At 57.4% G+C, this 56,913-nt stretch carries 51 protein-coding genes (2 of these 51 running past the window's edge); 35 read left to right on the forward strand and 16 right to left on the reverse strand.

Features of this window, described 5'->3' with window-relative positions; genetic code table 11:
* The 5 genes in view from AB3N39_RS10785 to AB3N39_RS10805 are tightly spaced (at most 23 nt apart) and all read left to right on the forward strand, a layout consistent with a single transcriptional unit that may run on beyond the window.
* Positions 1-1,222, forward strand: partial view of an ABC transporter substrate-binding protein gene (locus AB3N39_RS10785; RefSeq protein ID WP_367896703.1) — the 3' portion only. 311 nt of this gene lie to the left of the window's left edge; the window shows 1,222 of its 1,533 coding nt (coding positions 312-1,533); its start codon lies beyond the left edge, outside the window; it ends in the stop codon at positions 1,220-1,222.
* A 23-nt stretch (positions 1,223-1,245) separates the two neighbouring features.
* Positions 1,246-2,268, forward strand: a complete 1,023-nt coding sequence (locus AB3N39_RS10790; RefSeq protein WP_367896704.1) for an ABC transporter permease — start codon at positions 1,246-1,248, stop codon at positions 2,266-2,268.
* Positions 2,265-3,158: a D,D-dipeptide ABC transporter permease gene (ddpC, locus tag AB3N39_RS10795; protein WP_288461228.1), complete on the forward strand. Its 894-nt coding sequence runs from the start codon at positions 2,265-2,267 to the stop codon at positions 3,156-3,158. The genes AB3N39_RS10790 and ddpC overlap by 4 nt, the downstream gene beginning before the upstream one ends.
* Positions 3,158-4,144: an ABC transporter ATP-binding protein gene (locus tag AB3N39_RS10800; RefSeq protein ID WP_252092991.1), complete on the forward strand. Its 987-nt coding sequence runs from the start codon at positions 3,158-3,160 to the stop codon at positions 4,142-4,144. Before ddpC ends, AB3N39_RS10800 begins: the two co-directional genes overlap by 1 nt.
* A complete protein-coding gene (locus AB3N39_RS10805; protein ID WP_367896705.1) occupies positions 4,137-5,066 on the forward strand; it encodes an ABC transporter ATP-binding protein in 930 nt (309 codons plus the stop codon). The genes AB3N39_RS10800 and AB3N39_RS10805 overlap by 8 nt, the downstream gene beginning before the upstream one ends.
* Here AB3N39_RS10805 and AB3N39_RS10810 read toward each other — a convergent pair.
* Positions 5,063-5,812, reverse strand: a complete 750-nt coding sequence (locus AB3N39_RS10810) for an SDR family NAD(P)-dependent oxidoreductase (RefSeq protein ID WP_136194908.1) — start codon at positions 5,810-5,812, stop codon at positions 5,063-5,065. The genes AB3N39_RS10805 and AB3N39_RS10810 overlap by 4 nt on opposite strands.
* 114 nt (positions 5,813-5,926) lie before the next feature.
* Here AB3N39_RS10810 and AB3N39_RS10815 point away from each other — a divergent pair, with 114 nt between their 5' ends.
* A complete protein-coding gene (locus AB3N39_RS10815) occupies positions 5,927-6,832 on the forward strand; it encodes a LysR substrate-binding domain-containing protein (protein ID WP_367896706.1) in 906 nt (301 codons plus the stop codon).
* 23 nt (positions 6,833-6,855) lie between these two features.
* Here AB3N39_RS10815 and AB3N39_RS10820 read toward each other — a convergent pair whose 3' ends face one another.
* A complete protein-coding gene (locus AB3N39_RS10820; protein WP_367896707.1) occupies positions 6,856-7,284 on the reverse strand; it encodes an OsmC family protein in 429 nt (142 codons plus the stop codon).
* A 115-nt stretch (positions 7,285-7,399) separates the two neighbouring features.
* Between AB3N39_RS10820 and AB3N39_RS10825 the strand changes: the two genes are divergently transcribed.
* Positions 7,400-8,359 (forward strand): hypothetical protein, encoded by a 960-nt coding sequence (locus AB3N39_RS10825; protein WP_367896708.1) that lies wholly within the window; start codon positions 7,400-7,402, stop codon positions 8,357-8,359.
* A gap of 19 nt (positions 8,360-8,378) precedes the next feature.
* On the opposite strand, the gene AB3N39_RS10830 is transcribed toward AB3N39_RS10825, so the two are convergent.
* Entirely contained in the window at positions 8,379-9,254 is an 876-nt protein-coding gene (locus AB3N39_RS10830) for a LysR family transcriptional regulator (protein ID WP_367896709.1), read from the reverse strand.
* A 110-nt stretch (positions 9,255-9,364) separates the two neighbouring features.
* On the opposite strand from AB3N39_RS10830, the gene AB3N39_RS10835 reads away from it, so the two are divergent.
* The 12 genes from AB3N39_RS10835 to AB3N39_RS10890 all read left to right on the forward strand — a co-directional run bounded on the left by AB3N39_RS10835 (position 9,365) and on the right by AB3N39_RS10890 (position 23,340).
* Positions 9,365-10,216, forward strand: coding sequence for a Vmh family MBL fold metallo-hydrolase (locus AB3N39_RS10835; protein ID WP_133294476.1), 852 nt, complete (start codon positions 9,365-9,367; stop codon positions 10,214-10,216).
* Positions 10,217-10,448: 232 nt separating this feature from the next.
* On the forward strand, positions 10,449-10,664 hold the full coding sequence (gene bdm / locus AB3N39_RS10840) for a biofilm-dependent modulation protein (protein WP_008501713.1): 216 nt from the start codon (positions 10,449-10,451) through the stop codon (positions 10,662-10,664).
* Positions 10,665-10,759: 95 nt separating this feature from the next.
* Positions 10,760-10,897, forward strand: coding sequence for a stationary-phase-induced ribosome-associated protein (gene sra / locus AB3N39_RS10845; protein ID WP_008501714.1), 138 nt, complete (start codon positions 10,760-10,762; stop codon positions 10,895-10,897).
* Positions 10,898-11,073: 176 nt separating this feature from the next.
* Complete coding sequence (locus AB3N39_RS10850; RefSeq protein ID WP_023335794.1) at positions 11,074-12,771, forward strand: NAD-dependent malic enzyme; 1,698 nt, start codon at positions 11,074-11,076, stop codon at positions 12,769-12,771.
* 382 nt (positions 12,772-13,153) lie between these two features.
* A complete protein-coding gene (locus tag AB3N39_RS10855; protein WP_325813465.1) occupies positions 13,154-14,866 on the forward strand; it encodes an ABC-F family ATP-binding cassette domain-containing protein in 1,713 nt (570 codons plus the stop codon).
* Between the two features lie 198 nt (positions 14,867-15,064).
* The gene (gene adhP / locus AB3N39_RS10860) at positions 15,065-16,075 is read left to right on the forward strand and encodes an alcohol dehydrogenase AdhP (RefSeq protein WP_115875167.1); all 1,011 of its coding nucleotides are present in this window, start codon (positions 15,065-15,067) and stop codon (positions 16,073-16,075) included.
* Between the two features lie 150 nt (positions 16,076-16,225).
* The gene (locus AB3N39_RS10865) at positions 16,226-17,845 is read left to right on the forward strand and encodes a TIGR04028 family ABC transporter substrate-binding protein (protein ID WP_367896710.1); all 1,620 of its coding nucleotides are present in this window, start codon (positions 16,226-16,228) and stop codon (positions 17,843-17,845) included.
* A 10-nt stretch (positions 17,846-17,855) separates the two neighbouring features.
* Entirely contained in the window at positions 17,856-18,800 is a 945-nt protein-coding gene (locus tag AB3N39_RS10870; RefSeq protein WP_136194913.1) for an ABC transporter permease, read from the forward strand.
* Positions 18,797-19,648, forward strand: coding sequence for an ABC transporter permease (locus AB3N39_RS10875; protein ID WP_136194914.1), 852 nt, complete (start codon positions 18,797-18,799; stop codon positions 19,646-19,648). The genes AB3N39_RS10870 and AB3N39_RS10875 overlap by 4 nt, the downstream gene beginning before the upstream one ends.
* Positions 19,645-21,252: an ABC transporter ATP-binding protein gene (locus AB3N39_RS10880; RefSeq protein WP_325849262.1), complete on the forward strand. Its 1,608-nt coding sequence runs from the start codon at positions 19,645-19,647 to the stop codon at positions 21,250-21,252. The genes AB3N39_RS10875 and AB3N39_RS10880 overlap by 4 nt, the downstream gene beginning before the upstream one ends.
* Positions 21,249-22,238 carry a putative FMN-dependent luciferase-like monooxygenase gene (locus AB3N39_RS10885; protein ID WP_133294481.1) on the forward strand — a complete coding sequence of 330 codons (990 nt, stop codon included), beginning with the start codon at positions 21,249-21,251 and terminating at the stop codon, positions 22,236-22,238. The genes AB3N39_RS10880 and AB3N39_RS10885 overlap by 4 nt, the downstream gene beginning before the upstream one ends.
* A gap of 10 nt (positions 22,239-22,248) precedes the next feature.
* Positions 22,249-23,340: an alkylhydroperoxidase domain protein gene (locus AB3N39_RS10890; RefSeq protein ID WP_133294482.1), complete on the forward strand. Its 1,092-nt coding sequence runs from the start codon at positions 22,249-22,251 to the stop codon at positions 23,338-23,340.
* A 6-nt stretch (positions 23,341-23,346) separates the two neighbouring features.
* On the opposite strand, the gene araJ is transcribed toward AB3N39_RS10890, so the two are convergent.
* Positions 23,347-24,522, reverse strand: coding sequence for an MFS transporter AraJ (gene araJ, locus AB3N39_RS10895; protein ID WP_133294483.1), 1,176 nt, complete (start codon positions 24,520-24,522; stop codon positions 23,347-23,349).
* Between the two features lie 188 nt (positions 24,523-24,710).
* On the reverse strand, positions 24,711-25,217 hold the full coding sequence (locus tag AB3N39_RS10900; protein ID WP_136194916.1) for a YbjP/YqhG family protein: 507 nt from the start codon (positions 25,215-25,217) through the stop codon (positions 24,711-24,713).
* Between the two features lie 338 nt (positions 25,218-25,555).
* Between AB3N39_RS10900 and ppk2 the strand changes: the two genes are divergently transcribed.
* Positions 25,556-26,374, forward strand: a complete 819-nt coding sequence (ppk2, locus tag AB3N39_RS10905; protein WP_111963626.1) for a polyphosphate kinase 2 — start codon at positions 25,556-25,558, stop codon at positions 26,372-26,374.
* A 59-nt stretch (positions 26,375-26,433) separates the two neighbouring features.
* On the opposite strand, the gene fdnI is transcribed toward ppk2, so the two are convergent.
* From fdnI to fdnG, 3 genes are read right to left on the reverse strand one after another with little or no spacing between them, the layout of a single operon-like run.
* A complete protein-coding gene (gene fdnI, locus AB3N39_RS10910; RefSeq protein ID WP_136194917.1) occupies positions 26,434-27,090 on the reverse strand; it encodes a formate dehydrogenase-N subunit gamma in 657 nt (218 codons plus the stop codon).
* Positions 27,083-27,967 (reverse strand): formate dehydrogenase subunit beta, encoded by an 885-nt coding sequence (gene fdxH, locus AB3N39_RS10915; protein WP_136194918.1) that lies wholly within the window; start codon positions 27,965-27,967, stop codon positions 27,083-27,085. Before fdxH ends, fdnI begins: the two co-directional genes overlap by 8 nt.
* Before the next feature lie 11 nt (positions 27,968-27,978).
* Positions 27,979-31,026, reverse strand: a complete 3,048-nt coding sequence (fdnG, locus tag AB3N39_RS10920) for a formate dehydrogenase-N subunit alpha (protein ID WP_367896711.1) — start codon at positions 31,024-31,026, stop codon at positions 27,979-27,981.
* 221 nt (positions 31,027-31,247) lie between these two features.
* On the opposite strand from fdnG, the gene yddG reads away from it, so the two are divergent.
* Together yddG and AB3N39_RS10930 are read left to right on the forward strand one after the other, a co-directional pair.
* Positions 31,248-32,126 (forward strand): aromatic amino acid DMT transporter YddG, encoded by an 879-nt coding sequence (yddG, locus tag AB3N39_RS10925; RefSeq protein ID WP_367896712.1) that lies wholly within the window; start codon positions 31,248-31,250, stop codon positions 32,124-32,126.
* A gap of 630 nt (positions 32,127-32,756) precedes the next feature.
* The gene (locus AB3N39_RS10930) at positions 32,757-33,866 is read left to right on the forward strand and encodes a porin OmpC (RefSeq protein ID WP_133294490.1); all 1,110 of its coding nucleotides are present in this window, start codon (positions 32,757-32,759) and stop codon (positions 33,864-33,866) included.
* 54 nt (positions 33,867-33,920) lie between these two features.
* On the opposite strand, the gene AB3N39_RS10935 is transcribed toward AB3N39_RS10930, so the two are convergent.
* Entirely contained in the window at positions 33,921-34,865 is a 945-nt protein-coding gene (locus AB3N39_RS10935; protein WP_115875199.1) for a LysR substrate-binding domain-containing protein, read from the reverse strand.
* A gap of 170 nt (positions 34,866-35,035) precedes the next feature.
* On the opposite strand from AB3N39_RS10935, the gene AB3N39_RS10940 reads away from it, so the two are divergent.
* From AB3N39_RS10940 to AB3N39_RS10970, 7 genes are read left to right on the forward strand one after another with little or no spacing between them, the layout of a single operon-like run.
* The gene (locus tag AB3N39_RS10940; RefSeq protein WP_133294491.1) at positions 35,036-35,986 is read left to right on the forward strand and encodes a branched-chain amino acid ABC transporter permease; all 951 of its coding nucleotides are present in this window, start codon (positions 35,036-35,038) and stop codon (positions 35,984-35,986) included.
* Positions 35,987-35,994: 8 nt separating this feature from the next.
* The gene (locus AB3N39_RS10945; RefSeq protein ID WP_115875203.1) at positions 35,995-37,101 is read left to right on the forward strand and encodes a branched-chain amino acid ABC transporter permease; all 1,107 of its coding nucleotides are present in this window, start codon (positions 35,995-35,997) and stop codon (positions 37,099-37,101) included.
* Complete coding sequence (locus AB3N39_RS10950) at positions 37,098-37,865, forward strand: ABC transporter ATP-binding protein (RefSeq protein ID WP_136194921.1); 768 nt, start codon at positions 37,098-37,100, stop codon at positions 37,863-37,865. Before AB3N39_RS10945 ends, AB3N39_RS10950 begins: the two co-directional genes overlap by 4 nt.
* The gene (locus AB3N39_RS10955) at positions 37,858-38,577 is read left to right on the forward strand and encodes an ABC transporter ATP-binding protein (protein ID WP_133294494.1); all 720 of its coding nucleotides are present in this window, start codon (positions 37,858-37,860) and stop codon (positions 38,575-38,577) included. Before AB3N39_RS10950 ends, AB3N39_RS10955 begins: the two co-directional genes overlap by 8 nt.
* Positions 38,578-38,605: 28 nt before the next feature.
* Positions 38,606-39,763 (forward strand): branched-chain amino acid ABC transporter substrate-binding protein, encoded by a 1,158-nt coding sequence (locus tag AB3N39_RS10960; RefSeq protein WP_367896713.1) that lies wholly within the window; start codon positions 38,606-38,608, stop codon positions 39,761-39,763.
* A gap of 17 nt (positions 39,764-39,780) precedes the next feature.
* A complete protein-coding gene (locus AB3N39_RS10965) occupies positions 39,781-40,263 on the forward strand; it encodes an L-2-amino-thiazoline-4-carboxylic acid hydrolase (protein ID WP_133294496.1) in 483 nt (160 codons plus the stop codon).
* Positions 40,260-41,486 carry a Zn-dependent hydrolase gene (locus tag AB3N39_RS10970; RefSeq protein ID WP_367896714.1) on the forward strand — a complete coding sequence of 409 codons (1,227 nt, stop codon included), beginning with the start codon at positions 40,260-40,262 and terminating at the stop codon, positions 41,484-41,486. The genes AB3N39_RS10965 and AB3N39_RS10970 overlap by 4 nt, the downstream gene beginning before the upstream one ends.
* A 16-nt stretch (positions 41,487-41,502) precedes the next feature.
* Here AB3N39_RS10970 and AB3N39_RS10975 read toward each other — a convergent pair whose 3' ends face one another.
* Together AB3N39_RS10975 and AB3N39_RS10980 are read right to left on the reverse strand one after the other, a co-directional pair.
* Entirely contained in the window at positions 41,503-43,386 is a 1,884-nt protein-coding gene (locus AB3N39_RS10975; protein WP_367896715.1) for a potassium transporter Kup, read from the reverse strand.
* Between the two features lie 77 nt (positions 43,387-43,463).
* Positions 43,464-44,951: an MFS transporter gene (locus AB3N39_RS10980; protein WP_367896716.1), complete on the reverse strand. Its 1,488-nt coding sequence runs from the start codon at positions 44,949-44,951 to the stop codon at positions 43,464-43,466.
* Positions 44,952-45,067: 116 nt separating this feature from the next.
* Here AB3N39_RS10980 and AB3N39_RS10985 point away from each other — a divergent pair, with 116 nt between their 5' ends.
* Positions 45,068-45,661 carry a TetR family transcriptional regulator gene (locus tag AB3N39_RS10985; RefSeq protein ID WP_115875218.1) on the forward strand — a complete coding sequence of 198 codons (594 nt, stop codon included), beginning with the start codon at positions 45,068-45,070 and terminating at the stop codon, positions 45,659-45,661.
* A gap of 34 nt (positions 45,662-45,695) precedes the next feature.
* Here AB3N39_RS10985 and nhoA read toward each other — a convergent pair whose 3' ends face one another.
* Positions 45,696-46,541 (reverse strand): N-hydroxyarylamine O-acetyltransferase, encoded by an 846-nt coding sequence (gene nhoA, locus AB3N39_RS10990; RefSeq protein WP_367896717.1) that lies wholly within the window; start codon positions 46,539-46,541, stop codon positions 45,696-45,698.
* Between the two features lie 108 nt (positions 46,542-46,649).
* Between nhoA and AB3N39_RS10995 the strand changes: the two genes are divergently transcribed.
* Positions 46,650-47,222: a flavin reductase family protein gene (locus tag AB3N39_RS10995; RefSeq protein ID WP_252093037.1), complete on the forward strand. Its 573-nt coding sequence runs from the start codon at positions 46,650-46,652 to the stop codon at positions 47,220-47,222.
* A 35-nt stretch (positions 47,223-47,257) separates the two neighbouring features.
* Here the strand turns inward: AB3N39_RS10995 and fusA are convergent, their stop codons facing one another.
* Positions 47,258-49,357, reverse strand: coding sequence for an elongation factor G (gene fusA, locus AB3N39_RS11000; protein WP_325849256.1), 2,100 nt, complete (start codon positions 49,355-49,357; stop codon positions 47,258-47,260).
* A gap of 160 nt (positions 49,358-49,517) precedes the next feature.
* Here fusA and AB3N39_RS11005 point away from each other — a divergent pair, with 160 nt between their 5' ends.
* Positions 49,518-49,820: a helix-turn-helix transcriptional regulator gene (locus tag AB3N39_RS11005; RefSeq protein WP_045354132.1), complete on the forward strand. Its 303-nt coding sequence runs from the start codon at positions 49,518-49,520 to the stop codon at positions 49,818-49,820.
* 70 nt (positions 49,821-49,890) lie between these two features.
* On the opposite strand, the gene AB3N39_RS11010 is transcribed toward AB3N39_RS11005, so the two are convergent.
* Positions 49,891-50,346: a GNAT family N-acetyltransferase gene (locus AB3N39_RS11010; protein ID WP_047651034.1), complete on the reverse strand. Its 456-nt coding sequence runs from the start codon at positions 50,344-50,346 to the stop codon at positions 49,891-49,893.
* Between the two features lie 164 nt (positions 50,347-50,510).
* Between AB3N39_RS11010 and AB3N39_RS11015 the strand changes: the two genes are divergently transcribed.
* Positions 50,511-51,989: a PLP-dependent aminotransferase family protein gene (locus AB3N39_RS11015; protein ID WP_367896718.1), complete on the forward strand. Its 1,479-nt coding sequence runs from the start codon at positions 50,511-50,513 to the stop codon at positions 51,987-51,989.
* A 27-nt stretch (positions 51,990-52,016) separates the two neighbouring features.
* Here AB3N39_RS11015 and AB3N39_RS11020 read toward each other — a convergent pair whose 3' ends face one another.
* Positions 52,017-52,652: a helix-turn-helix domain-containing protein gene (locus AB3N39_RS11020; protein WP_367896719.1), complete on the reverse strand. Its 636-nt coding sequence runs from the start codon at positions 52,650-52,652 to the stop codon at positions 52,017-52,019.
* Positions 52,653-52,773: 121 nt separating this feature from the next.
* Positions 52,774-54,105 (reverse strand): 2-hydroxycarboxylate transporter family protein, encoded by a 1,332-nt coding sequence (locus AB3N39_RS11025; RefSeq protein WP_045399995.1) that lies wholly within the window; start codon positions 54,103-54,105, stop codon positions 52,774-52,776.
* A gap of 404 nt (positions 54,106-54,509) precedes the next feature.
* Here AB3N39_RS11025 and AB3N39_RS11030 point away from each other — a divergent pair, with 404 nt between their 5' ends.
* The gene (locus AB3N39_RS11030) at positions 54,510-55,457 is read left to right on the forward strand and encodes an AEC family transporter (protein WP_143345177.1); all 948 of its coding nucleotides are present in this window, start codon (positions 54,510-54,512) and stop codon (positions 55,455-55,457) included.
* 32 nt (positions 55,458-55,489) lie between these two features.
* Positions 55,490-56,913 carry the 5' portion of an NAD-dependent malic enzyme gene (locus tag AB3N39_RS11035; RefSeq protein WP_136194929.1) on the forward strand. 262 nt of this gene lie beyond the right edge of the window, so 1,424 of the gene's 1,686 nt are visible here — the first part of the coding sequence; its start codon is at positions 55,490-55,492; its stop codon lies beyond the right edge, outside the window.

Here is a 56,913-nt window from a genome sequence, read left to right on the forward strand (position 1 = left end):
GGTTACCGCCGAGGCGGTCAAACTCTCCTTTGAGCGCCTGCTGAAGCTCAGCCAGGGGCCGTCTGAAGCCTTCCCGAAAGATCTGAAAATAGATGCCGTTGATGACCATACGGTGAAGTTCACCCTCAGCCAGCCGTTCGCGCCTTTCCTCTACACCCTGGCAAACGACGGGGCGTCCATCATTAACCCGGCGGTGCTGAAGGCCAATGCCGCAGACGATGCGCGCGGTTTTCTGGCGCAAAATACCGCCGGTTCCGGGCCGTTTATGCTCAAAAGCTGGCAGAAAGGCCAGCAGCTGGTGCTGGTGCCAAACCCGCACTGGCCTGGCGACAAGCCGCACTTCAAGCGCGTCTCGGTAAAAATTATCGGTGAGAGCGCCTCGCGCCGTCTGCAGCTTTCCCGCGGCGATCTGGACATTGCCGACTCCCTGCCGGTCGACCAGCTGGCGGCCCTGAAGCAGGAAGGCAAAGTCGCCGTCGCCGAATACCCGTCCCTGCGCGTGACCTATCTCTACCTCAATAACAGCAAAGCACCGCTCAATCAGGTGGATTTACGCCGCGCGGTCTCGTGGGCGACGGACTATCAGGGGATGGTGAAAGGCATTCTGAGCGGCAACGGCAAGCAAATGCGCGGCCCGATCCCGGAAGGCATGTGGGGTTTTGACGCCGCGGCTATGCAGTACAGCCTCGACGAGGCCAAAGCTAAAGCAGCCCTGGAGGAGGTCAAAGACAAGCCCGCCAGCCTGACCTTCCTCTACTCGGACAACGATCCAAACTGGGAGCCTATCGCCCTCTCAACCCAGGCCAGCCTTGGCAAGATCGGCATTAACGTCAAGCTGGAGAAACTGGCCAACGCCACCATGCGCGACCGCGTCGGCAAAGGCGATTACGACATCGCCATCGGCAACTGGAGCCCGGACTTTGCCGACCCGTACATGTTCATGAACTACTGGTTCGAATCGGATAAAAAAGGGCTGCCGGGCAACCGCTCGTTCTATGAGAACAAAGAGGTCGATTCCCTGCTGCAGGCCGCGCTGAAAACCACCGACCAGGCGGAACGCACCAAAGATTACCAGCAGGCGCAAAAGGTGGTCATCGACGAAGCGGCGTACGTTTATCTGTTCCAGAAGAACTACCAGCTGGCGATGAACAAAGAGGTCAAAGGCTTCACCTTTAATCCGATGCTCGAGCAGGTGTTCAACATCGCCACCATGAGCAAATAACGGTTCTCGCCGGGGGAAAGCGTATGACGTTCTGGAGCATAGTGCGCCAGCGCTGCTGGGGGTTACTCCTGGTGGTGGCCGGTGTCTGTATTATCACCTTTATTATTTCGCACCTGATCCCCGGCGATCCGGCCCGTCTGCTGGCCGGCGATCGCGCCAGCGACGAAATCGTGCAGAACATTCGCCAGCAGCTGGGGCTGGATCAGCCGCTGTACGTTCAGTTTGGCCGCTACGTGGACGCCCTGGCCCACGGTGATTTAGGCACGTCCATCCGTACCGGACGCCCGGTCGCGGAAGACCTGAAGGCCTTTTTCCCCGCCACGCTGGAGCTGGCATTTTGTTCTTTGCTGCTGGCGCTGGTCATCGGCGTGCCGCTGGGGATTTTGTCGGCGGTCTACCGCAACCGCTGGCTGGATCACCTGGTGCGTTTAATGGCGATGACTGGCATCTCCACCCCGGCCTTCTGGCTTGGGCTGGGCGCCATCGTGCTGTTCTACGGGCACCTGCAAATCCTGCCGGGCGGCGGGAGGCTGGACGACTGGCTCGACCCGCCGACGCACGTCACCGGTTTTTATCTGCTGGACGCGCTCCTTGAGGGCAACGGCGAGGTCTTTTTCAATGCGCTGCAGCACCTGATTTTACCCTCGCTGACGCTGGCATTTGTCCACCTGGGCATCGTCGCACGCCAGGTCCGTTCGGCGATGCTGGAGCAGCTTAGCGAGGACTACATTCGTACGGCCCGCGCCAGCGGCCTGCCCGGCTGGTATATCGTCCTGCGCTACGCCCTGCCGAATGCGATGATCCCGTCGATTACCGTGCTCGGGCTGGCGCTGGGGGATCTGCTGTACGGCGCCGTGCTGACCGAAACCGTCTTTGCCTGGCCGGGCATGGGCGCCTGGGTGGTGACGTCCATTCAGGCGCTCGATTTCCCTGCCGTGATGGGCTTTGCCGTCGTGGTTTCGCTGGCCTACGTGCTGGTTAATCTGGTGGTCGATCTGCTTTACCTGTGGATTGACCCGCGAATCGGGCGCGGAGGTGCCGAATGATGTTAACGCAGGAAACGCCCGTCCCGGTTAAAACCGCCAGACAACGCATCAGCTGGGCAAAGCTGTTCTGGATGCTGCGTCAAAGCCCGCTCACGATCGTTGGCGGCGTCATTATGCTGGTGATGCTTTTCATTATGGTGGCCGCGCCGTGGATAGTGCCGCACGACCCGAACGCGCTGGATCTGACCGCCCGCCTGCAGGCGCCTTCTGCACAGCACTGGTTTGGCACCGACGAGGTGGGCCGCGATCTGTTCAGCCGCGTGCTGGCGGGCAGCCAGCAGTCCATTACCGCCGGGCTGGCGGTGGTGATGATTGCGGGCGGCATCGGCTCGCTGCTGGGCTGTCTGTCCGGCGTGCTGGGCGGGCGCGGCGACGCCGTCATCATGCGGGTGATGGACATTATGCTCTCCATTCCTTCCCTGGTGTTGACCATGGCGCTGGCCGCCGCGCTGGGGCCGAGCCTGTTTAACGCCATGCTGGCAATTGCGATAGTCCGCATTCCGTTCTACGTCCGCCTGGCGCGCGGCCAAACCCTGGTGGTGCGCCAGTTTACCTACGTGCAGGCCGCCCGCACCTTTGGCGCCTCCCGCTGGCATTTGATCCGCTGGCATATCCTGCGTAACGCCCTGCCGCCGCTGATCGTGCAGGCGTCGCTGGACATCGGCAGCGCCATCCTGATGGCCGCCACGCTGGGGTTTATTGGCCTGGGGGCGCAGCAGCCGACCGCCGAATGGGGCGCGATGGTGGCCGTCGGCCGTAACTACGTTCTGGACCAGTGGTGGTACTGCGCCTTTCCCGGTGCGGCGATTTTGATAACCGCCGTGGGGTTTAACCTGTTTGGCGACGGTATCCGCGATCTGTTGGATCCGAAGTCAGGAGGGAAACAGTGATGACCGACCCGGTACTCAAGATTGAAGACCTGCACCTGAGCTTCCCGATTTTTCGCGGCGAGGTCCACGCGCTTAACCACGTCTCGCTGGAGATCGGCAGGGGTGAAATTGTCGGCGTGGTGGGCGAATCCGGTTCGGGCAAATCCGTGACCGCCATGCTCGCCATGCGTCTGCTGCCGGAAGGCAGCTACCGCATTCATCACGGCCAGGTGAAATTACTCGGCGAAAACGTCCTGACGGCGTCCGAGAAACAGCTTCGCCAGTGGCGCGGCGCAAAGGTGGCGATGATTTTTCAGGAGCCCATGACCGCCCTTAACCCGACGCGGCGGATTGGCAAACAGATGGTGGAGGTAATTCGCCAGCATCAGCCGCTTTCCCGGCGTGAGGCGCAGCAGAAGGCGATTACCCTTCTGGAAGAGATGCAAATACCCGACGCGAAGCAGGTCATGGCGCGCTATCCGTTTGAACTGTCCGGCGGCATGCGCCAGCGGGTGATGATCGCCCTTGCCTTCTCCTGCGAGCCGGAGCTGATTATTGCCGACGAACCGACCACCGCGCTGGACGTCACCGTCCAGCTGCAGGTGCTGCGCCTGCTGAAGCACAAGGCACGGGCCAGCGGCACCTCGGTGCTGTTTATCAGCCACGATATGGCCGTGGTGTCCCAGCTCTGCGACAGAATGTACGTGATGTATGCGGGCAGCGTGATCGAGAGCGGTGCCACGCAAACGCTGATCCACCAGCCTGTGCATCCCTACTCCATCGGCCTGCTGCAGTGCGCACCGGAGCACGGCCAGCCGCGTGCCCCGCTTCCCGCCATCCCCGGCACGGTGCCCAACCTCAGCCAGCTTCCGCCGGGTTGCGCGTTCCGCGAGCGCTGCTTTGCCGCCGGGGCGAAATGCAGCGAAACGCCGCGCTTAGCGTCCACTGGCGCAGAAGGCCAACAGGCCGCCTGCTGGTATCCACAACGGGAGAAAGTCCATGTCTGATGTACTGCTGGAACTGGATAGCGTGCACGTCAATTTTGCAGCGCGGAAAAACTGGCTGGGGCGCGTGACGGAAAAGGTCCATGCGCTTAACGGGCTCGACCTTGAGATCCGTCGGGGAGAAACGCTCGGTATCGTCGGGGAATCGGGCTGCGGGAAAAGCACGCTGGCCCAGCTGCTGATGGGCATGCTTAAGCCCAGCACCGGCGCCTGCCAGCGGGCGCACCATGCGGGCGGCATGCAGATGGTGTTTCAGGATCCGCTCTCCTCGCTCGACCCGCGCCTGCCGGTCTGGCGCATTATCACCGAGCCGGTATGGGTGCAAAAGCGCAGCAGCGAGCGTGAACGCCGTCAGCTGGCTGAAAACCTGGCGCTGCAGGTGGGCATTCGCCAGGAATATCTCGACCGGCTTCCGCACGCCTTCTCCGGCGGGCAGCGCCAGCGCATTGCCATCGCCCGGGCGCTCTCGTCCGATCCGGATATTATCGTGCTTGATGAACCCACCAGCGCGCTGGATATTTCCGTGCAGGCGCAGATCCTCAACCTGCTGGTGACCCTACAACAGCAGCGTAATCTGACCTACGTGTTGATCTCGCATAACGTCTCGGTGGTCAGGCACATGAGCGACCGCGTGGCGGTGATGTACCTTGGGCAGATTGTGGAGCTTGGCAGCGCCGCACAGGTGCTTGGGGAGCCGCGCCATCCTTACACCCGTCTGCTGCTCGATTCGGTTCCCCGCACCGGTGAACCGCTGGATGAGACGCTGGCCTTACGCAAAACGGAGCTTCCCGGCAACCGCCACCTGCCCGAAGGCTGTTTTTTCCGCGACCGATGCCCGATGGCCGCGCAGGGGTGCGAGCGTTCTCAGCCGTTACAGCCCTCTCGCGAGGGCCGTGACGTCCGCTGCTGGCGAAGTCTGGGTTAAATTTGCGCCATCCCGCCGTCCACGAACAGCTCGGTGGCGTTAATAAAGCTGGCCGCGTCGGAGGCCAGAAACGCCACCGCTTTCCCCACCTCACCGGGCGCGCCTAAACGCCCCAGCGGTACCTGCGCGGCCAGCGCGTCGTACAGCCCCTGGCGGTGCTCTTCCGGCACCAGATCGCCGAGGCCAGGGGTTTTGATCGGGCCCGGGCTGACCACGTTGACGCGGATCCCACGGCCCTGCAAATCCAGCGCCCAGGAGCGGGCAAAGTTGCGCACGGCGGCCTTACTGGCGCTGTAGACGCTAAAGTTTGCCGTCCCCTTAATGGAGACCGTCGAGCCGGTCAGAATAATCGACGATCCGGCGGAGAGCAGAGGCAACGCCTTCTGCACCGTAAACAGCACCCCGCGGACGTTGGTGCCAAAAATCCGGTCAAACTGCTCTTCGGTGATCGCGCCCAGCGGCAGCATATCCCCGCCACCCGCATTGGCGAACAGAATATCGAGGCGGCCTTCTTCTTTGGCTATCCGGGCATAGACCTCGTCCAGATCCGCCAGTTTTGACACGTCCGCGCGAATGCCCACTGCCGTTGAAGCAATTTCTGCGACCGCCGCTTCAAGCTCGGCCTGACGGCGTCCGGTGATATACACCTTCGCGCCCTGCGCCGCCAGCTCCTGCGCCGTGGCAAGACCAATGCCGGTGCTGCCGCCGGTGACCAGTGCGATTTTTCCTGAGAGAGTCGTGTTCATGTCATTTACCTTTTGTTGGGTTTGCGTTGGACAAACTTTAGCCCTTGCAGGATTAGTGAAAAACCGGCAAAAATGAAAATGACTATTCACATACAGAAATAATAAGAGGTCATCATGGACCAGCTCATGGCGATGCGCGCCTTTACGCGGGTCGTGGAATCCGGAAGCTTTACCCGCGCGGCGGACTCGCTGAATATGCCGATCGCCACCCTGAGCAAGCTGGTCAAATCACTTGAGGCGCACCTGGATATACGCCTTCTGCACCGCACCACTCGACGGGTGGTCGCGACGCCTGAAGGGATGGAATACTATGAAAAAGCGCTCAGGGTCTTGATAGATATCGAAGACATCGACACCGCGTTTCGCATTTCCCGCGCGACGCCAAAAGGGCATCTGCGGGTTGATATAGGCGGATCCACCGCCCGCGACGTGCTTATCCCCCTGCTGCCGGATTTTATGCAGCGCTACCCGGAGATCCGCATCGACCTTGGGGTAGCCGATCGTCCGGTGGATCTCATCAGCGGTAACGTAGACTGCGTCATCCGCGGCGGGCCGCTGAACGACTCTACCCTCATCGCCCGCCATCTCGGTAACGCCGAAATGGTCACCTGCGCGACGCCGGGTTACCTGAAAAACCATGGCGTTCCGGCCTATCCGCAGGAGCTGTGCAACGGGCACAAGCTCATTAGCTACCTCTCGCCCGTCACCGGGCGGGCGTTTCCTTTTCGCTTCAGAAAGAACGGCGAGGCGCTGGAAATCAACGTTCCGCATTATCTCGGCGTAAATGAAAGTAATGCCCATCTGGCGGCTGCCGCGGCGGGGCTGGGGATCGTTCAGACCTTTGAGTATTCGGCAAACGCGTATTTACGGGCGAGAACGCTGACGGCGATTCTGAGCGACTGGCGCCCTGCCGCCTATCCGTTTCATGTGGTTTACCCTCAGAACCGGCATCTGACGCACCGTCTTAAGGTGTTTATTGCCTGGCTGGCGGAGGTGTTTCCCGCCGCGCTGAAGGGATAGCCGGGCGCAAACCCGGCTGCGGTTTAATTAAGCTTATAGTCCAGCGTAATCTCAGTTTTCAGGAGCTGCGAAACCGGGCAGCCCGCTTTGGCTTTCTGAATAATACCGTCGAACTGCTGGGGGGCGATGCCGGGAACGGTCACCTTGCTTTTCAGGGCAACCTTCGTAATCGCAAAGCCGCCGTCGGTTTTATCCAGAGAGACGTCCGCGGTGGTATCAATGGAATCGGCGGTATAGCCCGCTTCACCGAGCATCAGCGACAGCGCCATTGAGAAGCAGGCCGCATGTGCCGCGCCAATCAATTCTTCGGGGTTGGTCCCCTTTTCGCCCTCAAAGCGGGTATTGAAACCATAAGGCTGCTGATTGAGAACGCCGCTCTCGGTGGAAACCGTTCCTTTTCCGCGCTTAATGTCGCCAGACCAGTGTGCCGAACCGTGCTTATGAATAGTCATTCTTGCTCTCCTTTTGGCTTACAAAGGGTTAAGTATAGACTACGCATCTGCCCCACCCTGGAACACAGACAATTCCAGGACTTTCACCTGCTGAACCGACAAAAAGGATAATGATATGGCGCTAAAAATCAGCATGGCCGTTGCCCTGACCACACTGGCGGTATCGCTGTCTTCACTGGCGAAAACGCCGGAGAATTTTATCTACACCAGCTCCGGCGAGCTCGACGCGGTGTTTCCGCTCGTTGCGCGAAGCGATGTCGGCGGGGTGCAGATCGTTTACAACTGGCGCTTGCTGGAGCCCGGCAAAGACAACTATGACTTCTCGCGGATAGAACAGGATCTGGCGCGCGTTAAAGCCGCCGGAAAAAAACTCTTTATTCAAATCCAGGATCGCTTCTTTGAGGCGGACGCCCGCTACGTGCCGGACTATCTGATGCACGATAAGCAATACGGTGGGGGGATTGCGCCGCAGTTCGATAACCCCGGCGAAGGCAAGCCTGTCGGTTCCGGATGGGTGGCGCGTCAGTGGGATCCCGCCGTGCGCCAGCGCTACCAGGCTTTGCTGGCCGCCCTCGCGAAACGCTTTGATGGCGAGGTGTATGGCGTAAACCTGCCCGAAACCGCCATCGATCTCGACGAAAAAAATCCGCCCGCCGGGTTTACCTGCGACAGCTATTTCGCTGGAGAAATGGAAAATCTGGCCTTTGCGCGAAAGGCTTTTAAGAAATCACACGTGGTGCAATACGTGAACTTCTGGCCGTGCGAGTGGGATAATGACCACAACTACATGGGCCGTCTGTTTACGTATGCCAGCGCCAACAATGTCGGTCTGGGTGGGCCGGACATTGTTCCCAACCGCAAGGCACACATGAAGAATGCCTATCCCTTCTTCCATAAAAATAAACAGACGCTGCCGCTCATCGCCATGGCGGTTCAGGAACCGACCCTGACCTATAAAAATCCTGAGACCGGCAAGCCCTTCACCAAAGCAGAATTTGATCGGTTCGCGGAAAATTATCTCGGGGCGGATATTATTTTCTGGAGCACGTCCTCTCCCTGGCTAATGGCAAAATAATCGACCGCAAGGCCTGCTCTTAAGCCAGGTAGCGGGCCAGTTCGTCGAGGAACACGCGCAGCGCGGCAGGCTGGTATTCCCGTGACTGATAAATGCCATGGATGGCAAGCGGTTTCGGCTCCAGAGCCTCCAGTACCGACACCAGCAATCCCTGATCCATCGCGGCACGCGCCTCGCGCTCCGGCAACATGGCAATACCACAGTGCTTAATCGCCGCGTCCATCAACAGCGAAGAGATGCTGGCGCTCAGGTTGCCGCTGACGGCCACGCTCAGGCTTTCGCCCTCAGGCGTCAGGAAGTGCCAGGACTGCCCGGCAAAAAAGCTGTAGTGCAGGCAGTTATGCCGGGCTAGTTCTTCGGGACTGACGGGAATACCGTGCTGTGCCAGATACTCCGGCGAGGCGCAAAGCACCGAGCGGCACTCCCCCAGCCGGCGGGCAATCATGCCGGGTTCAGGGTTATCGGTAATACGTACGGCGACATCAATGCGCTCTCCCACCAGGCTGACCGGGTGGTTGTTCACGTCCAGCTCAATGCGCAGCTGCGGGTAGCGCGAGAGCAGACCGGGCAGCACCGGCGCAATCAGATGCATTGCGGTAAAGTGCGCGCAGGCCACCCGCAGGGTGCCGGACGGCAGATCTTTTTCCGACTGGCCTTCAATTTCCTGTGAGATCTGCGAGAGCGTCCGCGTTTTTTGCAACACCTTTTCGCCAGCCGCGGTCAGCGTCAGCTTGCGCGTGGAGCGGTTTACCAGCCGCGTGCCCGCCCATTTCTCCATCTGTTCAAGGTATCGGCTGACCATCGGGCGGGAAATACCCAGCGCGCGGGCTGCAGCGCTCAAACTCCCCAGCTCGCATATCCGGTTGTAAACCTGAGCGGCAATAACGCGATCCATATAAGCTCCATTTGCTCGATTTATGAAACTAAGCATGTCTTGTTTCAGGAATTCTGGCAAATGCAAATATCCGTACAATAAAGACATTCCTGAACAACAGAGACAACAGCATGAAATTCACTCACCTTGCCCTGCTTTCCACCCTTTTCACACCCGCTGTTTTTGCCGCGCCGTTGACCATTGACACCTATAATCCGCAGGAGAAAGGCATTTTCGCTGTCTCCTCCACGCTGGTTTCCGGCCCGAAAGAAGCCGTACTGTTTGACGCGCAGTTCAGCGTGAAGGATGGCGAAGCGCTGGTAGAGAAAATTCGCCGCAGCGGTAAAACCCTGAATAAGATTGTGATCACCTCCGGCGATCCGGACTTCTATTTTGGCCTGCAGCCGCTGGTCAAAGCCTTCCCGAACGCCAAAGTGGTGGCCACGCAGCACGTGGTTGACCACATCAAGGCCACCAAAGACGCCAAGCTCGCCTTCTGGGGTCCACAGATGAAAGACGGCGCACCGACCGAGCTGGTCGTCCCGCAGGTGCTCGCCTCCACCACGTTTATGGTTGACGGTGAGAAGATCGACATCGAACAGCCTGACAGCTACGCGGCCTATGTGTGGATCCCGTCAGCGAAAACGATCCTCGGCGGCACCGGGGTAGCCTGGGGTATTCACGTCTGGACGGCAGACACCCAGACGGCGGAAAGCCGCAAGCAGTGGCAGGAAACGCTGGTGAACATGGCGGCGCACAAACCCGAGCGCGTGATTCCGGGTCACTATCTGGGTACCCCGCCAGCCGGGACAGGGGCGATTGATTTTACCCGCGACTATCTGCAGCATTTTGAACAGGCGTTATCGGCACATAAAGATTCTGCGGGCGTCATCAGCACCCTGAAAAAACAATATCCAAACCTGGTCGAAGAGAGCTCGCTGGAATTAAGCGCTAAGGTGAATACTGGCGAAATGAAGTGGTAATTTAAATTCTGCTCCTGCTATATTTTCGTGATAGCAGGAGCACCGTTATAATATCCTCTCAACAGCACTTCGATTAACCCCCACATTTCAAAAGCGCATAAAAGCATGCACTTATGTCATTTTTATTTCTAAGATGAATCTGAACCACAACCGGGAAAATATTTGCCATTCTGTTTATGAATTACATTTTTTGCGAGCCGTACCATTAAACAGAAAACGACACGGAGGCAGCATGTTTACTTATTACCCGGCTAATACCGCAGCAGCACAACCTGAACTCGTTAACGCGATTGCGCAGGGTCTTCACGCCGAGCACGGTGCTGTGACTGAAGATGACATTTTGATGGAACTGACCAGGTGGGTGGAATCCACAGATAATGACATCCTCAGTGACATCTACCAGCAGACCATTAACTACGTCGTCAGCGGGCAAAACGCACCCTTGTAAAAACCTGCTAAGCTGGATCTGCAACCTAAGGGGTTACATTTCGTTTGCGTAAGCAAACTGGTCCTTAAAACTATCAACAGGATTGAGGAGTTAACATGAAATCGAACCGTCAGGCACGCCATATTCTGGGACTGAACTACAAGCTTTCGAATCAGCGTAAAGTGGTGATTGAAGGCGACCACGAAACGCAGGTCACGCACGCCACCGGCAGAAAACGCCACGCCGGCAAGTAAGTTTCAGACTGAGATCCAGAACACCATCGGTAATCCCGGTGGTGTTTTTGTTTATGTGTTGCGGTAATTAATATTTAGCTCCTTTATAATACCGTCGGACCGCACCCCATCGCACAGGCCAGAAAGATGACAAACAGCAGTGTCAGGGACGGATCTTCATAAAAAGAGTGAGTGACATGGACAACAAACTGAAAAAACATCGTTCCTTATACATCCCATACGCCGGACCGGTTTTACTCGAATTCCCCCTGCTCAACAAAGGCAGCGCCTTCAGTATGGAAGAGCGCAGCAGCTTTAACCTGCTGGGTTTACTGCCGGAAGTGGTTGAAACCATTGAAGAACAGGCAGAGCGCGCGTGGATCCAGTATCAGGGTTTCAAAACTGAAATCGACAAACACATTTACCTGCGCAACATTCAGGACACCAACGAAACCCTCTTCTATCGCCTGGTGCAGAACCATCTCGAAGAGATGATGCCGGTGATCTACACCCCAACGGTGGGTGCGGCCTGCGAGCGCTTTTCAGAGATCTACCGTCGCTCCCGCGGGGTATTCATCTCCTATCAGAACCGTCACAACATGGACGATATTCTGCAGAACGTGCCGAACCACAATATCAAAGTCATTGTGGTGACCGACGGCGAACGTATTCTCGGCCTCGGCGACCAGGGCATTGGCGGGATGGGGATCCCAATCGGTAAACTCTCTCTCTATACCGCCTGCGGCGGCATCAGCCCGGCGTATACCCTGCCGGTCGTACTGGACGTCGGCACCAACAACCAGCAGCTGCTCAACGACCCGCTCTATATGGGCTGGCGCCATCCGCGCATTACCGACGACGAGTACTATCAGTTTGTCGACGACTTCATCCAGGCAGTGAAGCACCGCTGGCCGGACGTTCTGCTGCAGTTTGAAGACTTCGCGCAGAAAAACGCGATGCCGCTGCTGAACCGCTATCGCGATGAGATCTGCTCCTTTAACGACGATATCCAGGGCACCGCAGCCGTGACGGTGGGTACGCTTATCGCCGCCAGCCGCGCAGCCGGCAGCCAGCTGAGCTACCAGAAAATCGTCTTCCTGGGCGCAGGCTCTGCGGGTTGCGGTATTGCCGAGCAGATTATCGCCCAGACGCAGCGCGAAGGCTTAAGCGAAGAGCTGGCCCGCTCCCGCGTCTTTATGGTTGACCGTTTCGGCCTGCTGACCGACGGCATGCCGAACCTGCTGCCGTTCCAGACGAAGCTGGTGCAGAAGCGCGAGAACCTGAAAAACTGGGATACCGACAACGAAGTCCTTTCCCTGCTGGACGTGGTGCGCAACGTGAAGCCGGATATTCTGATCGGCGTTTCCGGGCAAACCGGCCTCTTCACCGAAGAGATCATTCGCGAGATGCACAAGCACTGCGAACGCCCTATCGTGATGCCGCTTTCCAACCCGACCTCCCGCGTGGAAGCGACGCCGCAGGACATCATTGCCTGGACCGAAGGTAACGCGCTGGTTGCGACCGGCAGTCCGTTCGATCCGGTGGTGTGGAAGGATAAAACCTATCCGATTGCCCAGTGCAACAACTCCTATATCTTCCCGGGCATTGGGCTGGGCGTGATCGCCTCCGGCGCGTCCCGTATTACCGATGAGATGCTGATGTCGGCGAGCGAAACCCTCGCGGGCTACTCTCCGCTGGTCAACAACGGTGAAGGGCTGGTGCTGCCGGAGCTGAAGGACATACATAAGGTGTCGCGCGCGATCGCGTTTGCGGTAGGTAAAATGGCGCAGCAGCAGGGCGTGGCGGTGAAAACCTCTGCCGACGCGCTGCAGCAGGCCATCGACGACAACTTCTGGAAGCCTGAATACCGCAGCTATCGCCGTACGTCGATTTAATCCGCTCCGCCCGGTGGCACTTCGCTTACCGGGCCTACGGGCCGGGTGTTTTCCCTCTCCCTGTGGGAGAGGGTCAGGGTGAGGGCAACAGACCGCACCATCGAATACCCACTAGCCAAACCCCTTTTCCCCCGCTACACTCCATTCATCCATTAACCCACTGAATATATAAGGAGGCCAATTATGCTGTATCGTGAAATTTTCAATGTTTCACATACATTTGGTGATCGCACCAGCTCAAGCGTTATCGGTATCGTGCTGCGATAACTTCTGCTTGAGCGAAGACACCAACCCCTGAAATCCCTTCTCTCGGGCTTACTGAGTTATCGTCAGCGATGTTTGACGAGGCATAAACATGCCTGTAACTCTTGGGTAAGCAACAATGAGCACTTTACTCACTGCACAATCTTTACGCGTTGATACGGCGTTTGGCACGCTCTTCGACTCACTCTCCTTTACGCTGAAAAAAGGCGACCGCATTGGCCTGCTGGGCGACAACGGCTGCGGCAAAAGTACGCTGCTGAAGGTGCTGGACGGCACGGACTCCCCTGCGGCCGGAACGGTAGCGTTGGCCGGGCACTGCCTTATGGCGCGCGTGGAGCAACATCTCCCGGACGCTATTTTACCGCTGACCATGCTGGATGCCGTCCTGGCCCAGTTGCCCTCAACTGAACGGGACAGCCTGCGCTGGAAAGCCGAAACGCTGCTGGCAGGCATGGGCTTTACGCCGCAGGATATGATGCTGCACTCCGCCACGCTGAGCGGCGGGCAGCACACCCGCCTGCTGCTGGCGCGGGCGCTGATTCACGAGCCAGACCTTCTTCTGCTCGATGAACCCAGCAACCACCTTGATTTGCCGACCATGCTCTGGCTGGAACACTTCCTACAGAACTGGTCGGGTAGCTTTGTGCTGGTCTCGCATGACAGACGGCTGCTGGATGCCGTCACCAACGGCAGCTGGATCCTGCGCGATAAAACGCTGCACTACTTTGCCCTTCCCTGCACGGCGGCACGTCAGGCGCTTGACGCCAAAGATGAAAGCGACGCGCAGCGCCACAAGGCGGAGCAAAAGGAGATCGACCGCGTAACCGCCAGCGCCAAACGTCTGGCGACCTGGGGCAAGGTTTACGACAACGAAGACCTGGCCCGCAAAGCCAAACAGATGGAAAAACAGGTCGAACGGCTCAAAGAGAGCCAGACCGCGCTCACGGCGGGCAGCCCGTGGACGCTAACCCTGCGCGGCGACGCGCTGCGGGCGGATCGTCTACTGGAGATGGAAAACCTCGGCGTCCCGCCCGCGCCTGGGCTACCGCCGCTGTTTAACATCGAAACGGCGCGCCTGAAAAGCGGCGATCGCGTGGCGATTGTTGGTCGTAACGGCTGCGGCAAATCGTCACTGATGAAGCTTATCTGGCGACATTTTACGGATGAACCGGCGGAAAGCGGGCTGAAAATCCATCCGCGCGTGTCGCCTGGCTACTACGACCAGACGCTTCATCAGCTTGCAGACAACGCCACGCTTCTCGACGCGCTGGAGCCTTTCGCACCTGATCCGCAGAATCGCAAAATGGCCCTGATAAGCGCCGGGTTCCCGTGGTCCCGCCACGGGCAAAGAGTCAGCACACTCAGCGGCGGCGAGCGTTCGCGCCTGCTGTTCGTGGGCCTGACGCTTGCCTGCTACAGCCTGCTGATGCTGGATGAGCCAACTAACCACCTCGACATGGAAGGCAAAGAGGCGCTGGCGCAAACCCTTCAGCAGTTTGAAGGCGGCGTTCTGCTGGTCAGCCATGACCGACAGTTAATTAGCCAAAGCTGCAACCGTTTCTGGCTGATTGAAGAGGAAAAGCTGAGCGAGTGGCACGATGCAGAAGCGGTCTTTGAGCGTCTGCGTGAAAGCGCGGGGCTGGTGACATCCACCGCACCTGCTATCACCGCTTCGGCGGTTCAATCCTCGCCGTATGACGATCTGCTCGAACGGCTGGTCGCACTGGAAACGCTGCTGGAAGACGATCTGGCGCGTAAGCCTAAGCATCAAAAGCCGCAGCTGCAGGCTCAATGGCGTAAAGAGATTAAGGAGATAGAAGCACAGCTGTAAGTCTGCGCCCGGCGAGTCTCTCTCGCCGGGCCAGTATTTTCCCCCTAAATTATTAGAGGAACGCCGTATTCTTATTCTGAAAATGGATTAAATAATGACATTATGTTGCCGTTGCCTTGCATTACAGCGCCAAACCACTAATCCTTGAGGAGTATTACACCTGCTATGCAGATACTCATCATGAACAAGGAGATACACATGAAGGCTGCTGTTGTCACTCAGGATCATCAGGTTAATGTCACCGAAAAAACCTTGCGCCCGCTAAAGCACGGGGAAGCTCTGCTGAAGATGGAGTGCTGTGGCGTATGCCATACCGACCTCCACGTGAAGAACGGTGATTTTGGCGATAAAACCGGGGTTATCCTGGGCCATGAAGGGATTGGTATCGTAAAAGAAGTCGGCCCAGGCGTGAAATCGCTGAAAGTCGGCGACCGCGCAAGCGTGGCCTGGTTCTTTGAAGGCTGCGGGCACTGCGAATATTGTAATACCGGCAACGAAACCCTGTGCCGTGACGTGAAAAACGCCGGTTACTCCGTTGACGGCGGCATGGCGGAAGAGTGCATCGTCACCGCGGATTATGCGGTAAAAGTGCCGGACGGTCTGGATTCGGCGGCGGCCAGCAGCATCACCTGCGCCGGGGTCACCACCTACAAAGCGGTGAAGGTGTCCGAAATCAAACCAGGCCAGTGGATTGCGATTTACGGTCTGGGCGGTCTGGGCAACCTCGCGCTGCAGTACGCCAAAAACGTCTTTAACGCCAAAGTCATCGCGCTTGACGTTAACGACGAACAGCTGAAGCTGGCGGCCAGCATGGGTGCGGATCTCACCATCAACTCCCGCAGCGAAGATGCCGCTAAAATTGTGCAGGAGAAAACCGGCGGCGCGCATGCTGCAGTCGTCACCGCCGTCGCAAAAGCCGCCTTCAACTCGGCGGTAGATGCCGTACGTGCCGGTGGCCGCGTGGTCGCGGTTGGCCTGCCGCCGGAAGCGATGAGCCTGGATATTCCGCGTCTGGTGCTGGACGGTATTCAGGTGGTGGGTTCGCTGGTTGGCACCCGTCAGGATCTGCAGGAAGCGTTCCAGTTCGCCGCTGAAGGCAAGGTCGTGCCGAAAGTCACGATGCGTCCTATCGAGGACATCAACGCCATCTTTAAAGAGATGGAACAGGGCCAGATCCGTGGCCGTATGGTGATTGACCTGCGTTCATAATCACCCACCGTTCAATTACCGCTCCTGACAGGGGCGGTTTTTTTATAGCCATTTTCCGGCAATCCTTATCTTAATTCCTTTGTTCCCTTGTTTTCCCCCGCGCCCGATGATGAATCCGACGCTAACAAGAAGATAACAAAGGAATTCACCATGCAAACCCCATTTCGTCTGCCGCTGCTGACGGCGCTGATTCTGACGACCACCGCAGCGTGGGCAGCAGATGCGCCCGTCAAAGGCGGCACTCTGATTTATCTGGAGCAACAGGCGCATACCAACCTTTACCCGCCTGCCGGCGGCTTCTACCCGAACGGCGGCATTCTGAACCAGATCACCGACAAACTGACGTGGCAGAACCCGAAAACGTTACAGGTGGAGCCCTGGGTAGCCGAAAGCTGGACCACCAACGCCGATAAAACCGAATACACATTTAAGCTGCGTCCCGGCATCACCTTCTCCGACGGCACGCCGCTGGACGCCAACGCCGTAGCGAAGAACTTTGATACCTACGGCTTAGGCAACAAAGCGCAGCGTCTTCCGGTGTCAGAAGTGATCAATAACTACGATCGCAGCGAAGTGGTCGACCCGCTGACCGTGAAGTTCTACTTCAAAAAACCGTCGCCGGGGTTCCTGCAGGGCACCGCCACGATTGGCTCGGGCCTGGTTTCGCTCAGCACGCTGAAGCGCAACTTTGAAGAGCTGGGTGACGCCCGGCATATCATTGGCTCTGGCCCGTTTGTGGTGAAGGACGAGAAGCTGGGTCGCGAAGTGACGCTGGAAGCGCGTAAGGACTACCAGTGGGGACCGAAAAACCTGGCGCAGCAGGGGCCGGCCAATCTGGACGGCATCAAGTTTATCGTGACCCAGGAAGACAGCGTGCGCGTCGGCGCCCTGCTGGCCGGTCAGGCCGACTTTATTCGCCAGGTCCAGGCGTATGACGAAAAGCAGGCGACAGACCAGGGCTATAAAATCTACGCCGCCCCAACGCGCGGGGTGAACGACAGCATCAGCTTCCGCCCGGATAACCCGCTGGTCTCCGATATTCGCGTGCGCCAGGCGCTGCTGCATGCCACCAACGCAAAACAGGTGGTCGAGACCCTCTTCTCGGCCAACTATCCGCAGGCGAAGTCGGTGATTGCCGATTCCGCCGCCGGTTTTGTCGATCTCAGCGATAAATTGACCTTTGACCCGGCAAAAGCCAACCAGCTGCTGGACGAGGCGGGCTGGAAAGCGGGCAGCGACGGGATCCGCGCCAAAGACGGGCAACGGCTGGCGCTGACGGTGTACGAATCCCTGCCGCAGCCGCAAAACAAAGAGGTGCTGCAGCTGGTTGCCCAGCAGTGGCGCCAGGTGGGCGTGGCGCTGAGCGTGAAGGCCGGCGACGCTGGCAGCCGCACGCTGGATAACCTTGATCCGCTGAAAACCCCGTTAACCGTCTCCGAAGTGGGACGCGCCGATCCTGACGTGGTGAAAAGCATGTTCTACCCCGCTAACCGCGACGCGCTGCTGCAAAAAGGCGGCTCCAGCGACAAGGTCAAAAGCTTCCGTGACGACAAGCTGAATGCGCTGCTGGTAAATATCTCCTCAGAGGTCGATCAGCAAAAACGCCTGCAGCTGACCGGCGATGCCCAGCGCTACCTGCTGGATAACGCCTACGTCATTCCAATTTTCGAGGAGCCGCAGGTCTTTGCCGGTGCGCCGTGGCTAAAAGGCGTCAAGTTTGAAGCGGTCGGCCGCCCGTCGTTCTACGGCGCGTGGATTGAGAAACACTGAGGAGCTGACGATGCGCCACGCACTTCTTCAACGCTTTGGGCACGGGCTGCTGGTACTGTGGGCCGCCTTTACCCTCTCGTTCGTGTTGCTCCAGGTGCTGCCGGGCGACGCGGTGCTGATTAAATTTCAGAACCCGGACCTGGGCTTAAGCCCGGCGCAAATTGAGGAGATGCGCGTGGCCTACGGCGCGGACAGCCCGCTGTGGCAGCAATACGGCCATACGCTGCTGGCGATGCTGCGCGGAGATTTCGGCTATTCGCTACAGGCCGGCGTGCCGGTCAGCGAGCTGATTGCCAGCAATCTGCCGGATACCCTGAGCCTCGCCCTGCCCGCGTTTGTGCTCGCGGTTCTGCTGGCGTTTGCGCTGGCCTTTGCGTCGCGCCTGCCGGGTCTGCGCTGGCTGAGCAATACCCTCCAGTCTCTGCCGGTCCTGTTTATCTCCTTACCCACGTTCTGGCTGGGGATTGCCCTCATCCAGCTCTTTTCTTTTCAGCTGCGGCTGATCCCGGTGATTAACCCGACGCCGCTGCAGGGGCTGATCCTGCCGATCGTGACCGTCGCGATCCCGATCTCCGCCCCGCTGGCGCAAATCCTGATGCGCAGCCTCGACCAGGTGGCGACGCATCCGTTTGTTGCCGTAGCCCGGGCCAAAGGGCTGAGTGAAACCGCCGTGCTGTGGCGTCACGTGACCCGCAACGCCCTGCTGCCTGTCCTGAACATTGCCGGGCTGCTGCTGGGCGAGCTGATTGCCGGGGCGCTGATCACGGAAACCGTTTTTGGCCGCAGCGGGCTCGGGCAGCTGACCCAGCAGGCGGTGAATAACCAGGATATTGCCGTACTTCAGGCGGTAGTGATGATTTCCGCCCTCGGCTTTGTCCTGATCAACCTGCTGGTGGACCTGCTTATGCCGCTGCTGGATCCCCGTCTGCAAACTGTTACCGGAGGTGCATCATGAGCCTGGTCGATTACGCTGCCGCCGCGCGAAAACGCGTTCCCGGCTGGCAGGGCGTCGCGTGGCAGCCCGGACTGTGGCTGGCATGGGCGGTAATTATCATTGCGATTTTCTCCGCCGTGGCGCCCGGCCTGTTAACCCACTACAGCCCGATTGAGGGCATCGCCGGAGCGCAACGTCTGGCGCCGCAGGCGGGACACTGGCTCGGCACCGATCAGCTTGGCCGCGATGTTTACACCCGTATTGTGTACGGTGCGTCCCACTCCCTTAGCGCGGCGCTCGCTGCCGTCACGATGGGGCTGGTGGTCGGCACAGGTCTGGGGGTTGTCGCCGGGGCGTTCGCCGGACGCGTCGAGTCTTTCCTGATGCGTTTTGTCGACGTACTTTTGTCCATTCCGTCTCTGCTGCTTTCCCTGACGGTTATTATTCTGCTCGGGTTTGGCACCGTTAACGCCGCCATTGCCGTCGGCGTGGCCTCCATTGCCAGCTTCGCCCGCCTCGCGCGCGGTGAAGTGGTGCGCATCCGCCATACGGATTTCGTCGAGGCGGCGTTCGGCAGCGGCGGGACGTTCCTGGCGGTGCTGTGGCGACACATCCTGCCCAACGCTTTAACCGCCGTCCTTGCCTTTGCCACGCTCCAGTTTGGTCAGGCTATCCTGGCCCTTTCAACGCTGAGCTTTCTCGGCTACGGCACCCCGCCGCCCGTGCCGGAATGGGGCTTATTGATCGCCGAAGGCCGTAACTATCTCTCTACCGCCTGGTGGTTAACCACCTTCCCCGGCGTGGTCGTCATCGCCGTCGTGCTTGCCACCAACCGTATCAGCCAGCAGTTCAGCGGAGGCCTGAAATGACCGTACTCTCGGTAGAAAACCTGACCATCAGCTACCGTACCGCGCGCCAGTGGCGCGAGGTGGTGCATAACGTCAGCTTTACCCTCAAGCGAGGGGAAATGCTGGCGTTTGTCGGCGAATCCGGATCCGGCAAAACGACCACGGCACAGGCGATCATTGGCCTGCTGGCGGATAACGCCCGTCGCGATGCGGGGAAAATCGTGCTCAACGGCGAGGAGATTAGCCGGTGGTCAGCGAAGCGTCTCGATACCCTGCGCGGGGCGCGAATCAGCCTGGTTCCGCAGGATCCGGGTAATTCACTCAACCCGGTGAAGACGATCGGTGGTCAGGTCGGGGAAATTATTCAGCTGCACCATAAGGTGACTCGCGCCCAACGCGACGAGCTGGTGCTTGCCCTGCTGACAAAGGTCGGCCTGAGCCACCCCGAACAGCGCATGAAGCAGTATCCGCACCAGCTCTCCGGCGGAATGAAACAGCGCGTGTTGATTGCCATCGCGATAGCGCTGCGTCCGGACGTCATCATTGCCGATGAGCCCACCAGCGCGCTGGACGTGACGGTGCAAAAACGCATTCTCGATCTGCTGGATATCCTGCGCCGGGAATCGGGTACTGCCGTTCTGTTTGTCACCCACGATCTGGCGCTGGCCGCTCAGCGCGCGGACAGGCTGCTGGTTTTTCGCCATGGTGAGGTTCAGGAGCACGGCGACACCGCCGATATCGTTCGCACGCCGCAGCACGCCTACACCCGCCAGCTGCTGAGCGATCTCCAGGGCCAGCGCCTGACCATCGCCCCGGTAGCCGGCCTGCCGCTCGCGTCACCGGCCATTCGCGCCCGCGCCATCAGCAAACGGTTCTCGCTGGGCAAAGATCATCAGCTTCAGGCGCTGGACCGGGTGACGTTTGACGTCAGGCGCGGCAGCACCCATGCGCTGGTCGGTGAATCCGGCTCGGGGAAGACCACCCTCGCCCGTATTTTGCTGGGTTTTGAACAGGCCGACAGCGGACAGGTCATTATTGATGACATTGATGCCACCGCCCTCAGCCGCGAGGCCCGTCGTCAGCTGCGCCAGAAGATCCAGTTTGTTTACCAGAACCCGTTCGCCTCTCTCGATCCGCGTCAGACGCTGTTTGACATCATCGAAGAGCCCCTGAAGAACTTTTCCCGCCTCGCGAAGGCTGAGCGAAAGGTGCTAGTGGAAACCGTGGCGCAGCGGGTTGCGCTGCCCGTCGAACTCCTGACCCGCACCGCCAGGGAGCTATCAGGCGGTCAGCGCCAGCGCGTGGCCATCGCCCGGGCGCTGATTCTGGAGCCGACTATTCTGGTGCTGGACGAAGCCACCTCCGCGCTGGACGTCACCGTGCAGGCGCAGATCCTGGCACTGCTTCAGCAGTTACAGCAGCAGCTGGGATTAACCTACCTGTTCATCACGCACGATCTCTCCACCGTTCGCCGGATCGCCCACAGCGTCACGGTGCTGCGCAGCGGTCAGGTGGTCGAACAGGGCGACGTCGAAACCTTATTCACGTCGCCACAGAACGACTATACCCGCGAGCTGATTGCTGCCATTCCCCATTTTTCACCCGCTACGGAGGAGTTCGCATGACGCGAAAACGCCTGGGATTTTTCACCCGCCTGCTTGACGACGCCACGCCGAAGGAGCGCTATCGTCTGGCAACCGAACAGATCCGCCACGCCGAACGCCACGGTTTTGACAGCGCCTGGATTGCTCAGCACCACTTCCATGAGAATGAAGGCGGCCTGCCGTCGCCGCTGCTGTTTCTGGCCCACGTTGCGGCGCATACCGAAACCATTCGGCTGGGTACGGCCATCATTACCCTGCCGATGGAAAACCCGCTGCGCGTCGCAGAAGATGCCGCGGTGCTGGATTTACTCGCCGATGGACGTCTCGAAGTCGGTTTTGGTTCGGGCGGCACGCCGACCTCTTTCCTGCCGTTCGGACTGACGTTTGAACAGCGCGGCGCGGCCTTTGCCGACCATCTACATGTGATCCAGAGCGCCTGGCGCGGGGATTCGCTCACCCATCCGGATAACCACCTTTACCCGCCTGCACCACAGCTGGCTGACCGGATCTGGATTGCCACCTTTTCCGTCGACGGTGCCGTTCGCGCCGCGCGGGCCGGACACGGTTTAATGCTCTCCCGCACGCAGCCGCGCCCGGCAGACCAGTTGGATTTACCGCTCGACGCGATCCAGAACCCGATTGTGGATGCCTACCTTGAGGCGCTGCCCGCGGGCATCGCACCGCGCATTCTTGCCTCACGTACCGCGTTCGTCGCCGACAGCGATGACTATGCGCTGAAGGTTGCGACGCCGGGCCTCACGAAACAGGCAAAGCAGCATCGCGCTGCCGGACACGCGGTTAAAGGTGACACCGTCACAGATTTTCGTCGCCAGTTCGACGCCCACATCGGTTCGCCCGAGACGGTGCTGCGTTCGCTGCAGGCCGATTCCGTTCTCCGGCGCGCCACGGACATCTCATTCCAGGTCCATTCGGTCGAGCCCACCCATCGCGACACGCTGCGCTCTATCGAACTGATCGCCGAACATATTGCCCCCCACATCCTTTGAGGAGACACCTATGTCATTAAGTCACGACATTCTCGCCGAGCTGGCGGAAATTAAACCCGGTTCCCCTCTGGCAGAGGCGCGCGCCACGCGGGACGCCGCCACGAGACACGCGCAGGGCAGCTACGAAATCTTATTTACCCAGCAGGACAGCGATTTTGCGCTGGACGAACGCTTCGCCGTCGCGGCAAAAGTCGCCAGGTGGCACAACGCGGAGGCGCTGGCCGCACACTATGCGGGGTTTGGCCTGGCGGACCCGACCTCCGACCGTCTGACCCCGGCGCTGAACTTCGCGCGCCTGCTGACCTTCTCTCCCGTTGAAGCTACGCCCACATCGTTAAAGGCGCTGACCCAGGCGGGATGGAGCAAAGAAGGTATCGTGACCCTGGCGCAGCTGATCGCCTTTGTCAGCTTCCAGAGCCGACTGATTGCCGGGCTGCGGCTGCTGAACGACAGGCCAGTCGCCACAAGCGATGCCCCGGTGGCGGCAGGCGTCTGGCACACGACCGCAACCACGGCCACCGGCAAGGCGGCTCCCGTCGCCTTCACCCAGCAGGAACTGGGCTGGGAACCGTGGATCGCCGCCAAACCGCTGGCGGATTTTCGTGATGACGAGGTTGCGATCCTGGCGAAGTTTGGCCACACCGATTCCGACTATTTCCGCCTGCTGGGCCGCAACCTGCCGGTGCTTGAACAGCGCACGCTAACGGATAAAGGGATTTTTTATACGCCGGGAGGATTGCCGCGCGCCGAGCGCGAGCTGGCCGCAACGGTCGCCAGTAAAATTAACGGCTGCATCTACTGCGCATCTGTCCATGCGCGGAAAGCCAGCCAGCTGTCAAAGGATGACGCTGCGGTAGAGGCCCTGCTGGCCGTGCGTCCAGGACAATCCCTGAGCGAGGGACAATCTGCGCGCTGGGAGGCGGAGATCAATTTTGCGGCGGCGCTATCGGTTACGCCTCCTGCCGCCACGCCGCTGCACCTTGCCGCGCTTGAAAAAGAGGGGCTGGACACCTTAGCCCAGCTTGATCTGGTGCAGTCCGCCGCGTTCTTCGCATGGGCGAACCGACTGATGCTGACCCTTGGCGAGCCCTGGCTTGCCTGAATTCGATCAGGCTAGCGCGTGAGCGTTAGCCTGAGCCCGTCTGGCCCGCAGGTAACCGTAGATCAACAGCGCGCTCATGGCCGAGAACGAGAGTATCGCCGCAGGCAGCGTGACGTAGCGCCAGCTAAAGCCGAGGGTAATCATCATCCCGCCAAAATATGCCCCGATCGCGCTGCCGAGATTAAACGCCATCTGCCCGCCCGCAGCACCCAGCATCTCACCGCCCTTCGCATTTTGCAGAAGCAGAATTTGTAGCGGCGCAGAGAGCGCAAACAGCCCGGCACAGCAGATAAAACCCATGACCAGCGAGGCCGTTTTCAGTTCGCCACAGGCAAAAAGCAGCAGCAGCGAGGCGACAATCACCATGTCGGTGGTGGCCGCAATGCGCAGCGGACTAAAACGCCCCGAGAGCTTGCCGCTCAGCAGATTGCCCAACACCATGCCAAGGCCCATCAGCATCATGATGATCGTCATCATGCCTTCGGAAAAGCCAGAAACGTTGACCATAAACGGCTTAACGAAGCTGAACCACGCGAACACACCGGCGTTACCAAACATGGTGGCGGCAAAAATCAGCCAGGGCTCCGGTTTCTTCAGGAACTGGAACTGTTCGGTCAGTTTAATTTCTGATTTGTCATGAATGTCCGGCACCCAGATCAGCACCGAGAGGATCACCAGCGCATCGAACAGGGCTATCAGGAAAAAGGTATAACGCCAGCTGAACTGGTGCCCGAGCCAGGTCCCCAGCGGAACGCCCATCAGGTTGGCCACGGTCATCCCGGCGATCATCCCGGCCACCGCGACCGTCACCTTCCCCGGCGGCGCAATTTTGGAGAGGATTATCGCCCCGACGCCAAAAATGGCGCCGTGCGGGAAACCGGAAATCAAGCGCCCGGTCGCCAGCCAGAAATATGACGTAGAAAACGTAAACAGAGCGTTCCCAACCGCGCACATGGCAACCAGAAACAGCAGCGTAGTTTTTAAGGAGAACCTGCCTGAGAAAAGCGCCACAATCGGGGCGCCAATCACCACGCCGAAGGCGTAAAACGAGATCATATTCCCGGCGGAGGGAATCGAAATACCGGTGTCATGCGCCAGCTCGGTTAACACGCCCATAATGCCAAATTCGGCCATGCCCAGGCCAAATGTGCCAAGCGCCAGCGAAAATATTGTCTTTTTCATGCCTCAACCACGGGTTAATCACTCGCAGCGGGCATTATTGAATAATCTTGTATGGTGAGCCAGTTCAAATCAGCTGGCTGGCAGGTTAATCCATTAATTCAGGAGTTTTCTCCAACCGCGACACGGGGCAATGGAAAACAAAAAGCCCCGGCAGGCGTCAGGGCTTTAAAGGGTTTAAGGTCTGGTTTTTACGGTGTGCTTTCTGCCGCTGCTTTAGCGCGTGTAATCGCGCCAGCATTGAAAATTGGGTGCTCGTGATTGTTCGTTACGTCACGAACGCGGTAAATTTTCCATGCATCATCTTCACGACGAAGAAATACCTCCAGGTGAATGCTTCTCCCGTTACCCGCCCCTTCAATAACCTGGACTGCTTCACCGTTTAAAAATGGTCTGGCGTTTTCCACTCGTAACGCAGGTATCCATTCACGAGAATAATCTTGGGCATACGTAAAATAGTCAGACTCTATTAACTCTTGTTCAGAGATTTCCTGAATGGTATTAATGCGAACAATCGTATCAGCAGAAACATATTTACGCAGTTCGTCGGCAGGATAAGGCCTGGCTTCATCGCTGCCGAATACGGAAAGATAGGATTTATAAAATGATTCAGTAGCGTCTTGTGCGCTACGTTCTTGATTGGCAGCCGAACTACATCCCACCAGCAACAAAACGAATGATAAAAATATTCTTTTCATCAGTGCATCCTCAGCACATTCACTATGAGAGCACCCCAGAGCGTGTGAAGGAGATAAGAAACCCCAGCGTCTTTATTCCAACTCATTCTTAGTTCCTTTAAGTAAATAAGAATGAAATTATCACATTAACCACATATAGAGCGTGGGATTAAATGTGCTGATTTTATTGCATCTGCATAGGGAAACAGGTGCTAAGCACCTTCGTTAATACCTCTGTATCTGCTTAAAAAAGTGTCGTGACATTAATTACCTAAAAACAATACGCATAATATCAGGTGGATTACACTTCATAGTGCGGCCTCGCTTTTTCCGCACCGGACAACCTGAGGATGACAATTATGGGAAGTAAAAAGAAAGCCCCCGTCGCTGTTGATGTCGTATCGAATGCACCGCTTAAGACCAAAGAGTATGAAAAAGAGCTCCGCCGCCTGCACGTCGAACTGGTTAAGCTCCAGCAGTGGGTCGTCGCCAAAGGGTTAAAAGTGTGTATTGTTTTTGAAGGACGCGATGGTGCAGGCAAAGGCGGCACCATTAAAGCGATCACCGAGCGCGTCAGCCCGCGCGTGTTTCGCGTTGTTGCGCTCCCTGCCCCGACGGAAAAGGAAAAAAGCCAGCTCTACTTCCAGCGCTATGTGCCCCACCTGCCTTCGGCTGGCGAAATCGTGATCTTCGATCGCAGCTGGTATAACCGCGCGGGCGTGGAACGGGTGATGGGGTTCTGCACGGAGGAACAGGCGGAGAAATTTTTGGACGGCGCGCCGGTTATGGAAAAAGCGATGGTCGATGCCGGAATTATCCTGCTGAAGTACTGGCTGGAGGTGACGCCGAAAGAGCAGGAGCGGCGCCTGCGCGACCGTATTAACGATGGTCGTAAAATCTGGAAGCTATCACCGATGGATATTAAATCCTTTAACCTGTGGGATGAGTATACCCTTGCGCGCGACGCCATGTTTGAAGCCACCGATACCGCCTGGGCGCCGTGGTTTGTGGCGCGTTCAGAGGATAAAAAACGCGTGCGCCTGAATATTATTTCGCATCTGCTTTCGCAGATACCGTATAAAGAAATTCACGTCGACAAGGTGGATTTACCGAAGCGCAAAATCGGCAAAGTCAAACCCACAAAATACCCGTTCCGCTATGTGGAAGAGCGGTTCTGATTTAAAAGAATAGGCCCGTGCAAGCGCAGCGCCGCCGGGCAGAGCCGACGGCGCAGGTCTTACTTCAATCCTTCCGTGCTTTCCTGTTTCGCTTCCAGCCGTTCCACATCACGATACCAGCGCGGATGGTGTTTCTGCGCCCAGCGGCGGCTCACCTTCCCTTCAATCATCCCTTTGATTGACCCTTTTACCCAGAACGCCATATACATGTGGATCAGGATGGCATGAATCAGAATGATGGCCGACGTGGCGTGGATCAGCAGCGCGTAGCGAATCACCTGTATCGGGAAATAGTGCGCAAAATACGGTCGCCAGATGATTACCCCGGTCACCAGCAGCACAAAAATCATGCTCATGATGGTCCAGAACATCATCTTTTGCCCGGCATTGTATTTCCCCACCTTCGCGACTTTGTGCTCGTTGCCCTTCAGGACTTCGACGATCCCTTTCACCCACGGGATATCCTGCTTGTCCGGGATGTTATGGTGGACGAAGCGCACGAACATAAACATCAGCACCACGAAAATCAGCACGCCGAAGAACGGGTGCAGAATGCGCCCCATCTGCGGCGTACCGAAGGTTTCGGTCAGCCACTGCAGGGTCGGGAAGAAAAATGAAATCCCCGACACCGCCACCAGGAAGAAGCAGATAACTACCGTCCAGTGACAGGCGCGGTCGACAAACTTTGTGCGCACTATCATTTTCGACTTACTCATGGTGTTCCTCCTCGTCCTCGTCCACCTCTTTGTTTGGTCCGATACCGATGTAGTGATAAATCAGCCCAGCGAAGGTGGCGATAAAGCCCGCCGCGGATAGAGGCTTTAGCGCCCCTTTCCAGAGGTTAATGGAGGTATCGATCGCCGGATCCTTCGGCAGGTTGTGGTACAGCTCGGGCTGGTCGCTATGGTGCAGCACATACATCACGTGCGTACCGCCCACGCCCTGCGGGTTGTAAACGCCCGCATTCTGGTAACCTCGTGCTTTCAGCTTGTCGACCCGCGCCTGCGCCACGTCCAGCATCTCTTTTTTGGTGCCGAAGTGGATTGCCCCGGTCGGACAGGTCTTCACGCAGGCAGGCTCCTGCCCGACGCTGACGCGGTCCACGCACAGGGTACATTTGTATACCCGGTTATCCTCTTTATTGAGTCGCGGGACATTAAACGGACAGCCCGCGATGCAGTACCCGCAGCCGATGCAGTTGTCCTGCTGGAAATCGACTATTCCGTTGGCGTACTGAATAATCGCGCCGGCAGACGGGCACGCCTTCAGGCAGCCCGGATCTTCACAGTGCATGCAGCCGTCTTTGCGGATGAGCCACTCCAGCCTGCCGTTCTGGTCGGTTTCGCTAAAACGCATCACCGTCCAGGATTTGGCGCTCAGATCCGCCGGATTATCGTAGACCCCAACGCAGTGCCCCACCTCGTCGCGGATGTCGTTCCACTCCGAGCACGCCACCTGGCAGGCCTTACAGCCCACGCAGGAGGAGACGTCGATAAGCTTGGCGACCTCTGCCTTGTAGTCCCGCGCGCGGGGCGCGGGCGTTATCGGGTTAGTCGCGGAGCGTTTGATAACGTCTTGTGTTTCCATCGCCATTGAATCGCTCCTTACGCTTTCTCGATGTTGACCAGAAACGCCTTGTACTCCGGCGTTTGCGAGTTGGAATCCCCGACGTTTGGCGTCAGGGTATTGGCGATGTAGCCTTTCTGCGCCACCCCTTCAAAGCCCCAGTGCAGCGGGATACCGACGGTTTCCACCTGCTGGCCGTGCACGTTCAGCGACTGCAGGCGGCGGGTGACCACCGCCACCGCGCGGATAAAGCCGCGCTTGCTGCTCACCTTCACGCGATCGCCGTTGGCAATGCCTTTCGCCTTCGCCAGCGTCTCGCTTATCTCCACAAACTGTTCCGGCTGCGCGATGGCGTTAAGCCGCGCGTGCTTGGTCCAGGTATGGAAATGCTCGGTCAGGCGGTAGGTCGTTCCCACGTACGGGAATTTGTCCTTTTTGCCCAGGCGCAGGACGTCGTCTTCGTAGATACGCACCACCGGGCTGGAGACCACGTTCGGGTGCAGCGGGTTTGTCCCCAGCGGCGTTTCCATCGGCTCGTAATGCTCCGGGAACGGCCCTTCCGCCAGCTTGTTTAGAGCAAACAGACGTCCCAGCCCTTCCGGCTGCATAATAAACGGCCCGGTGCTGCTGCCCGGTGCGGCGGTGCTGTAGTCCGGGATATCGTTCCCCGTCCATTTCGCCCCGTTCCACTGGATCAGCATGCGTTTCGGATCCCACGGCTTACCGTTCACGTCGGCAGATGCGCGGTTGTAGAGCACGCGACGGTTCAGCGGCCACGCCCATGCCCAGCCCAGGGTGTTGCCCAGCCCGGACGGGTCGGCGTTGTCGCGGTTGGCCATCTGGTTGCCCTGCTCCGTCCAGCTGCCGGTGTAGATCCAGCACGACGATGCCGTGGTGCCGTCATCGCGCAGCAGCGCAAAGCTGTTCAGCAGCTGGCCCTTTTTCGCCACCAGGTTGCCGCTCGGGTCATACAGATCCGCCAGCGCCACGCCGTTGTTCTCTTTGGCGACTTCCTCTGACTCAGGACGATCCGGCTGCTTGTAGCTCCAGCTCATCTTCAGCAGCGGCTCCGCGCCTTTACCGCCTTCGGTGCGGTACATCTCGCGCAGGCGGTGGTAAATCCCGGCGAGGATCTCGCCGTCGTTACGCGCTTCGCCCGGTGCGTCCTGGCCTTTCCAGTGCCACTGCAGCCAGCGGCCGGAGTTGGCAATGGAGCCGTCCTCTTCCGCAAAGCAGGTGGACGGCAGGCGGAACACTTCGGTCTGAATCGACGCCGGATCGACATCGTTTGATTCCCCGTGGTTCTGCCAGAAGGTGGAGGTCTCGGTCACCAGCGGATCGATAACGACCATGTACTTCAGCTTGCTCAGGCTGCGAACGACTTTGTTTTTGTCCGGGAAAGAGGCTACCGGGTTGAAGCCCTGGCAGATATACCCCGTGACGTCGCCCTTATCCATCATGTTGAAATACTTGATGACGTCATAAGCCTGATCCCACTTCGGCAGCCACTCAAAGCCCCAGTCGTTCTCTTTCTGCGCCGCATCGCCGTAGAAGGATTTCATCAGGCTGACGTAGAACTTCGGATAGTTGCTCCAGTAGTTCACCTGGTCCGGCAGCGTCGCTTTTGGCGTATTGGCCTCAAGATACGTTTGCAGATCCGTCTGCTTTTCAGACGGCAGCGTCAGGTAGCCCGGCAGGCTGGTCGAGAGCAGGCCGAGGTCGGTTAAGCCCTGAATATTGGAGTGACCGCGAAGCGCGTTCACGCCGCCACCGGCCATCCCCATATTGCCGAGCAGCAGCTGGATCATCGCCATGGTGCGGATGTTCTGCGCGCCCACGGTGTGCTGCGTCCAGCCCAGCGCGTACAGGAACGTGGTGGTTCTGTCGGCGGCGCTGGTGGAAGCCAGCACTTCACACACCTTCAGGAAGTCCGCTTTCGGCGTGCCGCAGATGTTTTCCACGACGTCCGGCGTATAGCGGGAGACGTGCTGCTTCAGCAGGTTCCACACGCAGCGCGGATGCGTCAGGGTGTCATCGCGCATCGCATAGCCGTTTTCATCGAACTGATAGTTCCAGGACGTTTTATCGTACTCACGTTTTTCGGCGTCATAGCCGCTAAACAGCCCGTCATCGAAGGCAAAATCATCCCGCACCAGCAGGTTCGCGTTGGTGTAGTGCTTAACGTATTCCGCGTTGATTTTGTTGTTTTCGATCAGGTACAGCAGCACGCCGGACAAGAACGTAATGTCCGTACCGGAGCGGATCGGCGCATAGATATCGGCCACCGATGCCGTACGCGTAAAGCGCGGATCGACGACGATAAGCGTCGCATCGTTGTTGTTTTTCGCTTCCATCGCCCAGCGGAACCCCACCGGATGGGCTTCAGCAGCGTTACCGCCCATCACCACCACGACGTTAGCGTTTTTGATATCAACCCAGTGGTTGGTCATCGCACCGCGACCAAATGTTGGAGCAAGACTTGCTACCGTTGGTCCGTGTCAGACGCGCGCCTGGTTGTCTACCGCCAGCATGCCGAGAGAGCGCACAAACTTTTGCGTCAGCATGCCGGTTTCATTACTGGCCGCAGAGGCACACAGCATCCCGGTGGAAAGCCAGCGGTTGACCGTTACGCCCTGCGCGTTCTTTTCAATAAAGTTGGCATCGCGGTCGGCTTTCATTAACGTTGCTATACGGGAGAAGGCCTCATCCCAGGAGATACGCTGCCATTTATCAGACCCCGGCGCGCGGTATTCCGGGTAGCGCAGGCGGTTTTCGCTGTGAACGTAGTCCAGCAGCCCCGCCCCTTTCGGGCATAACGCCCCGCGGCTCACCGGATGATCCGGATCCCCTTCAATGTGGTAAATCGCTTCTCTGGCGTTCTTCGCACCATCGCCCAGGCTATACATTAAAAGCCCACAACCCACGGAGCAGTATGTGCAGGTGTTACGGATCTCTTTCGCGCGCAGCAGCTTATAGTTGCGTGCCTGAGCCAGCGCCATTTTGGGGGCAAATCCCAGCATGGCTGCCGTTGTTCCGGCCATACCGCCCGCGCAGATTTTAAAAAATTGTCTGCGGCTGACGTCCATTGTTGTCCTCGTTATCTGAAAACATTTCGCGCCGCAAACTAACAGCAAAGCCCCTGATTTTTTTGCGTCAAATCAAGGTCCTCTGCCTTCCCCCCCTTAATAGTCACCCCCGGAACATTTCATTACCCCTTTTTGATTAACGGTTTAAGAGAATAATTCACGACAGCATCAGGATGATTGCGATACATTTTCCCTCTGATTTTTATTGCGATGACGAAGTAATGGACAGAAAGAGAGCAACGCTTATTGGGCTGGCGGCGATATTGTTATGGAGCACCATGGTCGGCCTTATTCGCAGCGTGAGTGAGGGGCTTGGGCCGGTAGGCGGTGCGGCGATGATCTACACCCTCAGCGGATTACTGTGTCTGGTGACGGTAGGATTTCCTGATCTCAGGCGGTTTTCACTCCGCTATCTTATTGCCGGCAGCGTTTTATTTGTCAGCTACGAAATATGTCTGGCGCTGTCGCTGGGCTATGCCGCAACGCGCGCTCAGGCGATTGAAGTGGGTATGGTGAATTACCTTTGGCCAAGCCTGACGATCGTATTTGCGATTTTGTTCAACGGGCAAAAGTCTACCCTGTGGGTGCTCCCCGGCCTGGTCATTTCGCTGCTGGGCGTCTGCTGGATATTAGGCGGTGAAGAAGGGTTACATCTTGAGGAAATAACCCGCAATGTCGTTTCCAGCCCTCTGAGCTACGCGCTGGCGTTTGCCGGGGCCTTTATCTGGGCCGCCTATTGCACCGTCACCAGCAAATTTGCGAAAGGACAAAACGGTATTACCCTGTTTGTTTTGCTGACCGCGCTAAGCCTGTGGGTGAAATATTTTCTGAGCGATCAGCCCGAGATGGTGTTCACGCTTCCGGTGGTGGTGAAGCTCGTCATGTGCGGGATCGCGCTTGGGTTTGGTTACGCCGCATGGAATATTGGCATCCTGCACGGGAACGTCACGGTTCTGGCTGCCGTATCCTATTTTACCCCCGTGCTCTCTGCCGCGCTTGCCGCCGCGGTGCTAAGCTCTCCACTTTCATTCTCGTTCTGGCAAGGGGCGCTGATGGTCTGCGCCGGGTCGTTGCTCTGCTGGTACGCAACAAGACAATAGCGCCTCTCCAGCGGCCGGGTTAATTTCAACCCGGCAACATAATTAACATACATTTAAAATGTGATCGCACCTCAGAATATTTATCATAATAATAGAGCGTCTGTTTAAGTTCGGTTTATATTGAGCGCCTTCTGTAAAGCCACCTGAAGCGAGTTGACGTAAACTGACAACCCAGTGAAATTAGTCAGTGATAAATATTAACGCTCTGTATAGCATTACATGCAATAATTCAGCCCTGGCAGCTTTAATGAAATATACGAAATAGACGTTGAAAAATTAAATCAACCCATTGTTTTTAAAGAGAAGCAGGCGATACCCCCCTGCCAAACCATCGGAAATTGCGAAATTTAACGCAATAGACTAAAACCATCAGAAATTATCTTAAAAGCAATAATCCCACTGAATAAATAACCATTAATCGTATAAATTCCGGCCATATTGTTTGAATAACCGCCTTCTCGCACGATCGAGATCACACTAATTGAAATTATCTCTAATATTTTGAAACTTATTATTGAAATAAGACTACGAGATTCTTAAAAATAGCATGCCATTGACGAACAGCCTCGTTTAGAAATCGTTCACAGTGGTTCAGGAAATACTGAAAAAAAATTATAAGGAATATTTAAGATGAAACTTAAATTAGTTGCAGTGGCAGTCACTTCCATGCTGGCAGCAGGCGTTGTTAACGCTGCCGAAATTTACAACAAAGACGGTAACAAGCTGGATCTGTACGGTAAAGTAACAGGTCTGCACTATTTCTCTGATGACGCTGGCGCAGATGGCGATAAAACCTACATGCGTATCGGCTTCAAGGGCGAAACCCAGGTTAACGATCGGCTGTCCGGCTACGGCCAGTGGGAATACCAGATCCAGGGTAACAAAGACGAAGGCGACAACCAGTCCTGGACCCGTGTGGCTTTTGCAGGTCTGAAGTTCGCGGAAGCAGGCTCCTTTGATTACGGTCGTAACTACGGCGTAATTTACGACGTGACCTCCTGGACCGACGTTCTGCCAGAATTCGGCGGCGACACCTACGGTGCCGACAACTTCCTGCAGTCTCGTGCAAACGGCGTTGCGACCTACCGTAACCAGGACTTCTTTGGTCTGGTTGACGGCCTGAACTTTGCTCTGCAGTACCAGGGCAAAAACGGCAGCGTAAGCGGTGAAAACACCAGCGGCCGCAGCCTGCTGAACCAGAACGGCGACGGTTACGGCGCGTCCCTGACTTACGATCTGGGTGAAGGCTTCAGCGTGGGTGGCGCAATGTCCTCTTCACGTCGTACCGCTGACCAGAATGCGGCTGGCGTATACGGTGAAGGCGACCGCGCGGAAGTGTACAGCGGTGGCGTGAAATACGACGCGAACAACATTTACCTTGCGGCGCAGTACTCTCAGACCTATAACGCAACCCGCTTCGGTACCTCTAACAACAAGCGTACCGACATTTACGGCTTTGCAAACAAGGCGCAAAACTTCGAAGTTGTGGCTCAGTATCAGTTCGACTTTGGCCTGCGTCCATCCATTGCTTACCTGCAGTCCAAAGGTAAAGACATCGAAAACTTCGGCGACCAGGATCTGGTTAAATACATCGATGTTGGCACGACCTACTATTTTAACAAAAACATGTCCACCTACGTGGATTACAAAATCAACCTGCTCGACGACAACCAGTTCACTCGCCAGGCAGGCATCGGTACCGACAACATCGTTGCGCTGGGTCTGACCTACCAGTTCTAAATCTTGTCTGTACAAAAGCCAGCTGCACAAGCTGGCTTTTTTTATCTCCCTCTTTTACCCGCCAGACGACTCCCCACCCGCCGCCCGACGCAGCCAGTTTTGCAGCAGCTTGCCGTCTTCAGTCATCTCTGAGTCAGTACGCACGCAGAGGTAATAGTCGCGCCCGTCATCAATCGGCAGGTCAAATATCTTCACCAGTTCGCCGCTCTCAAGATAAGGCGCAATCAGCGGCTCACGCATTAACGCACACCCCAGACCAGCCTGAACGCCCGCCAGCGTCAGCAGACCGTCCTCAAACATTGGACCGCTGCGGCGCACGGGGCGCTTCACCCCCTGCTGTACAAACCACTGCGCCCATGTGGTGCGCTCCTCATCGTGCAGCAGCGGCATTTGCAGCAGTTGCTCGGGCGTGTCGATATGGCCATGAATGCGCAAAAACGCGCGGCTGCACACCGGGACCATCTGACCGGAAATCAGCTTTTCGCTTTGATAGCCCGCCCACTGCCCGTTGCCAAAACGAATCGACATATCCGACGCGTCGCTCAGATAGTTACGATGGTTGGCATACACCACGTTGATCTCGGTTTGCGGATTGGCGCGCATAAACGCAGGCAAACGTGGGATAAACCACCCCATACCAAAAAGTGGGATCAGGCTGATGGTGACCTGACGCGTTTGCGCCTGCTCCGCCAGGTGCTCCGTCGCCTGGCGCAGCACGTTAAACGCCGCGCGGATAGAGCGGTAATATTCCCGCCCGTGCTGGCTCAGCACCAGCCTGCGCCCCTGACGCTCCGTGAGCGGCATTTGCAGATACCCTTCAAGCACCCTGAGCTGATGGCTAACGGCCGACGGAGAGATGTCCAGCTCCTGCGCGGCCAGCGTGACGCTGCCCAGCCGGGCGATGGCCTCGAACGCACGTACGGCCCGAAGCGGCGGATCGTTTGCCAGTCGGCTTTCTGCATACGCCGCCAGGCTCGCCAATTGTTCTGTTTTATTCATATGTTGATTTCTTTAGGCTTTTCACTCAAAAGCAGGCATTAAATATTTTCTTATAATTCATAAAGATAAAACAATATTTATTTATCATAAGAAATAATAGATGCGTATTTTACAATTTAATTCATTTATTGGATGGTAGCCGCAGAACGAGCACTTTGCGGGTACGGACGTTGGATACACTCATACAGCAACTGATCAACGGTGTGATGCTGGGCAGCATCTACGCGCTGATCGCGCTGGGCTATACCATGGTGTATGGCATCTTGCGCATTATTAACTTTGCTCACGGCGATATTCTGATGGTCGGTGCGCTCACCACGCTCTCCGCCATAAACGCCCTGAATACCACCTTTCCACACATGCCGCTGCTGTTGCAGCTTGGCGTTGCCCTGGTGATTGCCATGGCCGTTTGCGCCCTGCTGGCAATAGCCGTGGAGCGCTTTGCCTACCGTCGACTGCGCAGCGCACCGCGCCTGGCGCCGCTGATCTCGGGTATCGGCGTCTCCGTCCTGCTGCAAACCGTGGCGATGATTATCTGGACGCGCAACCCGCTGATGTTCCCGCAGATCCTGCCGATGGACCCTATCGCCGTCACGTCCGGCAGCGGAGCGCACCCGCCCGCCATCGTGACCGTTACCGGTATTGTCACCGTGGCGCTGGCGTTGGCGGTGATGACCGGGCTGTGGCTGCTGGTCGAATACACCCGTCTGGGGCGCGGCATGCGCGCCGTGGCGGAAAACCCGCGCGTGGCCACGCTGATGGGGGTTAACCCAAACGCCATTATTACCCTGACGTTTGCCATTGGCGGCGTGTTCGCCGCGCTGGCAGGCGTAATGATGGCGAGCAACTACGGCAACGCCAGCTTCTCGATGGGCTTTTTGCCCGGGATCAAGGCCTTTACCGCCGCCGTGCTGGGGGGCATTGGCAACATTCGTGGCGCCATGATCGGCGGGATACTGCTCGGCATTATCGAAGCGCTGGGCGCGGGCTACCTGGGTGAACTGACCCACGGCGTATTTGGCAGCAACTATCAGGATGTCTTTGCCTTTATGGTGCTGATCCTGGTGCTGGTCTTCCGTCCGGCTGGCCTGATGGGCGAGCGCGTGGCGCAAAGGGCGTAAGGAATACCATGACAACACTTCAACTCCAGACTCCGGCGACGACGCGCAAATTCTGGTCAGGCATGAGCCTGTTCTGCCTCGCGCTGCTGGTGGCGCCCGTGGTGGCCACGCAGCTTGGCGGCAACTACTGGGTGCGCGTTATCGACTTCGCCCTGCTCTACATCATGCTGGCTCTGGGGCTCAATATTGTGGTGGGCTATACCGGCCTGCTGGACATGGGCTTTATCGCCTTTTACGCGGTTGGCGCCTACCTGGCTGCGCTGATGGCCTCCCCACACCTGCTGGAGGTGTTTCCTGTTCTCGGCGTCTGGTTCCCGGACGGGCTGCACACCTCGTATCTGCTCATTATTCCGCTGGCTGCGCTCGTCGCTGCAGTCTGCGGGATTTTACTGGGAGCGCCCACGCTGAAGCTACGCGGAGACTACCTGGCGATAGTGACCCTTGGCTTCGGCGAAATTATCCGCATCCTGATGCGCAACCTCGACCGTCCTGTGAACATCACCAACGGCGCAAAGGGCATAACCGGAGTGGATACGCTGAACCTGTTCGGCCTGAAGTTTAGCGGCGTCTACCACTGGTTTGGTTTCAAAGTACCCGCCCTGTGGCTGTGGTACTACCTGCTGATGCTGGTGATTGTGGCGATTATTTTTGTCTGCCTGCGCCTGCAGCATTCCCGTATTGGTCGCGCCTGGCACGCTATCCGCGAGGATGAAGATGTGGCCCGCGCGATGGGCATCAACGTGCGTAACTATAAGCTGCTCGCCTTTGCGATGGGGGCCTCCTTTGGCGGCGTAGCGGGTGCGCTTTTCGGCGCGTTTCAGGGATTTGTCTCGCCGGAATCCTTCACGTTACAGGAATCCATTGCCGTACTGGCGATGGTGGTGCTGGGCGGTATGGGGCACATTCCGGGGGTGATCCTCGGCGCGGTACTGCTTACCGCCCTGCCGGAACTGCTGCGCAGCCAGGCAGCGCCGGTTCAGCAGGCGCTGTTCGGTACGGTGCTGATTGACCCGGAAGTGCTGCGTCAGCTGTTTTACGGTCTGGCACTGGTGCTGGTGATGCTGGTGCGCCCGTCCGGGATCTGGCCGGTACGCCACAAGGAGGCGAAAGCATGAGCCTGTTAACCGTACGCAACATGACAAAACGCTTCGGCGGCCTTACCGCCGTGGATGACGTTTCCATTACCGTGAACAAGGGCGAGATCTACGGCCTGATTGGTCCTAACGGGGCGGGGAAAACCACCTGTTTTAACCTGATCACCGGGCTTTATCCGGCGGACAGCGGCGAATTCTCCATTGCCGATAAGCCCTATTTTCCAAAGCACATTGAGAAAGTCACCGCCGCCGGGATCGCCCGCACGTTTCAGAACGTCAGGCTGTTTAACGAGATGTCGGTGCTGGAAAACGTGATGGTGGGCCGCCACGTGCGCACCCGTAACGGTCTGTGGGCCGCGCTGAGCCGCCACAAACGCGCTCGCGAGGAAGAAAAGCAGACCCGCGAACTGGCCTGGCACTGGCTGGAGTACACCGGCATTGCGCATTTCGCCCACTCTCGCGCCTGCGATCTGGCCTATGGTCATCAGCGTCGCCTTGAGATCGCCCGCGCGCTGGCAACGGATCCGCTCCTGCTGGCGCTGGACGAGCCCGCCGCCGGGATGAACGCGGCGGAAAAAGTGGCGCTCGGCGAACTGCTCATCCGCATCCGCGATGACGGCAAAACCCTGCTGATGATTGAACATGACGTCAAGCTGGTGATGGGCATCTGCGATCGCCTGACGGTGCTTGATTACGGCAAAACGCTCGTCAGCGGCACGCCGGAAAGCGTGCGGCGCGACCCGGCTGTAATCGCCGCCTGGCTTGGAGGTCACGCTCATGTCTGAATTGCTGAAGGTGGAACGTCTGGACGTGCATTACGGCGGCATTCAGGCCGTACGCGATGTCTCCTTTACCCTGCGCGAGGGCGAGCAGGCTACGCTGATCGGCGCGAACGGCGCGGGGAAAAGCTCCACCGTGCGCGCCATTACCGGGCTGGAAAGCTTTAGCGGCAGTATTGAATTCAGCGGTAAAGCGGTGCGTAAACAGAGCCCGGAGGCCCTGCTTCGCGACGGACTGGTGATGGTCCCGGAGGGCCGCGGGATCTTCTCCCGCATGACGGTACTGGAAAACCTGCAGATGGGCGCCTGGCTCAGGCGTGACACTGTCACCGTTAAGCGTGAAATGAACGAGGTGTTCGAGCGCTTCCCGCGCCTGGGTGAACGCCAGCATCAGCTTGCCGGGCTGCTTTCCGGCGGCGAACAACAGCTGCTGGCCCTTAACCGCGCCCTGCTCAGCCGCCCGCGCCTGCTGATCCTCGACGAACCGTCGATGGGCCTTGCCCCGAAAATGGTCGAGAACATTTTTGCCGTCATCGCCGGGCTGCGCGAGCGCGGCGTCGCCCTGCTGCTTATTGAACAAAACGCCCGTCTCGCGCTGGAAGTCACCGACAGCGCGTGGGTGATGGACAGCGGCAGCATTGTTCATCATGGCGAATCGACAGCGCTGCTTAACGATGACCAGATTGCACAGATTTATTTGGGCGAAATGCCCGTTTAACCACACCAGCCAACATCAGGGAAATACAATGAAAACAGTAAAAATCAGTGCGCTCAGCGCCGCTATTCTGCTCGGCAGCTTTGCCTCAACGTCCGCGTGGGCCGCTGACGGTGAAACCGTGGTCATCGGTCTGGCAGGCCCGCTGACCGGCCCGTCTGCCCGTATCGGGAAAGATCTGGAGAACGGCGCGCAGCTGGCCATTGACGACATTAACAAGCAGCACCCGACCATCGGTGGCAAAGCGGTGACCTTCAAGCTGCAGTCCGAAGACGATCAGTCCGACCCGCGCACCGCCGTAGCCGTCGCACAGCGTCTGGTGGACAGCGGCGTGGCGGGCGTGGTCGGTCACTGGAACACCGGCACCAGCATTCCAGCGGCCCGCGTTTATCACGATGCGGGCATCGCACAGGTGGCACCGGTCGCGACCGGTCACGCCTATACCAAACAGGGTTTTGACACCAGCTTCCGCGTGATGGGCCACGACGATGACGGCGGCCAGCTCGCCGGCCAGTACGCGGTGAATACCCTGAAAGCCAAACGCATTGCGGTGATCGATGACCGTACCGCCTTTGGTCAGGGACTGGCGGACCAGTTCATTAAATCGCTGGAAGCACAGGGCGTGAAGGTTGTCGATCGTCAGTATGTTGATGACAAAACGGTGGACTTCAGCGCCGTGCTGACCGCCATCCGGAGTAAAAACGCCGATCTGATCTTCTTCGGCGGCGTTGACAGCCAGGCCGCACCGCTGGCGCGTCGCATCAAACAGCTGGGCATGAACGCCACCCTGATGGGCGCAGGCGGATTTGTCAGCCAGACGTTCCTGCAGCTGGCGCAGAAAGAAGGCGAAGGCGTGGTGGCGCTGGAGCCGGGTCTGCCCGTTGACCAGATGCCGGGTGGAAAGGCATTCGAACAGGCCTATCAGTCCCGCTACCACACCCATATCGAACTGCACGCCCCGTTCGCCTATGACGCTACCCGCGTGCTGGTTGCGGCAATGGAAAAAGCAGACTCCGTTGAGCCATCCGACTATCTGCCAGCCCTGCGCGCCATCAGCTATTCCGGCGTCACCGGACAGATCGCGTTTGATAAAGAAGGTAACCTGAAATCGCCGTCGTTCACGGTCTATAAGGTCGTTGACGGCAAATGGCAGCCGCAGACCGTGCTGGGCGGCGCAAAAGCGAAGTAACGCAGCGAGGCAATGTGATGAGTGATAATAACGAGCTGGGCATCCTCGCCCGCCGCAAAATTGAAGCCGAAATTATTAAGCCAATTTATGAAATCCTGGTGCGCGAGATAGGGAAAGCCCGCGCCCAGGCGGTGATTGGCGAGGCTATCGAGCAGGCCGCAATTGACGCAGGCAAAGCGTTTGCCAGCAAAGAACCCAACGGCGCGGACGTAAAGAGCTTTATCGCCCTGCAGTATCTGTGGGAGAAAGATAATGCCCTGGAGGTCAAGGTGATCGACGCCGACGACCAGCAGTACAACTACAACGTCACCCGCTGTCGCTACGCGGAGATGTATCACGAGATGGGGCTGGGCGAGATTGGTCACCTGCTCTCCTGCGCGCGCGATGAAAAATTTATCGTTGGCTATGCGCCCGACGTAGAGCTGACCCGCACCACCACCATCATGCAGGGCGGTTCGTGCTGTGATTTCCGCTACCGCAGCACTAAGGACAAGACATGATCCGCGTCAACGCCGAAAGGCTGTGGTCAACGCTTGAGATGATGGCGCAGATCGGCGGCACGCCCGCCGGTGGCGTCACCCGTCTGGCATTGAGCGAGGAAGATCTTATTGCGCGCAACCTGCTGCGCGACTGGGCGCTGGATGCCGGTTTTACCTGTGACGTCGACAGCATGGGCAATATGTTTATCCGTCGCGCCGGGAAAAACCCGCAGCTTGCCCCGGTCATGACCGGTTCGCACCTGGATACCCAGCCGCTGGGGGGGAACTACGATGGTGTTTACGGCGTGCTGGCCGGGCTGGAGCTGCTGCGAGCCCTTAACGATAATAACGTTGAGACCGAGCGTGACGTTGTGCTGGTGAACTGGACTAACGAAGAAGGCGCGCGCTTTGCGCCAGCCATGCTCTCATCAGGGGTCTGGACGGGACAGTTTAGCGAAGCCTACGCCCATGCCCGCGCGGATATCGACGGTATCACCGTAGGTGAAGCGCTGGAGAGCATCGGCTACCGGGGTGAAGCCCCTGCCCGCGCGTTTCCGGTTCACGCCTGCTACGAACTGCACATCGAACAGGGCCCGATTCTGGAAGATGAAGCCATCGATATCGGGTTAGTCCGCGCGGCCATGGGTCAGCGCTGGTTTACCCTGACGCTGGACGGATTTGCCGCCCACGCGGGCACCACGCCGATGCACAGCCGCCGCGACGCGCTGACCGCCTTCGCCGAGCTGGCGCTGAAGGTGGAAGAGATTGGCTATCGGCATGCACCGGACGGGCGTGCGACGATCGGTATGGCGCAGGTTACGCCAAACTCGCGCAACGTCGTGCCGTCTCGCGTGGTATGCAGCGTGGAGTTTCGCCATCCGGCGCAGGCGGCGCTGGAAGCCATGGAGGCGGCGCTGCATAAGGTGGCTGAAAGCCTGAGCCTGCGCGGCGTGTCGGCTCTCGTTGAGCGCATTTTTGACTACGCGCCCATCGCGTTTGATGCCGAATGCCTGGCGCGTTCGGAGAAGGCCGTGGCGGAACTGGGCTATTCGTCGAAACCGATGGTCTCGGGTGCGGGACACGACACCTGCTATGTCAGCAAAATTGCGCCCGCCAGCATGATCTTTATCCCCTGCGTGAAAGGCGTCAGCCATAACGAAGCGGAGAGGATCCTGCCTGAGTGGTCGGAAAAAGGGGCGAATGTGCTGCTGCATAGCGTCCTGTCCGCGGCCCAGGAGAGCTAGAACGGCGCGAGCGAAACTAGACGGCAACGCGGCGGCTGATTTCAACCACCCGATCGCTGGGAAGGTGGTAGTGGTTGATGACGTGCGTGCAGTTGCGCTTCATGAAGGCAAATATGTGCCGTTGCCAGGCCGCCATACCGGCCCCGCCTTCGCCAGCCACAATGGTTTCATGCCCGACATACCAGGTGGCGTCATCGGTGGCAAAAAGCGCGTTAATCTCGCTAACGCCCTGCAGCAAACGCGGGATATCAGGGTGTTCCATAAAGCCATACTGCGCAACGCCGTGCCAGTAGCCCGGCGCGCGCTGTTCCACCCTGATACGCTGCTCTTCCCCGACGTAAGGAACGTTGAGAATATCAATGGTCAGCGACAACACGTCCTGCTGTAGCGCCCGGTTTCGCGCGACGTGCCAGCGCATCACCGGCGGGATATTGTTCTGCGTGCGGGTCAAAAAGACGGCAGATCCCGCCACCCTGGGCACCGTCTTTTGCTGAAGCTGGGCAAAGAACGCGTCCACGCTGACGCCCTTCTCGCCCACCGATGCGGATACCGCCTTAACGCCGCGGTGCCAAATCAGCATCACCGTACAAATCGCTGCGGCCATCAGCAGCGGTATATAGCCGCCTTCCAGGACCTTTATCAGATTGGCAAATAAGAATGTGGCATCAATTACCAGAAAACAGAGGGCGATAACCGCGCTGCTGGCCAGGCTCCAGCGCCACACTTCCCGCATCGCCACAAACAACAGCCCCGTAGTCATCAGCATGGTTAATGACACGGCAATCCCGTACGCCGCTGCAAGCTTATCTGAGGATTTAAAGAACACCACCAGCCCGATGGTTACTACCATCAGCAGCCAGTTGATTATCCCGATATAAATCTGACCGTAGCTTTCTGCCGCCGTCTGCTTGATGCGTAATCGTGGTAGCCAGCCGAGCTGAATCGCCTGACGCGTCATGGAAAAAGCACCGGTAATAATCGCCTGACTGGCGATGATCGTCGCCAGCGCGGCAAGAATGATGAGCGGTACCTGCAAGGCTGGCGGACAGAGCGTATAGAATAGATTTTGTTTGCTGTCGGCACCGGCCAGAATCAGTGCTGACTGACCAGCATAGTTGAGCAGCAGCGAAGGAAAGACGATGCCGTACCAGGCAAGCCAGATGGGCTTTTTGCCAAAATGCCCCATGTCTGCATACAGGGCCTCGGCCCCCGTCACGCAGAGAAATACGCCGCCCAGGACCAGGAAACTGGTGTACCCGTTTGAAAACAAAAACGCGATGCCGTACGCAGGATTGAGGGCCAGCAATACCGAGGGGTGCTGAACGATCCCCCGCACGCCCAGAGCCGCAATCGCCAGAAACCACAGCGCCATCACTGGGCCAAATATCTTCCCTATGCGGGCGGTACCAAAAGGCTGGATCAGGAACAGCGCCAGCAACACCGCCACCGTCAGGGGTAATATGTACGGCTGGGACTCCGGAATGACCATCTCCAGCCCTTCCAGAGCGGAAAGCACGGAGATGGCCGGGGTTATCGCGCCATCTCCGTAAATTAACGCGGCGCCGATGAGGGCAGCAAAAATGACCCAGCGACCGCCTTTGCCTTTTTCCACCAGAAGCGACATCAGGGCCATAATGCCTCCCTCACCATGATTATCAATTCGCATGGCGAAGGCGGCATACTTGATGGAGGTCACCAGGATAAGCGTCCAGGTAATAAGAGAGAGCAGGCCCAGGATGACGCCTGGCGTAGGGTCATGCTCAGAGAGCGACAGCACCGTGCGGAAGGTATAGAGCGGGCTGGTGCCGATATCACCAAAAACAACGCCCAGCGCGCCACCTGCAAGCAGGGTTAACCGGGAGAGAGGTTGTGACGGTTCACTGCTGTGGCGCGGGCTCATATTTTCCAGCAAGAGTCAGATAATCCTGTAAAAAACATAGCCCATCTGCCCCACCCGCGCCAACCGCGCGCCCTGTATTACTGCGGCTTGGCCTTCGCCAGGCTAAACCAGATCCCCACTGCCAGCAACAGCAGCATTCCGCCCGCGCTGCCCAGCGCCACGCTGTGGGAGGTAATAAACGCGCTTTTCGCCGCCTCAATCACCGGCTCAGCCAGATGCGGCGTCAGGTTCTGCGCCACCTTCATCGCTTCACCAATCGATGACGAGGCTTTGTCGACGAGCGAGGCGTTCAGCCCCTGCGGCAGCTCAATCGACGCCGAGAAGCTGCGGGTCAACAGCAGGCCAAAGATCGCAATCCCCAACCCGGCCCCCAGCTCATAGGACATGGTTTCAATCGCCCCTGCAGCGGCGGCTTTCTCCTTCGGCGCGGCAGCCATAATTGCCGAGGTCGAGGCCAGCAGCGCGCTGGCGGCACTGAAGCCGAGCAGCACCATCAGCCCCCACGCCTGCCACTGCTGCGTGCTGAAGTCGAGCGTCGACAGGCCGATAAAGCTGACGGCGCTAAGCCCCATGCCGCCGGCCGCGACGATGCGTAGCCCCAAACGCCCAACCAGCACGCCCGCGATCGGCCCGCTGAACCCGCTGGCGACCATCACCGGCAGCATAAACATGCCCGCTTCAAACGGCGTAAAGCCGTGAACAAACTGCAGCTCTTGGGCCATCAGCAGCTCAAACCCGACCAGGGCAATCATGGCGGTCATCGCCATCACCACGCCGCTCAGAATGATGCGGTGACAGAACAGGCGCATGTCGATCATCGGTACGCGGGCGCGAAGCTGAATACGCACAAAGATAAACAACAGCACCGAGCCGCTCACCAGCGCGGAAGCTACCAGCCACGGCGACAGCGCGCCTTTTAGCGCGGTTTTGGCGCTGTAGACCAGCAGTAAAATCGCCACAATCAGCATGATGGCATGGCTGATATTCAGCGGCTGCTCCGGGCGTCCCTGCTGAGGAGGGACAAAACGCGCGGCCAGCGAAACCACCACCAGCACAATCGGCACGTTGATTAAAAACACCGATCCCCAGTAAAAATGCTCCAGCAGCATACCGCCGATCAGCGGGCCAAACGCCGCCCCGCCGGAACCGACCGCCGCCCAGACGCCGAGCGCGATGTTGCGATCTTTCGCGTCGGTAAACAGCGTGCGGATCCCCGCCAGAGTGGCAGGAATGATCATTGCAGCACCGATCGCCAGCGAGGCGCGCGCCGCGATCAGCCATCCTGCTGAAGGGGCAAACGCTGCCGCCAGCGACGACAGGCCAAACAGCGTGCTGCCAATCATGAGCAGTCGTTTAAAACCAATCCGGTCACCCAGGGCGCCCATCGGCAGCACCATACCCGCCATCACCAGCGAGTAGATATCGATGATCCACAATAATTCGTTACCGCTGGCGCCCAGCGTCATGCTCAATGTTGGCGCCGCCACGTGCAGCACCGTCGCGTCAATCGCGACCGGGATATACACCAGCACGATAATCACTAACGCTAACCACTGACGAAACATAAATTTCCTTTTCATTTTAAACCTGGACACATGTCCAGATTGCGATCCTACGTAAAGTTGAACGCGTGTCCAGCTTTTTGTTACACTCGTTTCGTTCCCATTGAGAGTGAGTAACGATGCGATATCTGAGCAAGGATGAACGGCGCGAAGCCATCTTACAGGCCGCCATGCGCGTGGCGCTGGCCGAAGGACTGGCGGCAATGACGGTACGCCGCGTTGCAGCTGAAGCCGGGGTTGCGACCGGACAGGTTCACCACCATTTTACCTCCGGCGGAGAGCTAAAATCGCTGGCCTTCGTACGGTTAATTCGCGAGCTGTTGGATGCGGATGTCGCGGGTAAACAGGCGGGATGGCGGGAGCAGCTTCATGCCATGCTCGGCAGCGATGACGGCAGGTTCGAGCCCTATATTCGCCTGTGGCGCGAAGCGCAGATCCTGGCCAGCCGCGATGCCGATATCAAAGGCGCCTATGTAATGACCATGGAGATGTGGCATCAGGAAACGGTGGCGCTGATCGGCGCGGGAACGGAGGCCGGGGTATTTCGTCCTGGCGATCGGGCAGAAAATATCGCCTGGCGCTTGATTGGCCTAGTATGCGGTCTTGACGGGATGTATATCTTAAACATGCCCGAAATGGATGAAACCGCGTTTAACAATCATCTGGATAAATTAATCACCCTCGAGTTATTTACTCCCCCGTCTCAGAAGTGAAGTTGTCGGGGGCCAACAGCCCCCTCTTTGCGCATTATTTCCCGGCCTGAGGATGTGTATCAAAGCCCGCCATTATCGCCGTTAGCTCCGCCAGGGAAAATCCGTGTTTTGCATCGTCAACGCCCAGTCCAAAGCGTTCCTGCATCAGCTGGTAAAGCGCCTCGGCATCCGGCAAATGGATCTGCTCCTCCACATGGCCATTCTGCCAGTGGGTAAAGTTGAAGTTGGTCAGCGTCAGCTTGCCGCCGTCCGGCAGATGGCGACACATCAACAGATGATGACGGAAATGCGACTGCGGCCAGTGCGCCGACCAGAAATTCCCCATCACGTAATCGCTGAAATACTGCGTAGTCAGGTCAAACTGGTACATCGACTGCCAGTGCTCGTGGTGACGGAACTGCAGCACCCAGTCGTTGCCCTCGCTCAGCAGACGGTACAGCCCGTGCGGAGTCTCCTGTTCTTCATTAGCGAGCAGGCGAATCGGCGCCGTCAGCGTCTGGCCGCCAAACCCGACATCGGCTATCCAGCGCTCACCGTTAAGCTCAACCAGCAGCAGGCGATGCGTGCGCGGCGGCATTTGCGGCGGACTCGCTAATACCACGCGTCCCAGCACGCTGCGCACCGTAAATCCGACCTCACGCAATACGCGCTCGAACAGGCCGTTTTGCTCAAAGCAGTAGCCTCCGCGACGTGCGGTGACCAGCTTGTCAACGAGGCACCGATCGTCAAGCTGGATTTCGCGCGGCAGAACGACATCGATATTCTCAAAAGGGATCGCACAGTTGTGATGTAAATGCAGCGCGCGCAGGGTATCGATATCCACCCGTGTCGGCTGCGTCCAGCCGATGCGGGCGAAATAGGCGGTCAGGAATGGGGACATGCATCAGTTTCCTTTAATTGTGATGTTCTGTTTATAAACTAATTTTACCCACTCACTTTGATTTACGTGCTTTTTCGCCATAATCATCGGTGTAGATGAGGAGATCCTATGAGCCACTTTCGCCCTGTTGAATTACGTCATGCCAGCCGTCTGCTGAACCACGGCCCTACTGTGCTTATCACCAGTCGGGATGAAAGCCTCGACAGACGTAACGTGATGGCCGCCGCATGGTCAATGCCCGTTGAGTTTGAGCCGCCGCGCATCGCGATCGTCGTGGATAAAAGTACCTGGTCACGCGAGCTGATCGAGCGCAGCGGGAAGTTTGGCATCGTCATCCCCGGCGTGGCGGCGGCCAACTGGACATACGCGGTCGGTAGCGTCAGCGGGCGCGATGAAGACAAATTCAACTGCTACGGGATCCCGGTGGTGAACGGCCCTGCGCTCGGCCTGCCGGTGATTGAAGAAAAATGCCTGGCGTGGATGGAGTGTCGGTTACTACCCGTCACCTCTGCGGCAGAAAAATACGATACGCTGTTTGGTGAAGTGGTTTCAGCGGCAGCCGATGAACGCGCGTTTGTCGCCGGACGCTGGCAGTTTGACGGGGATAAGCTGAATACCCTGCATCATCTTGGGGCCGGGACGTTTGTGGCGAGCGGGAAAATGGTGAAGGCGCTGGATTGAGAAAACCCTCCCCCAATTGGGAGAGGGTGACCGTATTACTTCGCACGACGCGCAATAATTTCATCCGCAACATTCCGCGGGGCTTCCGCAAAATGATGGAACTCCATCGTATACGTCGCGCGTCCCTGGGACATCGAGCGCAATGTCGTGGCATAGCCAAACATCTCTGCCAGCGGCACGTCAGCGCGAATAATCTGGCTTCCGTACTGCTCCGCCATCCCCTGCACCATACCGCGACGGGAAGAGAGATCGCCCATGATGTTACCGGCGTACTCTTCCGGTGTTTCCACCTCCACATGCATGATCGGCTCAAGGATCACCGGGTCCGCCCTGCGGGCGCCCTCTTTAAAGCCGAGGATCGCCGCCATGCGGAACGCCATCTCCGAGGAGTCAACGTCATGATACGAGCCAAACGTCAGCGTCGCTTTGACGTCTACAACCGGATAGCCGGCCAGCACGCCGCTGTTCATCGCTTCCCGCAGCCCTTTCTCAACGGACGGAATATACTCGCGCGGAACCACGCCGCCCTTAGTGGCATCTTCAAATTTAAAACCACTTCCAGGCTCCAGCGGCTCCAGGCTCAGCACCACATGGCCGTACTGCCCTTTGCCGCCGGACTGACGGACAAATTTGCCTTCGATATCCTTCACCGTTTTACGCAGGGTTTCACGGTAGGTTACCTGTGGGCGGCCAATGTTCGCCTCGACGCCAAACTCACGCTTCATGCGGTCGACGATGATCTCAAGATGTAGCTCACCCATCCCGGAGATAATGGTCTGGCCGGACTCTTCGTCAGTATGCAGGCGGAAAGATGGATCTTCCGCCGCCAGACGCTGCAGCGCGATCCCCATTTTCTCCTGATCGCCTTTGGTTTTCGGCTCAATCGCCAGCGAAATCACCGGATCCGGGAACTCCATGCGCTCAAGCGTAATGACGGCGTTCGGATCGGTGAGCGTGTCACCGGTGGTCACATCCTTCAGCCCAACGCAGGCCGCGATGTCTCCGGCGCGCAGTTCGTCCACCTCGTGACGATCGTTGGCATGCATCAGCACGATACGCCCGATACGCTCTTTCTTCCCTTTCACCGGGTTATACACCGCGTCGCCTTTACGCAGCACGCCCGAGTACACGCGGATAAAGGTCAGCTGACCAACGTACGGGTCGCTCATCAGCTTGAACGCCAGGGCCGAGAACGGCTCATCATCGCTCGGATGACGCTCCGCGTGCTGCCCTTTTTCATCCACGCCATCAATGGCCGGCACGTCCAGCGGCGACGGCATAAGCTCAATCACCGCATCGAGCATGCGCTGCACGCCTTTATTTTTGAACGCGCTGCCGCACAGCATCGGCTGGATTTCGCCCGAGATAGTGCGAATACGCAACCCTTTGATGATTTCCGCTTCCGTCAGGTCGCCCGTTTCCAGGTACTTATCCATCAGTTCATCGCTGGCTTCCGCAGCCGCAGAGACCATTTTTTCACGCCACTCCTGGGCGGTGCTGACTAAATCATCCGGCACGGGCGCATAGGTAAACACCATGCCCTGCGTCGCATCGTCCCACAGAATAGTGCGCATCTTGATGAGATCCACCACGCCGGTGAAACGATCTTCTGCGCCTACCGGGATGACAATCGGCACCGGATTGGCCTTCAGGCGTTCCTGCATCATCCGCACGACGCGGAAGAAATCGGCACCCGGACGGTCCATTTTGTTGACGAAGGCCAGACGCGGAACGTGATATTTATTGGCCTGACGCCAGACGGTTTCCGACTGCGGCTGCACGCCGCCCACGGAGTCATACACCATCACGGCGCCGTCGAGCACGCGCATGGAACGTTCCACCTCAATGGTGAAATCCACGTGCCCCGGGGTGTCGATGATGTTGATCCGGTGCGGTTCATAGCCTCTGTCCATACCCGGCCAGAAGCAGCTGACGGCCGCGGAGGTAATCGTGATCCCGCGCTCTTGCTCCTGCGCCATCCAGTCAGTGGTTGCCGCGCCATCGTGTACTTCACCCAGCTTGTGGCTCATCCCGGTGTAAAACAGGATGCGCTCAGTGGTGGTGGTTTTACCGGCATCGATATGCGCGGAGATACCGATGTTGCGATAACGTTCGAGAGGGATGGGTCGGGGCATGATATTTCCTTAAGTCTTATGACTTGTCTGTGACGACCAGGATGGTCGTGCATTCGTTCGTTTGCTATAATAGTCCTATTGTACGAGTATTATCGAACTATTTTTTAGCGGTTGACCTATTGTTGATATAGCTCAATCTGACGCCAAACGCAGGAAAACGATGATCCCAAACCACCCTGAAACTGAACAAATATTGCTGGAAAATGTGCTGTTTGCCCTCGGCAATCCGCTCCGGCTGTCGATTATTCGCCGGCTCGCCGATGGCAGCGAACTCAGCTGTAACGCGCTGCGTCCGGAAGACGTGGTGAAGTCCACGATGACACACCACTGGCGCGTTCTGCGCGACAGCGGCGTTATCTGGCAGCGCCCGCAGGGGCGGGAGAACATGATTTCGTTGCGAAGAGAGGATCTGGATGCCCGTTTTCCAGGGCTGATGGAGATACTTTTACAGGCCAAATCATAAGGACATGCCTGTTTTTTCCTGAAAAATGCCCCGTACATATTTGAGGGGGGCATTACGTCAGCGAAGGGATTTATCTAACCTGCATACGATATTCAATCATTCCACTTTTCTTCGCAATCCAGTCGTACAATCGTTGCCCGCGATAATTGGCTTCATGCGTATGCCAGTAAAGGTGGCTGGCGTGATGTTTTCTCGCTTCTCTCTGAACATATTCTATTAGCTGTTTGCCAATGTGTTTGCCCCTTACGGCTTCGCAGACGTATAAATCTTCGAGGTAGCAGTAATCGCTCTCAGCCCAGGTCGAGCGGTGAAAAAGATAATGCGCAAAACCCACTATGTCTCCATTACATCGTGCTACCACGCAGAATAGCGGCTCAACGGGGCTGAAAAATCGCTGCCAGGTTCGTTGAGTGACGGCCCCAGAGAGGTCGACATTATAAAATTCCTGGTATTTACTCCACAGTGGCATCCAGCTTTCAAAATCATGTTCTTTAACTGCCTCAATTGTCACGCTCGTATTATTCATATTGCCTCTTTGGTCACCCGTTTATTCGTTTCAGGAAGAGTGTATTCGCTGAATGGCACGTTTTGCCCCGCCAATTTTCATCATGAAGGCAGACCAATTTTTCATCCTGCTACAGGCACTATTGCTTTAGAATCAAGAGACGCAGAGGAAAAGTGGACAACGTAATGTTTAAGCACGCGCAGCTAGAAACGGTTAAGGCATGGATTATCGACCCCGCTAACGGATCGCTACCGCTTCATGAAAGGATCAAGAGAGCAATACGGACGCTAATACTGGAAGGGGTATTATCTCACGGTAAGGCCCTTCCTGCCTCACGCGCTCTGGCGGCTTCTCTCAGCGTTTCCCGGGATACCATAGAAGCGGCCTACTCCAGCCTGCATGCCGAAGGTTTTATTGAGAGACAAACAGGCAGAGGGAGCTTCGTCTCTTCCAGCGCGCGTTTTTTAAAACCTCGTCCCCGGCAGCATCAGCCAACCGCTGAGATACGAAAAGCAAAACTCAGCGTCCGTGGAAAGGTCATCTATGAAAGCGGCGGGATCCGCGAATTTTCCTCCCCTCGCCCCCTTGCGCCCGGCATTCCTGAAACCCGCATGTTTCCCATTTCGATCTGGGAGCGTCTTCAGCGACAGGTGCTGAAGGAGTTTCAGCACCAAGCGTTAGAGCAAAGTCCACCCCAGGGTATAGAGCGCCTGCGACGGGCAATTGCGGAATACGTCAATCTTGAGCGCGGGACGCGCGCGAGGGCGGAACAGGTCATCGTTCTGACAAGTTCTCAACAGGCGCTCGCGCTCTGTTCCCACGCGCTGATGGACGCCGGTGATGGCATTGTCATTGAAGATCCCTCCTATCAAGGGGCACACAAAGCGTTCAACGCTGCAGGGCTTCGCTGTATTCCGGTTCCTCTTGATGAAAAAGGCATCTCGGTTGACGGGCTTAATTCTCTGACCGAGCCAGCCAGGGCGATCTACCTGACGCCTTCTCATCAATACCCTACCGGGGTGACGCTCTCTCTTGACCGACGACTGGCAGTTATTAAATGGGCAAACCGTTACGGAGCCTGGATCATTGAGGATGACTATGACAGTGAGTTTCACTACGAAGGCAAGCCTATGGCCAGTCTTCAGGGGCTTGATACGTACAACCGGACAATTTATATAGGCACGTTCACCAAGTCTCTGTTCCCTGGGCTACGTATTGCCTACACGATCGTCCCCTCAGAACTGATAGAGCCCTTTACCATGGCGAGGACGTTAATGGATGGCCACACCGCCTCAATAACCCAGCTGACGCTGGCTAAATTTCTGGAGGGGGGCCATTTTGGCGCCTATGTTCGTAAGATGCGGAGTATTTACGTTGCTCGTCGAGACGCGCTGGCAAGTATGATGGACGAATATCTCTCCGAATATGTTACCTGTGAAACGCCTGCGGGCGGAATGCAAATGCCTTGTCACCTGAAGCACGGAATATCCGAGAAAGAGATAGCCACCGCCGCCCGCCGCGCGGGTGTTGATATGCTTGGGCTTACCGATTTATATGCAGGTCCCCCCGCGTCCACCGGTTTTTTGATGGGATTTGCAGCTTACACGGAAAGGGAAATAGAAGACGCTGTGAAAAAACTGGCCGCAATTTTCCATCATGTTTGATGCCGTCGACGGGTAAGAGACTGACACTCATTCCGGGCGAGCAAGGCTATAGGCTGGGATCCGCCGGGTTGTTTTGGTGAGCGTATCAAACACCTCGGCGTTGGACGTCACTATCCGCATCCCTGTTTTGCGTAGCCGTTGTACATCGGCCGCGATACGCTGAATGCCAAACCAGAAAAGCCCGTCGAGCGCGGTTACAGACAGCCCGTTTTCCAGCGCCAGCTTGAGGCGTTCCTTTGGGGCTTTAACCTGCTGGGCAATTTGCCGGTAAGGCAGTTCGTTACATCCTGTTGCGTCACTACGATGGATACGCGTTTTCAGCTGATAGGTAAACTCGTCAGGTATGCCGTCCAGATCCCTTTTAAGGCTATAGACGCAGCCAAAGCGCTTGCCGTTAAACAGAACATTTTTCTGGCTGAGCTGAAGCTCTTTTCTGACAGCGTCAATCAGCTGGGGCGCGCGGGTGAGGAGCAGCCTGAACGGCAGCTCGAAGCTGGTGACGTAATCCACATTAAGCAGCGCGAGACGCAGACGATCCTCTGCACCGGACTGTTGCTCACGGCACTCCTCCAGCACCTCCGCCCACTGGCGCGTCAGGCGCTCCGGTTCGGCGGCTTCGGTCAGGAGATATTTTTCAATCTGATAATCAACTCTTCCGGTCATCGTGTGGTATCCCGTCGATGTGGCTGCGGTAATTCTATACAGCGCGGGGATATTTATAAAGGACTGAACCGCAGCGACACTCTGTAAATGTCGTTGCGATTCAGTATCCTGACATTTCGGATCAGTGCGCCATAATCCAGCCCATCAGAAGCGTGGCGAAAATCACCGTCGACGCGCCGCCGATGCGGGTGGCGATCTGCGCGAACGGCATGAGCGACATCCGGTTAGACGCGGACAAAATGGCCACGTCCCCCGTTCCGCCCAGCCCGCTGTGGCAGCAGGTCACAATGGCCGCTTCCACAGGATACATATTCAGACGCGACGCAATAACGTAGCCGCTCAGCGCCATCGCAATCACAACCGAACCGCATACCACCACGTATCCCACCGAGAAGACCGACACCACGCTCTCAAGCGGCACGTATAACATCCCGAGGCCGATCATCAGCGGCCAGACCAGCGCAGCCGAGACGAATTTATAGCAGCTATGCGCGCCCTGCTCCATTGAGGCCGGGATCACCCTGAAGTATTTACACAGAACGGCAATCAGGATCATCAGCACCGGGCCGGGAATGTGCACCAGTTTTTCAAACAGTCCGCCGACGATGAAAAACGCGCACACCATCAGTAACCCGCCGCCCATCAGATGAAAATCCGTCTGCTGCGTGCTTTGCGCCCCGGCAAACAGGCTGGCGTCGTCTTTACTCCGCGTGAGCATGCCATTTCCCGAGAGCGCAGGACGTTTCGCGCCGAGTCGCGCCAGCGAGCCCGCACAAATAATGGCGAAGATATTCCCAACGACCGCAGCGGGTGCCAGCTGCGCAACGTAGACGTCAGGCGTCTGCCCCAGTATTGCCGAATAGGCCAGGGACAGCGGCAAAATCCCCTCGCCGATCCCGCCGCCAATGATGGGCACAATGATGAAGAAGAAGGTGTGGTAAGGCGTATAACCAAACAGTGAGCCCACAATGAGGCCGCTCAGCACGGCCATGCATGTTCCCGCCACCAGCGGAACAAACATGCGCATCATCCCCTGGATCAGCAGCACCCGATTCATCCCCAGAATGCTGCCGACTACCAGGCAGGCGATGACGAAATAGAGCAGATTCGCCTCTTTCATCAGCAGATGCACGGTATCAAGGGTATGTTTCCCGAATACGCCAAAATAGACCAGCACGGAGGGGACCATCAGGCACAGGATCGCCGGGCCGCCGATATCTTTAAGTACCGGGATTTGACGCCCGACTTTGGCAAAGGCGAAACCGAGGGTCATGATGACCGCGAGTCCACCTATCATATTTTTCGGCAGCAGCCCTGCCCAGGCGGACGTCGCCACAATGGCGGCAATCCCGACGAACAGCATCAACGGGACCGTGCCCACCTCGGTATTATTGAGCCCAAAGGCAAAACGCGAGGTCGACAGTTCTGAAGTCGGTACAGGATTATCTTTCATATAATCACCTGAATTTATGTTCGGATAAACAGAGAAAGGAATAACTGAAACTATTCCTGATACGAATAAATGTTCTTAAATATAAATAAAGACTTAGATGGCCTTTTCTAAAAACAGGCTCGCGATGAAATTATCATGGACCTGCGGGTAGAAATGTGAACAATCTGGCTCTTTGCTTTTAAATAACTTAATTCATCATTAAGTAACTAAAGTTATTTATAACGACTAATGTTGCTTTCTTGCGTCTTATCAATATTTGACGAAAGTATTAGTTATCCAACTAATGCAATCTTTTTGAAATTAATAAAACCAGAGAGAGTGTGACCCTTGTCACTCCTGTCCTGCTTTCTAAGCGCTAGATTAGCGCTGCAATAAAACACATAAAATACCCTACAGGAAATACTATGCCTTCATTACTATTACAGTCACTGTTTCCGCTCGTCTTTATAATGTTACTTGGATGGCTAAGTGGAAAGCTGGGATATTCCCGGCGTGAAGATGCAAACGTCATGGCAACCGTGGTGATTCGTTTCGCCCTTCCTTTCCATCTTTTTATCGGTGCATTGCATACCGATCCCAATAAAATTAAGAACCTGACCTTTATGGCCGTTTTAGTTGTCGGTTTAATGGGGTCGTATTTACTGACGCTATTTATTTCGCGCTACGTTTTTCGCCACGATATCAAAACCAGCGCCATTCAGTCTCTGGTTTGCGCCTTTCCCGATATGGCCTACTTTGGCGCTCCGGTCCTGGCGGTCTTGATTGGGCCGGAAGGATTTATCGGCGTGCTGATTGGCAATATTATTACCAGCGTTATCATGATCCCTCTGACTATCGTCCTGATTCGTATGGGTGATAAAAACGGTCATGACGGCCTGGAGGCGCTGCACCCGGGGGCGATGATCGTGCAAAACCTCATCAAGGCGGCACGCAATCCTATCGTCTGGATCCCGGTCTCCGGCGTATTGCTCAGTCTGGCCGGCGTGCAAATCCCTGCTATTCTCAGCATGCCTATTGAGATGGTTGGCAAAGTTTCAGGCGGACTGTCCCTGTTTGCCCTCGGCCTGCTGTTTTACGGCGAACGTCCAAAACTGAACGTGCAGACATTTACCAATATCAGTATTAAAAACTTAATTCAGCCAGCAATGATGGCCGCCGCCGGGCTCGCCTTTGGCCTGAGCCATACCTTACTACAGCAGGTCGTAATTATTGGCGCAACACCTTCCGCGATTGCGGCGGGGATGTTTGCGTTGCGCAGCGATACCTATATTGATACCGCATCCTCTTCCATATTAATTGGCACGGCCATCGGGGTCGTGACCGAAGGCATCATGATTTATTTAATCTCTTAATCTGTTTTGTTAAAAAAATTCAGGAGTTAACCATGTCCAGGAAAGAAGTTCTGTACACCCCCTATAACGGTGCCGTATTGCTGGAAAACCCGCTACTAAATAAAGGCCTCGCATTTATTAAAGAAGAGCGTGATAATTTTAATCTGCATGGATTATTGCCGCATAACGTTGAAACCATTGAAGAGCAAACCGAGCGCGCCTGGGTGCAGTTCTGCCATTTTAAAAGCGATATTTCGCGTCATGTTTACCTGCGAAATATTCAGGACACCAATGAAACTCTCTTTTATAACCTCTTGCGTTCGCATCTGAAAGAGACGTTACCGATTATCTATACCCCGACGGTCGGTGAAGCCTGCGAGCATTTCTCCACGATTTATCGACGCGCGCGCGGCCTGTTTATTTCATGGCCTAACCGCCATCGTATTGATGAGATGCTGCAAAGCTTTTCGCGCAACGACGTTCGCGTGATAGTGGTAACGGACGGGGAACGTATTTTAGGGCTTGGCGATCAGGGTATCGGCGGAATGGGCATTCCAATTGGTAAGCTTTCGCTTTATACCGCCTGCGGAGGGATCCACCCGGCCTCCACTCTCCCGATTATGCTGGATGTCGGCACCAATAATCAGCAACATCTCGACGACCCGATGTACATGGGCTGGCGCCACCCGCGCATCAGCGACGACCAGTACGCTGAGTTTATGGATATGTTTGTCAGCACCGTTAAAGCGCGCTGGCCCAACGTTCTCCTGCAGTTTGAAGACTTTGCGCAGAAAAACGCCACGCGACTTCTCCAGCGCTACCGCAACCAGCTGTGCTGTTTCAATGATGACATCCAGGGCACGGCAGCCATCACCGCCGGTACGCTGATGGCTGCGGCCCATGCCGCGGGTACGCGCATTCGCGATCAGCGCGTGGTCTTTTTGGGCAGCGGCTCTGCCGGGTGCGGGATCGCTGAAAAAATTGTGGCGCTGATGGTGGACGACGGCCTGACCGAGTCCGAAGCCCGCAGCCGGATCTTTATGGTCGATCGCTTCGGCCTGCTGACCGACGACATGACAAACCTGCTCGATTTCCAGAAAAACCTGCTTACCGCGCGCGATGCCGTTTGCAGCTGGCAGGTGGACGCGAAGAATATTTCCCTTCTGGACGTGGTGAAGAACGCGCATCCCACGGTGATGATCGGCGTTTCAGGCCAGCCTGGGCTGTTCAGCGAAGAGATCGTCAAAGAGATGCATCGCCATTGTCCGCGCCCCATCATCATGCCGCTCTCGAACCCGACCTCGCGGGCGGAAGCCCAGCCGCAGGATCTTATCGCCTGGACACAGGGTGCCGCGCTGGTGGCCACCGGCAGCCCGTTCGCTCCGGTATTCTGGGAGAATACGCACTACGAGATCGCCCAGTGTAACAACGCCTATATTTTCCCTGGTCTGGGGCTTGGCGTGCTGGCCTGCAACGC

Origin of the sequence: Enterobacter vonholyi (genome assembly GCF_040834095.1) — a bacterium.
Classification (GTDB): Bacteria; Pseudomonadota; Gammaproteobacteria; order Enterobacterales; family Enterobacteriaceae; genus Enterobacter; species Enterobacter vonholyi.

Excerpts from the sequence above, each read along its gene's own strand:
- sra (WP_008501714.1), top strand. The coding sequence starts at position 10,760 with ATGAAATCGAACCGTCAGGCACGCCATATTCTGGGACTGAACTACAAG.
- araJ (WP_133294483.1), bottom strand. The coding sequence starts at position 24,522 with ATGAAAAAGACAATATTTTCGCTGGCGCTTGGCACATTTGGCCTGGGC.
- AB3N39_RS10955 (WP_133294494.1), top strand. The coding sequence starts at position 37,858 with ATGTCTGAATTGCTGAAGGTGGAACGTCTGGACGTGCATTACGGCGGC.
- AB3N39_RS10885 (WP_133294481.1), top strand. The coding sequence starts at position 21,249 with ATGACGCGAAAACGCCTGGGATTTTTCACCCGCCTGCTTGACGACGCC.
- AB3N39_RS10945 (WP_115875203.1), top strand. The coding sequence starts at position 35,995 with ATGACAACACTTCAACTCCAGACTCCGGCGACGACGCGCAAATTCTGG.
- ddpC (WP_288461228.1), top strand. The coding sequence starts at position 2,265 with ATGATGTTAACGCAGGAAACGCCCGTCCCGGTTAAAACCGCCAGACAA.
- AB3N39_RS10835 (WP_133294476.1), top strand. The coding sequence starts at position 9,365 with ATGAAATTCACTCACCTTGCCCTGCTTTCCACCCTTTTCACACCCGCT.
- fdnI (WP_136194917.1), bottom strand. The coding sequence starts at position 27,090 with ATGAGTAAGTCGAAAATGATAGTGCGCACAAAGTTTGTCGACCGCGCC.
- AB3N39_RS10815 (WP_367896706.1), top strand. The coding sequence starts at position 5,927 with ATGGACCAGCTCATGGCGATGCGCGCCTTTACGCGGGTCGTGGAATCC.
- AB3N39_RS10965 (WP_133294496.1), top strand. The coding sequence starts at position 39,781 with ATGAGTGATAATAACGAGCTGGGCATCCTCGCCCGCCGCAAAATTGAA.
- AB3N39_RS10790 (WP_367896704.1), top strand. The coding sequence starts at position 1,246 with ATGACGTTCTGGAGCATAGTGCGCCAGCGCTGCTGGGGGTTACTCCTG.
- AB3N39_RS10850 (WP_023335794.1), top strand. The coding sequence starts at position 11,074 with ATGGACAACAAACTGAAAAAACATCGTTCCTTATACATCCCATACGCC.
- AB3N39_RS10980 (WP_367896716.1), bottom strand. The coding sequence starts at position 44,951 with ATGTTTCGTCAGTGGTTAGCGTTAGTGATTATCGTGCTGGTGTATATC.
- AB3N39_RS10995 (WP_252093037.1), top strand. The coding sequence starts at position 46,650 with ATGAGCCACTTTCGCCCTGTTGAATTACGTCATGCCAGCCGTCTGCTG.
- AB3N39_RS10985 (WP_115875218.1), top strand. The coding sequence starts at position 45,068 with ATGCGATATCTGAGCAAGGATGAACGGCGCGAAGCCATCTTACAGGCC.
- AB3N39_RS11030 (WP_143345177.1), top strand. The coding sequence starts at position 54,510 with ATGCCTTCATTACTATTACAGTCACTGTTTCCGCTCGTCTTTATAATG.
- fusA (WP_325849256.1), bottom strand. The coding sequence starts at position 49,357 with ATGCCCCGACCCATCCCTCTCGAACGTTATCGCAACATCGGTATCTCC.
- AB3N39_RS10890 (WP_133294482.1), top strand. The coding sequence starts at position 22,249 with ATGTCATTAAGTCACGACATTCTCGCCGAGCTGGCGGAAATTAAACCC.
- AB3N39_RS10830 (WP_367896709.1), bottom strand. The coding sequence starts at position 9,254 with ATGGATCGCGTTATTGCCGCTCAGGTTTACAACCGGATATGCGAGCTG.
- AB3N39_RS10970 (WP_367896714.1), top strand. The coding sequence starts at position 40,260 with ATGATCCGCGTCAACGCCGAAAGGCTGTGGTCAACGCTTGAGATGATG.
- AB3N39_RS10935 (WP_115875199.1), bottom strand. The coding sequence starts at position 34,865 with ATGAATAAAACAGAACAATTGGCGAGCCTGGCGGCGTATGCAGAAAGC.
- AB3N39_RS10820 (WP_367896707.1), bottom strand. The coding sequence starts at position 7,284 with ATGACTATTCATAAGCACGGTTCGGCACACTGGTCTGGCGACATTAAG.
- AB3N39_RS10800 (WP_252092991.1), top strand. The coding sequence starts at position 3,158 with ATGACCGACCCGGTACTCAAGATTGAAGACCTGCACCTGAGCTTCCCG.
- yddG (WP_367896712.1), top strand. The coding sequence starts at position 31,248 with ATGGACAGAAAGAGAGCAACGCTTATTGGGCTGGCGGCGATATTGTTA.
- nhoA (WP_367896717.1), bottom strand. The coding sequence starts at position 46,541 with ATGTCCCCATTCCTGACCGCCTATTTCGCCCGCATCGGCTGGACGCAG.
- adhP (WP_115875167.1), top strand. The coding sequence starts at position 15,065 with ATGAAGGCTGCTGTTGTCACTCAGGATCATCAGGTTAATGTCACCGAA.
- AB3N39_RS10825 (WP_367896708.1), top strand. The coding sequence starts at position 7,400 with ATGGCGCTAAAAATCAGCATGGCCGTTGCCCTGACCACACTGGCGGTA.
- AB3N39_RS10880 (WP_325849262.1), top strand. The coding sequence starts at position 19,645 with ATGACCGTACTCTCGGTAGAAAACCTGACCATCAGCTACCGTACCGCG.
- AB3N39_RS10960 (WP_367896713.1), top strand. The coding sequence starts at position 38,606 with ATGAAAACAGTAAAAATCAGTGCGCTCAGCGCCGCTATTCTGCTCGGC.
- AB3N39_RS10950 (WP_136194921.1), top strand. The coding sequence starts at position 37,098 with ATGAGCCTGTTAACCGTACGCAACATGACAAAACGCTTCGGCGGCCTT.
- AB3N39_RS10930 (WP_133294490.1), top strand. The coding sequence starts at position 32,757 with ATGAAACTTAAATTAGTTGCAGTGGCAGTCACTTCCATGCTGGCAGCA.
- AB3N39_RS11025 (WP_045399995.1), bottom strand. The coding sequence starts at position 54,105 with ATGAAAGATAATCCTGTACCGACTTCAGAACTGTCGACCTCGCGTTTT.
- bdm (WP_008501713.1), top strand. The coding sequence starts at position 10,449 with ATGTTTACTTATTACCCGGCTAATACCGCAGCAGCACAACCTGAACTC.
- fdxH (WP_136194918.1), bottom strand. The coding sequence starts at position 27,967 with ATGGCGATGGAAACACAAGACGTTATCAAACGCTCCGCGACTAACCCG.
- AB3N39_RS10865 (WP_367896710.1), top strand. The coding sequence starts at position 16,226 with ATGCAAACCCCATTTCGTCTGCCGCTGCTGACGGCGCTGATTCTGACG.
- AB3N39_RS11010 (WP_047651034.1), bottom strand. The coding sequence starts at position 50,346 with ATGAATAATACGAGCGTGACAATTGAGGCAGTTAAAGAACATGATTTT.
- AB3N39_RS11015 (WP_367896718.1), top strand. The coding sequence starts at position 50,511 with ATGTTTAAGCACGCGCAGCTAGAAACGGTTAAGGCATGGATTATCGAC.
- AB3N39_RS10975 (WP_367896715.1), bottom strand. The coding sequence starts at position 43,386 with ATGAGCCCGCGCCACAGCAGTGAACCGTCACAACCTCTCTCCCGGTTA.
- AB3N39_RS10875 (WP_136194914.1), top strand. The coding sequence starts at position 18,797 with ATGAGCCTGGTCGATTACGCTGCCGCCGCGCGAAAACGCGTTCCCGGC.
- AB3N39_RS10900 (WP_136194916.1), bottom strand. The coding sequence starts at position 25,217 with ATGAAAAGAATATTTTTATCATTCGTTTTGTTGCTGGTGGGATGTAGT.
- AB3N39_RS10855 (WP_325813465.1), top strand. The coding sequence starts at position 13,154 with ATGAGCACTTTACTCACTGCACAATCTTTACGCGTTGATACGGCGTTT.
- AB3N39_RS10870 (WP_136194913.1), top strand. The coding sequence starts at position 17,856 with ATGCGCCACGCACTTCTTCAACGCTTTGGGCACGGGCTGCTGGTACTG.
- AB3N39_RS11005 (WP_045354132.1), top strand. The coding sequence starts at position 49,518 with ATGATCCCAAACCACCCTGAAACTGAACAAATATTGCTGGAAAATGTG.
- ppk2 (WP_111963626.1), top strand. The coding sequence starts at position 25,556 with ATGGGAAGTAAAAAGAAAGCCCCCGTCGCTGTTGATGTCGTATCGAAT.
- AB3N39_RS11020 (WP_367896719.1), bottom strand. The coding sequence starts at position 52,652 with ATGACCGGAAGAGTTGATTATCAGATTGAAAAATATCTCCTGACCGAA.
- AB3N39_RS10805 (WP_367896705.1), top strand. The coding sequence starts at position 4,137 with ATGTCTGATGTACTGCTGGAACTGGATAGCGTGCACGTCAATTTTGCA.
- AB3N39_RS10810 (WP_136194908.1), bottom strand. The coding sequence starts at position 5,812 with ATGAACACGACTCTCTCAGGAAAAATCGCACTGGTCACCGGCGGCAGC.